58 protein-coding genes (1 of these 58 cut by a window edge) are annotated in these 54,826 nt (G+C 65.3%); 28 read left to right on the forward strand and 30 right to left on the reverse strand.

The genetic code is table 11. The annotated features are described in order from the left end of the window. Positions 1-1,032: the 3' portion of a molecular chaperone DnaJ gene (gene dnaJ / locus K7G82_RS10350; RefSeq protein WP_222989758.1), read on the forward strand. 90 nt of this gene lie to the left of the window's left edge; only the last 1,032 of its 1,122 coding nucleotides appear in the window; the start codon falls outside the window, past its left edge; the stop codon is at positions 1,030-1,032. 100 nt (positions 1,033-1,132) lie between these two features. Here dnaJ and leuB read toward each other — a convergent pair whose 3' ends face one another. From leuB to K7G82_RS30195, 11 genes are all read right to left on the reverse strand, one after another. Then, the gene (gene leuB / locus K7G82_RS10355) at positions 1,133-2,173 is read right to left on the reverse strand and encodes a 3-isopropylmalate dehydrogenase (RefSeq protein ID WP_222989759.1); all 1,041 of its coding nucleotides are present in this window, start codon (positions 2,171-2,173) and stop codon (positions 1,133-1,135) included. Positions 2,174-2,319: 146 nt separating this feature from the next. Continuing rightward, positions 2,320-2,931 carry a DNA repair protein RecO gene (recO, locus tag K7G82_RS10360; RefSeq protein WP_222989760.1) on the reverse strand — a complete coding sequence of 204 codons (612 nt, stop codon included), beginning with the start codon at positions 2,929-2,931 and terminating at the stop codon, positions 2,320-2,322. Between the two features lie 2 nt (positions 2,932-2,933). After that, positions 2,934-4,856 (reverse strand): excinuclease ABC subunit UvrC, encoded by a 1,923-nt coding sequence (uvrC, locus tag K7G82_RS10365; RefSeq protein WP_222989761.1) that lies wholly within the window; start codon positions 4,854-4,856, stop codon positions 2,934-2,936. A 209-nt stretch (positions 4,857-5,065) separates the two neighbouring features. Beyond that, on the reverse strand, positions 5,066-5,680 hold the full coding sequence (locus K7G82_RS10370; protein ID WP_222989762.1) for a F0F1 ATP synthase subunit B family protein: 615 nt from the start codon (positions 5,678-5,680) through the stop codon (positions 5,066-5,068). Continuing rightward, a complete protein-coding gene (locus tag K7G82_RS10375) occupies positions 5,673-6,167 on the reverse strand; it encodes a F0F1 ATP synthase subunit B family protein (protein ID WP_222989763.1) in 495 nt (164 codons plus the stop codon). The genes K7G82_RS10370 and K7G82_RS10375 overlap by 8 nt, the downstream gene beginning before the upstream one ends. A gap of 61 nt (positions 6,168-6,228) precedes the next feature. Then, positions 6,229-6,456, reverse strand: a complete 228-nt coding sequence (locus K7G82_RS10380; protein WP_023839593.1) for a F0F1 ATP synthase subunit C — start codon at positions 6,454-6,456, stop codon at positions 6,229-6,231. A 44-nt stretch (positions 6,457-6,500) separates the two neighbouring features. Then, positions 6,501-7,286: a F0F1 ATP synthase subunit A gene (locus tag K7G82_RS10385; RefSeq protein WP_222989764.1), complete on the reverse strand. Its 786-nt coding sequence runs from the start codon at positions 7,284-7,286 to the stop codon at positions 6,501-6,503. A 39-nt stretch (positions 7,287-7,325) separates the two neighbouring features. Then, positions 7,326-7,643, reverse strand: coding sequence for an AtpZ/AtpI family protein (locus K7G82_RS10390; RefSeq protein WP_222989765.1), 318 nt, complete (start codon positions 7,641-7,643; stop codon positions 7,326-7,328). 276 nt (positions 7,644-7,919) lie between these two features. Beyond that, positions 7,920-8,300: a YdbL family probable chaperone protein gene (locus tag K7G82_RS10395; protein ID WP_222989766.1), complete on the reverse strand. Its 381-nt coding sequence runs from the start codon at positions 8,298-8,300 to the stop codon at positions 7,920-7,922. Beyond that, positions 8,300-8,500 (reverse strand): YnbE family lipoprotein, encoded by a 201-nt coding sequence (locus K7G82_RS10400; RefSeq protein WP_222989767.1) that lies wholly within the window; start codon positions 8,498-8,500, stop codon positions 8,300-8,302. Before K7G82_RS10400 ends, K7G82_RS10395 begins: the two co-directional genes overlap by 1 nt. Before the next feature lie 47 nt (positions 8,501-8,547). Next, positions 8,548-11,775, reverse strand: a complete 3,228-nt coding sequence (locus K7G82_RS30195; RefSeq protein WP_222989768.1) for an intermembrane phospholipid transport YdbH family protein — start codon at positions 11,773-11,775, stop codon at positions 8,548-8,550. A gap of 106 nt (positions 11,776-11,881) precedes the next feature. On the opposite strand from K7G82_RS30195, the gene radC reads away from it, so the two are divergent. Further along, the gene (radC, locus tag K7G82_RS10410; RefSeq protein WP_222989769.1) at positions 11,882-12,571 is read left to right on the forward strand and encodes a RadC family protein; all 690 of its coding nucleotides are present in this window, start codon (positions 11,882-11,884) and stop codon (positions 12,569-12,571) included. Beyond that, the gene (locus K7G82_RS10415) at positions 12,568-13,161 is read left to right on the forward strand and encodes a DUF1287 domain-containing protein (protein WP_222989770.1); all 594 of its coding nucleotides are present in this window, start codon (positions 12,568-12,570) and stop codon (positions 13,159-13,161) included. Before radC ends, K7G82_RS10415 begins: the two co-directional genes overlap by 4 nt. 56 nt (positions 13,162-13,217) lie before the next feature. Here K7G82_RS10415 and K7G82_RS10420 read toward each other — a convergent pair whose 3' ends face one another. Further along, positions 13,218-13,655 (reverse strand): EF-hand domain-containing protein, encoded by a 438-nt coding sequence (locus tag K7G82_RS10420; RefSeq protein WP_222989771.1) that lies wholly within the window; start codon positions 13,653-13,655, stop codon positions 13,218-13,220. A gap of 157 nt (positions 13,656-13,812) precedes the next feature. Continuing rightward, positions 13,813-14,163 (reverse strand): hypothetical protein, encoded by a 351-nt coding sequence (locus tag K7G82_RS10425; protein WP_222989772.1) that lies wholly within the window; start codon positions 14,161-14,163, stop codon positions 13,813-13,815. A gap of 192 nt (positions 14,164-14,355) precedes the next feature. Between K7G82_RS10425 and purB the strand changes: the two genes are divergently transcribed. The 9 genes from purB (at position 14,356) to K7G82_RS10470 (ending at position 23,193) form a co-directional block, all read left to right on the forward strand. Beyond that, a complete protein-coding gene (purB, locus tag K7G82_RS10430) occupies positions 14,356-15,657 on the forward strand; it encodes an adenylosuccinate lyase (RefSeq protein ID WP_222989773.1) in 1,302 nt (433 codons plus the stop codon). A 254-nt stretch (positions 15,658-15,911) separates the two neighbouring features. Then, complete coding sequence (locus K7G82_RS10435; protein WP_222989774.1) at positions 15,912-16,382, forward strand: (2Fe-2S)-binding protein; 471 nt, start codon at positions 15,912-15,914, stop codon at positions 16,380-16,382. Further along, positions 16,379-18,607, forward strand: coding sequence for a xanthine dehydrogenase family protein molybdopterin-binding subunit (locus tag K7G82_RS10440; protein WP_222989775.1), 2,229 nt, complete (start codon positions 16,379-16,381; stop codon positions 18,605-18,607). Before K7G82_RS10435 ends, K7G82_RS10440 begins: the two co-directional genes overlap by 4 nt. A 498-nt stretch (positions 18,608-19,105) precedes the next feature. Further along, complete coding sequence (locus tag K7G82_RS10445) at positions 19,106-20,314, forward strand: trans-sulfuration enzyme family protein (protein ID WP_222989776.1); 1,209 nt, start codon at positions 19,106-19,108, stop codon at positions 20,312-20,314. A 17-nt stretch (positions 20,315-20,331) separates the two neighbouring features. Continuing rightward, a complete protein-coding gene (apaG, locus tag K7G82_RS10450; protein ID WP_222990254.1) occupies positions 20,332-20,730 on the forward strand; it encodes a Co2+/Mg2+ efflux protein ApaG in 399 nt (132 codons plus the stop codon). Positions 20,731-20,734: 4 nt separating this feature from the next. Continuing rightward, entirely contained in the window at positions 20,735-21,523 is a 789-nt protein-coding gene (locus K7G82_RS10455; RefSeq protein WP_222989777.1) for a LysR family transcriptional regulator, read from the forward strand. Position 21,524: 1 nt separating this feature from the next. Then, entirely contained in the window at positions 21,525-22,391 is an 867-nt protein-coding gene (locus K7G82_RS10460) for a hypothetical protein (RefSeq protein WP_222989778.1), read from the forward strand. After that, a complete protein-coding gene (locus K7G82_RS10465; RefSeq protein ID WP_222989779.1) occupies positions 22,388-22,906 on the forward strand; it encodes a GNAT family N-acetyltransferase in 519 nt (172 codons plus the stop codon). The genes K7G82_RS10460 and K7G82_RS10465 overlap by 4 nt, the downstream gene beginning before the upstream one ends. After that, a complete protein-coding gene (locus K7G82_RS10470) occupies positions 22,903-23,193 on the forward strand; it encodes a hypothetical protein (protein ID WP_222989780.1) in 291 nt (96 codons plus the stop codon). The genes K7G82_RS10465 and K7G82_RS10470 overlap by 4 nt, the downstream gene beginning before the upstream one ends. Here the strand turns inward: K7G82_RS10470 and K7G82_RS10475 are convergent. Next, positions 23,190-24,467: a serine hydrolase gene (locus K7G82_RS10475; RefSeq protein ID WP_222989781.1), complete on the reverse strand. Its 1,278-nt coding sequence runs from the start codon at positions 24,465-24,467 to the stop codon at positions 23,190-23,192. The two genes, K7G82_RS10470 and K7G82_RS10475, sit on opposite strands and share 4 nt — an antisense overlap. A gap of 40 nt (positions 24,468-24,507) precedes the next feature. Then, complete coding sequence (parE, locus tag K7G82_RS10480) at positions 24,508-26,487, reverse strand: DNA topoisomerase IV subunit B (protein ID WP_222989782.1); 1,980 nt, start codon at positions 26,485-26,487, stop codon at positions 24,508-24,510. Between the two features lie 576 nt (positions 26,488-27,063). Between parE and K7G82_RS10485 the strand changes: the two genes are divergently transcribed. After that, positions 27,064-27,897 (forward strand): outer membrane protein, encoded by an 834-nt coding sequence (locus tag K7G82_RS10485; protein WP_222989783.1) that lies wholly within the window; start codon positions 27,064-27,066, stop codon positions 27,895-27,897. 52 nt (positions 27,898-27,949) lie between these two features. On the opposite strand, the gene K7G82_RS10490 is transcribed toward K7G82_RS10485, so the two are convergent. Continuing rightward, positions 27,950-28,606 carry a GcrA family cell cycle regulator gene (locus K7G82_RS10490; RefSeq protein ID WP_222989784.1) on the reverse strand — a complete coding sequence of 219 codons (657 nt, stop codon included), beginning with the start codon at positions 28,604-28,606 and terminating at the stop codon, positions 27,950-27,952. 82 nt (positions 28,607-28,688) lie between these two features. On the opposite strand from K7G82_RS10490, the gene K7G82_RS10495 reads away from it, so the two are divergent. Continuing rightward, a complete protein-coding gene (locus K7G82_RS10495) occupies positions 28,689-29,546 on the forward strand; it encodes an ABC transporter permease (protein ID WP_425517258.1) in 858 nt (285 codons plus the stop codon). A 176-nt stretch (positions 29,547-29,722) separates the two neighbouring features. Here the strand turns inward: K7G82_RS10495 and K7G82_RS10500 are convergent, their stop codons facing one another. Next, complete coding sequence (locus tag K7G82_RS10500) at positions 29,723-30,034, reverse strand: DUF8200 family protein (RefSeq protein WP_222989785.1); 312 nt, start codon at positions 30,032-30,034, stop codon at positions 29,723-29,725. Between the two features lie 120 nt (positions 30,035-30,154). Here K7G82_RS10500 and K7G82_RS10505 point away from each other — a divergent pair, with 120 nt between their 5' ends. From K7G82_RS10505 to queE, 9 genes are all read left to right on the forward strand, one after another. Continuing rightward, positions 30,155-31,144 carry an AraC family transcriptional regulator gene (locus K7G82_RS10505; protein WP_222989786.1) on the forward strand — a complete coding sequence of 330 codons (990 nt, stop codon included), beginning with the start codon at positions 30,155-30,157 and terminating at the stop codon, positions 31,142-31,144. 127 nt (positions 31,145-31,271) lie between these two features. Next, positions 31,272-33,857, forward strand: a complete 2,586-nt coding sequence (locus K7G82_RS10510) for a TonB-dependent receptor (protein ID WP_222989787.1) — start codon at positions 31,272-31,274, stop codon at positions 33,855-33,857. Beyond that, positions 33,854-34,600, forward strand: a complete 747-nt coding sequence (locus K7G82_RS10515) for a hypothetical protein (protein ID WP_246623402.1) — start codon at positions 33,854-33,856, stop codon at positions 34,598-34,600. Before K7G82_RS10510 ends, K7G82_RS10515 begins: the two co-directional genes overlap by 4 nt. A 120-nt stretch (positions 34,601-34,720) precedes the next feature. Further along, the gene (locus K7G82_RS10520; protein WP_222989788.1) at positions 34,721-35,905 is read left to right on the forward strand and encodes an aspartate aminotransferase family protein; all 1,185 of its coding nucleotides are present in this window, start codon (positions 34,721-34,723) and stop codon (positions 35,903-35,905) included. Next, positions 35,902-36,831 (forward strand): ornithine carbamoyltransferase, encoded by a 930-nt coding sequence (gene argF / locus K7G82_RS10525; protein WP_222989789.1) that lies wholly within the window; start codon positions 35,902-35,904, stop codon positions 36,829-36,831. The genes K7G82_RS10520 and argF overlap by 4 nt, the downstream gene beginning before the upstream one ends. Before the next feature lie 82 nt (positions 36,832-36,913). Beyond that, a complete protein-coding gene (hslO, locus tag K7G82_RS10530) occupies positions 36,914-37,813 on the forward strand; it encodes an Hsp33 family molecular chaperone HslO (protein WP_222989790.1) in 900 nt (299 codons plus the stop codon). Positions 37,814-37,951: 138 nt separating this feature from the next. Continuing rightward, positions 37,952-38,344 carry a DUF3617 domain-containing protein gene (locus tag K7G82_RS10535; RefSeq protein WP_222989791.1) on the forward strand — a complete coding sequence of 131 codons (393 nt, stop codon included), beginning with the start codon at positions 37,952-37,954 and terminating at the stop codon, positions 38,342-38,344. A gap of 177 nt (positions 38,345-38,521) precedes the next feature. Continuing rightward, positions 38,522-39,223 carry a 7-cyano-7-deazaguanine synthase QueC gene (queC, locus tag K7G82_RS10540; protein WP_222989792.1) on the forward strand — a complete coding sequence of 234 codons (702 nt, stop codon included), beginning with the start codon at positions 38,522-38,524 and terminating at the stop codon, positions 39,221-39,223. Further along, positions 39,220-39,852 carry a 7-carboxy-7-deazaguanine synthase gene (queE, locus tag K7G82_RS10545; RefSeq protein ID WP_222989793.1) on the forward strand — a complete coding sequence of 211 codons (633 nt, stop codon included), beginning with the start codon at positions 39,220-39,222 and terminating at the stop codon, positions 39,850-39,852. Before queC ends, queE begins: the two co-directional genes overlap by 4 nt. A 122-nt stretch (positions 39,853-39,974) precedes the next feature. Here the strand turns inward: queE and K7G82_RS10550 are convergent, their stop codons facing one another. From K7G82_RS10550 to lipB, 3 genes are all read right to left on the reverse strand, one after another. Continuing rightward, a complete protein-coding gene (locus K7G82_RS10550) occupies positions 39,975-40,643 on the reverse strand; it encodes a hypothetical protein (protein WP_222989794.1) in 669 nt (222 codons plus the stop codon). A 199-nt stretch (positions 40,644-40,842) separates the two neighbouring features. Then, positions 40,843-41,106 (reverse strand): hypothetical protein, encoded by a 264-nt coding sequence (locus K7G82_RS10555; RefSeq protein WP_222989795.1) that lies wholly within the window; start codon positions 41,104-41,106, stop codon positions 40,843-40,845. A gap of 85 nt (positions 41,107-41,191) precedes the next feature. Then, complete coding sequence (lipB, locus tag K7G82_RS10560) at positions 41,192-41,851, reverse strand: lipoyl(octanoyl) transferase LipB (RefSeq protein WP_222990257.1); 660 nt, start codon at positions 41,849-41,851, stop codon at positions 41,192-41,194. A 215-nt stretch (positions 41,852-42,066) separates the two neighbouring features. On the opposite strand from lipB, the gene K7G82_RS10565 reads away from it, so the two are divergent. Further along, positions 42,067-42,843, forward strand: a complete 777-nt coding sequence (locus tag K7G82_RS10565) for a DUF7847 domain-containing protein (protein WP_222989796.1) — start codon at positions 42,067-42,069, stop codon at positions 42,841-42,843. Here the strand turns inward: K7G82_RS10565 and K7G82_RS10570 are convergent. Genes K7G82_RS10570 through K7G82_RS10580 form a run of 3 tightly spaced genes read right to left on the reverse strand, consistent with a single transcriptional unit; the run spans position 42,840 to position 44,721 of the window. Then, entirely contained in the window at positions 42,840-43,436 is a 597-nt protein-coding gene (locus tag K7G82_RS10570; protein ID WP_222989797.1) for a GNAT family N-acetyltransferase, read from the reverse strand. The genes K7G82_RS10565 and K7G82_RS10570 overlap by 4 nt on opposite strands. Then, entirely contained in the window at positions 43,433-44,275 is an 843-nt protein-coding gene (hemF, locus tag K7G82_RS10575) for an oxygen-dependent coproporphyrinogen oxidase (protein WP_222989798.1), read from the reverse strand. Before hemF ends, K7G82_RS10570 begins: the two co-directional genes overlap by 4 nt. After that, a complete protein-coding gene (locus K7G82_RS10580) occupies positions 44,272-44,721 on the reverse strand; it encodes a tRNA (cytidine(34)-2'-O)-methyltransferase (protein WP_222989799.1) in 450 nt (149 codons plus the stop codon). Before K7G82_RS10580 ends, hemF begins: the two co-directional genes overlap by 4 nt. Positions 44,722-44,969: 248 nt before the next feature. Here K7G82_RS10580 and petA point away from each other — a divergent pair, with 248 nt between their 5' ends. From petA to K7G82_RS10600, 4 genes are read left to right on the forward strand one after another with little or no spacing between them, the layout of a single operon-like run. Then, positions 44,970-45,539, forward strand: a complete 570-nt coding sequence (gene petA, locus K7G82_RS10585) for a ubiquinol-cytochrome c reductase iron-sulfur subunit (protein ID WP_222989800.1) — start codon at positions 44,970-44,972, stop codon at positions 45,537-45,539. An 11-nt stretch (positions 45,540-45,550) separates the two neighbouring features. Then, the gene (locus K7G82_RS10590; RefSeq protein WP_222989801.1) at positions 45,551-46,852 is read left to right on the forward strand and encodes a cytochrome b; all 1,302 of its coding nucleotides are present in this window, start codon (positions 45,551-45,553) and stop codon (positions 46,850-46,852) included. 14 nt (positions 46,853-46,866) lie between these two features. Continuing rightward, positions 46,867-47,736 carry a cytochrome c1 gene (locus K7G82_RS10595; RefSeq protein ID WP_222989802.1) on the forward strand — a complete coding sequence of 290 codons (870 nt, stop codon included), beginning with the start codon at positions 46,867-46,869 and terminating at the stop codon, positions 47,734-47,736. An 8-nt stretch (positions 47,737-47,744) separates the two neighbouring features. After that, a complete protein-coding gene (locus tag K7G82_RS10600; RefSeq protein ID WP_222989803.1) occupies positions 47,745-48,296 on the forward strand; it encodes an adenine phosphoribosyltransferase in 552 nt (183 codons plus the stop codon). A gap of 36 nt (positions 48,297-48,332) precedes the next feature. On the opposite strand, the gene K7G82_RS10605 is transcribed toward K7G82_RS10600, so the two are convergent. The 7 genes from K7G82_RS10605 to K7G82_RS10635 all read right to left on the reverse strand — a co-directional run bounded on the left by K7G82_RS10605 (position 48,333) and on the right by K7G82_RS10635 (position 54,743). Next, positions 48,333-48,785 carry a MaoC family dehydratase gene (locus K7G82_RS10605; RefSeq protein ID WP_222990258.1) on the reverse strand — a complete coding sequence of 151 codons (453 nt, stop codon included), beginning with the start codon at positions 48,783-48,785 and terminating at the stop codon, positions 48,333-48,335. 47 nt (positions 48,786-48,832) lie between these two features. Then, positions 48,833-50,065 (reverse strand): alkaline phosphatase family protein, encoded by a 1,233-nt coding sequence (locus K7G82_RS10610; protein ID WP_222989804.1) that lies wholly within the window; start codon positions 50,063-50,065, stop codon positions 48,833-48,835. Positions 50,066-50,176: 111 nt separating this feature from the next. Continuing rightward, complete coding sequence (ychF, locus tag K7G82_RS10615) at positions 50,177-51,277, reverse strand: redox-regulated ATPase YchF (RefSeq protein ID WP_222989805.1); 1,101 nt, start codon at positions 51,275-51,277, stop codon at positions 50,177-50,179. A gap of 113 nt (positions 51,278-51,390) precedes the next feature. Further along, the gene (gene pth, locus K7G82_RS10620) at positions 51,391-51,960 is read right to left on the reverse strand and encodes an aminoacyl-tRNA hydrolase (RefSeq protein ID WP_222989806.1); all 570 of its coding nucleotides are present in this window, start codon (positions 51,958-51,960) and stop codon (positions 51,391-51,393) included. A 112-nt stretch (positions 51,961-52,072) separates the two neighbouring features. Continuing rightward, positions 52,073-52,687: a 50S ribosomal protein L25/general stress protein Ctc gene (locus K7G82_RS10625; RefSeq protein ID WP_222989807.1), complete on the reverse strand. Its 615-nt coding sequence runs from the start codon at positions 52,685-52,687 to the stop codon at positions 52,073-52,075. Positions 52,688-52,924: 237 nt separating this feature from the next. Further along, on the reverse strand, positions 52,925-53,809 hold the full coding sequence (locus tag K7G82_RS10630; protein ID WP_222989808.1) for a TraB/GumN family protein: 885 nt from the start codon (positions 53,807-53,809) through the stop codon (positions 52,925-52,927). A gap of 43 nt (positions 53,810-53,852) precedes the next feature. Further along, positions 53,853-54,743, reverse strand: coding sequence for a TraB/GumN family protein (locus K7G82_RS10635; RefSeq protein ID WP_222989809.1), 891 nt, complete (start codon positions 54,741-54,743; stop codon positions 53,853-53,855). Positions 54,744-54,826: the final 83 nt, after the last annotated feature.

Here is a 54,826-nt window from a genome sequence, read left to right on the forward strand (position 1 = left end):
ATGCAATATCATCCGGACAAGAATGGCGGATGCAAGGATGCCGAGGGCAAGTTCAAGGCGATCAGCGAAGCCTATGACTGCCTGAAGGATCCGCAGAAGCGCGCCGCCTATGATCGGTTCGGCCATGCCGCCTTCCAGAATGGCGGCGGCGGCGGGGCCGGTCCGGGCGCCGGCTTCGAAGGTTTCAGCGATATCTTCGAGACGATCTTCGGCGCCGGCTTCGGCGGCGGTAACCAGCGCCAGCAGGCGCGTCGCGGCGCGGATCTGCGCTACGATCTGGAGATCAGCCTGGAGGAAGCCTATCACGGCAAGCGCACCAGCGTGGCGCTCGACGTGTCGGCTCAGTGCGAACCGTGCAGCGGATCGGGCGCCAAGCCGGGCACCAGTATCCATACCTGCAGCCAGTGCGGCGGGCGCGGACAGGTTCGCGCGCAGCAGGGCTTCTTCGTGGTCGAACGGACCTGCCCGGCCTGTCATGGCGCGGGGCAGGTGATCGCCGAACCCTGTGCGTCATGCCGTGGCGAAGGCCGGGTCGATCGCCAGAAGACGCTGGAGGTCAATATTCCGGCGGGCGTCGACGAAGGCACGCGGATCCGCCTGTCGGGTGAGGGCGAGGCGGGCGCGCGCGGCGCGCCTGCTGGCGATCTCTACATCTTCATCCATGTGAAGCGTCACCCGGTGTTCCAGCGCGAAGGCACCACCCTGTTCGCGCGCGCGCCGATCAGCTTCACGACCGCCGCGCTCGGCGGCTCGATCACCGTGCCCGGCCTCGACAAGGTGGATCACGAGATCCGCATTCCCGCCGGCATCCAGTCCGGCAAGCAGTTGCGCCAACGCGGCGCGGGCATGCCGGTGCTGCAGGGCAGGGGCAATGGCGACATGGTCGTGCAGATCGACGTGGAAACGCCGACGCGCCTCTCCGCGCGCCAGAAGGAGTTGCTGGAAGAGTTCCGCGAGACCGAGACCGGCGAGGAATGCCCGCAATCGACGGGCTTCTTCTCGAAGCTCAAGACGATGTGGGACGAGCTGTAGCTCGCTCCTGACATCACAGAATAGGCGTCATTCCGGCGAAAGCCGGAATCTTCTTGGACTTTTGCGCAAGAGATTCCGGCTTTCGCCGGAATGACGTCTTTTACAATGCCGCGATCACCGCGTCGCCCATGGCAGCGGTGTCCATCGCGCCGCCCAGGTCGGGTGTGCGGGCACCGCTTGCCAGCGCGCCCGCGACGGCGGCTTCGATCCGGTCGGCGGCTTCGGCCATGTCCAGCGAATAGCGCAGCATCATCGCGGCGGAAAGGATCGTCGCCAGCGGATTGGCCTTGCCCTGGCCGGCAATGTCCGGTGCGCTGCCGTGGATGGGTTCGTACAGGCCCTTGCTCGACGTATCGAGCGCGGCCGAGGGCAGCATGCCGATCGAGCCCGCGCACATGCTCGCCAGATCGGAGAGGATGTCGCCGAACAGATTGCCGGTGACGATCACATCGAACTGCGCGGGATCGCGCACGATCTGCATCGCGGCATTGTCGACATACATGTGGCTGAGCGCGACGTCGGGATAGTCCGCCGCGACCTCGATCACCACGTCGCGCCAGAGCTGCGAGGTTTCGAGGACATTGGCCTTGTCGACCGAGCATAGCTTGCCGCGTCGCGCGCGGGCCGTCTGGAAGCCGCTATGCGCGATGCGGCGGACTTCGCCTTCGTCGTACGACATCACGTCATAGCCCTCGCGCAGTCCCTCCGGGGTGGTGCGCATCGCCTTCTCGCCGAAATAGACGTCGCCGTTGAGTTCGCGGACGATCACCATGTCGATGCCGCGCGCCACGTCGGGGCGGAGCGTGGAGGCATCCGCCAGATCGGCGAACAGCTTCACCGGCCGCAGATTGGCGAACAGGCCCAGTTCCTTGCGCAGGCCCAGGATCGCCTGTTCGGGGCGCAGATGGCGTTCCAGCGCATCGCATTCGGGATCGCCGACCGCGCCGAACAGGATCGCATCGGCGCGCCGCGCCAGATCGAGCGTCGACGCCGGCAGCGGATGGCCGGCCGCCTTGTACGCCGCACCGCCCACGGGTGCCGTTTCGAAGGTCAGTCCACATCCCGCCGCATCGAGCACGCGCACCGCCTGCGCGATCACTTCAGGGCCAATTCCATCTCCGGGCAACAAGGCGATCAGCATCGGCACGATCTTTCAAAAAGGCCGTTCGGATCGAACCTGCTGAGGCCCTGTTCCCGGCGATCCGATATCGGCGGGGCGGCGCCCTGCGGCAGGTTCGGGATGAACGGAGCAGGTGGGTCGCGCCGCCAATGCCCGGATGGCCCGGGTTACGCAACCGTCCTTTTGAGCCGTTCGGTCAGGCGATCGCGCGCCGCCATGACGTCGACCCTGCGTTCTGCGAAGATATGGGCGTCGAGCTGCCGGCCGGTATCGGCGAGCGCGGCGAGGATCGCAGGCCATTGCGCATCGTCGTCGAGGCGGGCGGTCGCTGATGGCCCCAGCCCCAGCCGGGCGAGCACCAGCGCTTCGAACAGCACCAGCGCGCGCGCCCAGCCGCGCGCGGAGGGGGCGGCCTCGATCGCATCGAGAACGCCCTCCAGCGCCTGGAACATCGGCGCGTCGCCAAGTCCTTCCGGCAAGGCGCTCGCGCTCAGCGCGGTCGCCCAGTCGAGCGCGGCGGCGGCGAGCGGTTCGCTCATCAGCGGTGCGCGACTATGGACGAGTTCGACGGTCAATCCGGCGAGTTGATCCTCGGTCCGCGCGCGGAACTCGGCGACGACGACGTTCGACGGCATCAGCACCGGCCGCATCGTCCGCGATCGCCCGCCGCGGACATAGCCGGCGAGCAGCCCGTCATCGGGGGTCAGCGCCCGCACGATCGCGCCATGTTCGCCATGCGCCCGCACCGCACAGATGATCGCGCGGGCACGGACGTGCATGCTCAGCGCCCGCCGTGGAAGAAGTCGTAGATGCCCTGCGCCATCGCCCTGGAGACGCCGGGCGCCTTTTGCAGGTCCTCGAGCGCCGCGTTGCGCACCGCGCGCGCCGTGCCGAAATGCAGCAGCAGCGCGCGCTTGCGCGCGGGGCCGATCCCGGGAACATCGTCGAGAGAGCTCACGCCGATCGCCTTGGCGCGTTTCTGCCGATGCGCGCCGATCGCGAAGCGATGCGCCTCGTCACGCAGCCGCTGGAGATGGAACATCACCGGCGCGTTCACGGGCAGGGTGAATTCACGGCCGTCAGGAAAATGGAAGGTTTCACGGCCGGCATTGCGGTCCGGCCCCTTGGAGACGCCGATGAAGGGCACGTCCTCGATCCCGAGTTCGTCGAGGATCGCCTTGACCGCGCTGACCTGTCCCTTGCCGCCGTCGATCAGCACCAGATCGGGCCATTCCTTGCCCTCGCGATCGGGATCCTCGCGCTGGGCGCGACCGAACCGGCGCTCCATCACTTCACGCATCATCGCGAAATCATCGCCGGGCACGGTCTCGGGGCGCTTGATGTTGAACTTGCGATAGGCGCCCTTGCGGAAGCCCTCCGGCCCCGCGACGACCATCGCACCGACTGCGTTGGTGCCCTGGATATGGCTGTTGTCGTAGATCTCGATGCGGTCCGGCGGTCCGTCGAGCTCGAACAGTTCGGCCATTTCGCGGAAGACCTTGGCCTGGGTGGTGCTTTCGGCGAGATGGCGATCGAGCGCTTCCTCCGCGTTGCGCTTCGCCTGCTTGATCAGCCGCACGCGGTCGCCGCGCTGCGGCACCGCGATCGTCACCTTGCCTCCCGCCGCTTCGCCCAGCGCCTCGGCGAGCAATTCGCTCTCGCTGAGCGTGCGATCGAGCAGGATGGTGCGCGGCGGCGGCACATCCTCGTAGAACTGCACCAGGAAGCTGGTCAGCACCTCATCCTCGGGTACGTCGTTGGTGTGGGCGGGGAAGAAGCTGCGATGGCCCCAATTCTGTCCGCCGCGAATGAAGAAGGCCTGGATGCACATCGTGCCGCCCTTGCAGGCGAGCGCGAAGATATCGGCATCGCCGACACCGTCCGCATTCACGGCCTGGCTGCCCTGGATGAAGGTCAGTGCCTTCAGCCGGTCGCGATAGACCGCGGCCATCTCGAAATCCATGTTGCCGCTGGCGGTCTGCATCGCGTCGGCCAGCTTGGCTTGGACCTTGGTCGACTTGCCGGACAGGAAATCGCGCGCATCCGCGACCAGCTCGGCATAATCCTCCTCGCTGATGCGCCCCACGCAGGGCGCCGAGCAGCGCTTGATCTGGTAGAGCAGGCAGGGGCGGTCGCGATTGGAGAAGAAGCTGTCGGTGCAGCTGCGCAGCAGGAACAGCTTCTGCAGCGCATTGAGCGTGCGGCCGACCTCGCCGGCGCTGGCGAACGGGCCGAAATAGTCGCCCTTGATCTTGCGCGCGCCGCGATGCTTCTGGATGCGCGGAAAGCCGTGATCGGCGCGCAACAGGATGAAGGGGAAGCTTTTGTCGTCGCGCAGCAGCACATTATAGGCGGGGCGATACCGCTTGATGAGTTGCGCTTCGAGCAGCAGCGCTTCCGCTTCGTTGTTGGTCGTGACGATCGTCATCGACCGCGTCTGCGCCACCATCCGCTTCAGCCGGATCGAGAGCCGCGCCGCCTGGGTATAGTTGGTTACCCGGTTCTTGAGCGAACGCGCCTTGCCGACATACAGGACGTCGCCGCGCGCATCGAGCATGCGATAGACACCCGGACGCGACGGCAGCGTCTTCAGCACGTTGCGGATCGCCGCGACGCCGGCCTCCAGATCGGGCTTCTCCGCCCCGCGCACGGCGTAGGTGGCGGTTTCCTCGTTGAAGCGGTCGGGAGAAGAGGGGGCGGACATGGAGGGGATTTAGAGCATCGTGCGGAAAAGTGGGAACCGGTTTTCCGCAAAAACGATGCGACAGCAAACAGCTTTGGTTGGCCCGCTTATGCCAGCGCTCCAGCTTTTACCGGCGCGACATCACAGGATTGAAGCGGGCACTGCTCGCCTGAAATGCAAAAGCCCCCGCCGCTTGCGCGGCAGGGGCCCTGCGATTCGATCTCTGTCGCTCAGTTGAGGCGCGTGCCCAGCCCCGAAATGGTCTGGTCGACAAGCGCCTTGTCCTGCGCGGCGCCATGGCCTTGTGCGATCAGCGTCGCGGCGGCCGTGGCGGCGGCGTTGACGGTCTTTTCGCGGATCTCGGCGATCGCGGCACGCTCGGTGGCGGCGATCTTGTCCTCGGCCATGCGGGCGCGCCGGACGGTGAGGTCCTTGGCGGCCGTGCGAGCGTCGGCCAGGATCTGTTGCGCCTCCGCCTCGGCATGTTCGCGCATCGCGACAGCTTCGGATTCGGCGGCCTTCACCTTGGCGGCATATTCGGCGCGGAGCGCTTCGGCTTCGGCGCGGAGCGCCTTGGCTTCGTCAAGCTGTTCGCGGATCGCCGCGATCTTCTTGTCGAGCGCGCCGCCGAGCAGGGCGGGCACCTTCTTCACCAGCAGGATGACGATGAACACCGCCATCGCCAGTGCCACCCAGGCCGTGGGATTGAGCCCCAGGGCGGAGGGGACGGCGTGTTCCGCGCCGCCGCCGTGCGCCTCGGTGCCTGCGTGCAGGCCCTCGGCGGTATCGGCATGCGCCAGGTTGGCGGCCACTTCGGCCGAGCCGTTGGTTTCGGTATCAGCCATTGGCGAGCGCAGCCTTTACTGCCTTGGCGGCATCCGCCGCGTTGACCTTGGCGCCCGAAAGCTTGGCGACCATGTCCTGCGCGGCTTCGGCCGCGACGGACTCGATTTCACCGAGCGCCTGAGCGGTTGCCGCGGCGATGCGGGCTTCGGCGGCCGACAGGGCCTCTGCCGATTCGGCATCCGCCTTGGCGAGGGTCTTGTCGGACTCCGCGGTCGCATCGGCCTTGGCGGCCTGAGTCAGCTTCAGCGCCTCGGCGCGGCTGGCTTCCGCCTTCGCCCGATAGGCTTCGTCCTGCGCGTCCGCTTCCTGGCGGGCGCGTTCGGCGGCCGCGAGATCGTCCGCGATCTGCCGATCCCTGCGGTCCACGGTCCCCTGGATCTTCGGCACCATGCCGAGGCCGATCACGAAGAAGACGAAGCCGAAGGTCAGCAGCAGCCAGAAGATCTGCGATGAATAGGTCGCGGCGAGCTGAGCTATCTGGGGCATTGCACCTGTATCCTGTCCTGCCGCCCGGCCGGGGCCGGGCGGAGGGATTGAGTCGTCGTGATCAGGCGACGAAGATCAGGATCATCGCAACGACGAACGCCAGCAGGCCGAGAAGTTCGGCAGCGGCGAAGCCGATGAACAGGCGACCCTGCTGGCCGTCCGCGGCGGCGGGATTGCGGAGCGCGCTCTCGAGGAACGAGCCGAACACGTTGCCCACGCCGATCGCGGCCATGCCCGCACCGATGGCTGCCAGGCCGGCACCGACGAGCTTTGCTGCTTCTGCGTCCATTTCTAAACTCCCTTCGTAAATTCAAATGACAGTGGGTTGAAAACTCAGTGAAGATTCTCTGCGTCGTTGAGGTACAGCGACGTCAGCAGAGCGAAGACATAGGCCTGGATGCCGGCGACCAGCACTTCCAGGGCGCAGATCGCGATCATCAGGATGAAGCTGGGGCCGCCGATCAGCACGCCATAGGCGGCACCGGCATTGGCGCTGTCGATCACGAAGCTGGAAAGCACCTCGAGCAGCACGTGGCCGGCCATCATCGCGACGAAGAGTCGCAGGCCAAGGCTGAACGGGCGGACGAGGAACGAGATCAGCTCGATCACCGGGATCAGCCACATCAGCCAGATCGGCGTGCCGTGCGGCACGAACAGCGAGAAGAAGTGGAGGCCGTGCCGCCAGAAGCCGACGATGAGCACGATCGAGAAGCTCATGATCGCGAGCACGCCGGTGACGGTGAAGTGGCTGGTGAAGGTGAAGGGGTGGATGCCGAACAGGCCGAGGGGAAGCAATCCCAGCAGGTTGGCGAACAGAATGAACATGAAGATCGAGAAGATGTAGGGCACATATTTGCGCCCTGCGGGGCCGATATTGGCCGCCAGCATCGAATCGATGAAACCGGTCATGCTCTCGACCGCCATCTGCCAGCGGCCGGGAACGAGCTGGCGCTTCATTCCGCCCAGCATGAACACCCACAGCACGACGGCGGTGATCGCCATCCAGAGCGCTGAATTGGTGAATGCGATATTATAGCCGGCGATGGACAGATGATCGGTGCCGAACAACGGCTCGATCGTAAACTGATGCATCGGATCGACTTTACCTGGCTCGGCCACGAAAAACCCCAAAATCCTGCGACCAAAGCGCCCGAAATGTCACTTCGGGCGCTGGTTCGAAATCCTGACGATGTTTCTGAAGGAGACGATGATCCCGAAGAACATCATCACCAGCAGGCCCCAGGGCGACGTACCGGCAAAACGGTCTATGACCCAGCCGATCAGCGCGCCGCCAGCAATGCCCCCGATCAGTTCCGCCAGCACCCGGTTGCCGAGACGATAGCTTTCGTCCTGGCCCTTTTGTGCAACGCCGGTTCTGACCGCTTCGTCGTGCTGCGCGCGCTTCAGCCGCTCATCGAGGGACTGGAGTCGCGCATTCTCGCCGATTGGGTCTTGCCCGGATTCGCGTTCCGCCATGCGCGTTCCTCCTTGAGCCGAGGCTTTCCGGACGATCGACAAAGCATGAAAGACGAGCGAACCCGCCAAGGCGCGGCCCGTTTAGGGAGGGGGTGGGGCGAAGTCAACCGTAGTGGAGGGGAAGGCGGAATCCGCCGCGAATCCCATGAAATTCCGGCATTATCCGTAATCGGGGCCTAATCGGCGAATCTCCGCCGTTGGCTCATATGGCAGCGTTTCGTCCGGATTCCGGCCCCCATCGGAATGGCGGGCCGGTTTCCATCGAATCGCCGCCGCTTATACGCAGCGGCCATCGCGCTGCGGTGCGCCGCCGCCGCGCGTCTGCCAGCTGCCGTCGGGCGCCTGATACTTCTCGCCCGGCTTGGTGTTGGCGATCAGGTTGCAGCCCGTGGTGAAGGCGAACTGCTCGATCGTCGAGCCCGTCGATCCGGCTTTCGCCGTATAGGCGGCCTTGCGCTTGATATTGATGTCGCGGACCAGCGCCTCGATATCGGCGCCCTGGCCGCCGACGACGCCGAGATAGCCGTCCACCTTCTCTCCGACCTTGCCGGCGGCGCGCGCGGCTTCATAGGCGGGGTCGCGCTGCGCATAAGCAGTGCCCGCCGCCGCCGCGAGGGCGATGGAGAGGCCGAGGCCGATCAGAGTGATGCGCTTCATCAGAATATGTCCGCTTCCTGCTTGATGAGGTTCTTCGCCTCGCCATCGAGACGATAGACCACTTCCTGCTTGATGTTGATATTCAGGTTGATCTCGATGGGCTTGTCGGGCGCCTGAAGCGTCACGCAGCCCGCAAGGCCCGCGCACACAGCCGCCAACGTCAGGCCCAAGGCGATCACCGATCCGGTTGTCTTCCCCATATCAGGGGGAATCTCACCGTGCGGTCCCTCGGTCAACATCGCATTCTTCATCGCTTGTTTTCGCTTTCGGGAGGCTGAACGGCCATTTGCCCGCGCGGCGGAGGGCTGTCGGCCTGGGGTGGAGCTGGCTGGGGTGAAGTGGGTTGGGGCGGGGCCGTTTGCGTGCGCGCCTTCTGCGCATCGAGCAGCGCCGGCAGATTCTGCTCGATCAGCAGCGTGGGATCGTAAAGCGAGCGCGCGGAGAAAAGCAGTTGCCGGAACGGCGCGCGAATCGTGACGTTGAAGCGGATCGGCAGTGCCGCGATCTTGCGCGTGATGAAATTCTGCTTGGTGCCCTCGCCCTGGCCCAGTCCGGCAAATCGCACCTGGGTGACCATCTCGCCATCGAGGTCGCCGTTGAGGATGACCTCCAGCGAACGGTAACGGACCGCGCGCAACGCCTGGAAAGCGATATTGCCCCAATTGCCGAGATCCTCCTGCGTGAGCTGGCCGACATAGGCGAGCGATCCGCCGCCCTCGCGCACGGTCAGCCGCCCGTCGACGATCCGGCCGCCCTTTTCGTCGAAGACGATCGGCAATACGCCGTCGAAGATGCCGGTGGCGTTGATATTCTCGAAATCGAAGCCCTGGAGGAAAGCAGCGGCGTCCATGCCGCTGACCCGGAAGGTCAGGTAGCGGGGCTTGGCCGCGCCCAGATCGAGAATGGTGGGATCCAGCGTCAGCCGCCCGCTCGCGAACGGCCATTCGCCACCCTCGATCGCGACCTGCTGGTTGGGAAGCAGATGGTAGCGGAGTACGCCGTTGGTGACCGGCAGGCCGGGATTGACCTCGCCGATCGAGACCGACTGGCCCGGTGCCGTCACCAGGCCGAGCAGGTCGGTGAACCGGATTTCGCCGCTGAGATTGGAAACGGGGCCGAACGCGGCCGCGAGACTGGCGCCGCTTGTGCGGAAAACGCCGTCGCTCGTCACGCCATCCGGCGTCCAGCGGATTTCGCCGCGGCCGCTGACCAGCGCGTCGACATTCGCGACCACACCGAACGCCAGATGCGTCAGCGCATCGGGCTGGAGCGTCTTGCCGAAGCGGAGCTCCGGAACGTCGAGAACGGCCTGTCCGGTTCCGGCCGACAGATCATGCGCGATCGTGACGGCGGTGACCGGCGTTCGCCCCGCGGGTTCGCGCAGCAATCCGCTCGCGGCGATTTTTCCGTCGATCAGGCTGAGGTTGAAATCATCCGAAATCAACGGGTTGAATCGTGGTGTTGAGGCAGTGTCCGCAACCCTCAGACGGCCGTCGAGCTTGAGCGCTCCGTCAGCGAACCGCCAGTTGCCAGCCGCTTCGGACACGATCAGCGGAACATTGCCGATCTGGCCGCCCAGCCGATCGAAGCGTCCGGCCATTCCCGAACCGCCGATGCGGCCTTCCAATATGCCGATATCCAGCCGCGTCGCCCGGTCCGGCGCGCCGAGCCGGATCGCGACATCCTGTGCGCCGAGCGTGCCGGCGCGGAGCGCCAGGCGCGCATCGGCGGCGGCGATCTCGATCGGGCTGTCGCCCAACCGGCCCGACAGCCTTGGCGCGGCGATGCGGGCGCCGCCGCTCATGCCGCCGCCGGCGCTGCGCGCGAACAGCGCCTGGCCTTCGATCGGGCACAGCGTCAGCCGTGTGGCGCCCAGGGTGAGCCCCGCCGCCTTGAGCGCGGTCAGGCCGAGCGGTGCGCAGCCGGGATTGAGCGCGAAGCCGCCACGGGCATCGATGTGACCCGCAAGCGGCAGGGTGAGCCCGGTGACGCGCCCGTCCGCCAGTGGACCGTCCAGCGTCACGCGCGTCGCGAACCGCGTTCCGCCGTGGGGGTCGGCGGTGAAATCGATCCTGTTCAACGCCAGCCGGGCGCCGCCCGAGGCGAAGGGAGCGATCGTCGCATTGCCGCGAATGGGAGCGCCGGCAGCGGGTTGGGCAAGGTCGATGACGGTTTGGGGAAAGCCGCCGCCCACGAGGTTCAGGCGGCCGTTGACCTGCGGGAGTCCGGCGGGCCAGCCGATCTTCACGCCCCCGGCCATGGTGAGCCGTGCGCCGCTCCGGCTGGCCGCGTCGAGCGCATTGAGTTGAAGCGAGCCCGTGTCTCCGAGCTGGGCAACCGTGAAGTCCCCGGAGAGCCGCATGCCCGCGCCGGCGCGTCCCGCCGCTTCGGCCAGCGCGGCGGCGAGGGGGGCGACGGGGGTGCCCTTGGCTGTCCCGCCCAGCGACGCCAGTCGCGCCAGCGTGGCGCGATCGAGCGCGGCATTGTCCACCGCCACCTTGCCGCCCAGGCCGATCTGGAAACCACGCGGCGTATTGCCGATGCGATAGGCGCCGGTGAGCGTCAGGCCCTGTCCCGATCCGCCGGGAACCGCCAGCGCCTTCGCGGCAATCCGCAGATCGCCGCCGGTGCGCGCGCGGCCGCCATCGAAAGCGACCGTGCCGTTGACGCCGTCGAGCCGATTTGCGCCCAGCGTCGCGTGCGGCAGGTCGAGCTGCATCGCGCCTTTCCATCGATTCAAGGCTTCGTTGAGCACCGCATCGACCCGCGCTTGCGGCCTAGCCAGATCGAGCTTCGCATCCGGACAGGCGAAACCGGCGGCACGCACGGGGCCGACGACATGTGGCGCCTTGTCGGTCACCGACAGGTCGAGCCAGGCGGTCGCGCCGCGCAACGGACAGTTGCCGATCGTCAGTTCGGGGGCAACCGCCGCCAGCTTGCCGCGGAAGCCGCCCGTCAGATTGCCGCGTCCGTCGAGCTTGAGGCCAACCGGGCCGTTGGGCAGATCGAGTCGCATCCGCGCGTCGTTCAGGTCGAGATCGAGATCGGGCAGCGCGAAGGGCTTGCCTGAAGGGGCGGGCAGCAATCGGTCGATGCTGCCGAAAGAAACCGTCCCGTCGATCAGCCGTCCGCGCAACCGCACGCCGCCTGCACGAACGCCGGTCACGGTCGGGCCGCCGCCACGAATCGCGATCAATATCTCGGCCCAATCGGCGGTCAGGTCCGGATGGGCGGGATCGCCGATACTGATCTTTTCCAGCCGCTGCGTACGAAAGCCGATTTCCGCGATCTCGTAGCGCGCGGAAACGCCGCGCTGTTCCAGCGCATCGGCCACGAAACTGTCGGCGATGGGTTTGCGCTGCGTCCAGGCCAGGGCGATCGCAACGAGCAGAATCGCGCCGGTCGCGAGCGCGACGCGCCGCGCGCGCCGGCGTTTCGGCACCTCCGCTGCTGCGCGTTCTTCACTCTCGTTCACCCGGCCACCTGCCCCGTCGACATCGTCACAACGCGCCACCGCCAGAATAGGCCGCAATCGTGATCGCGCAATTGTGGCAACGCATATCGTGGGATAGCGTGCCCCGATGAACGAAGGCGGAAGCGATCATGGCGGCACGGGGCATCGCGCGCGGCTGCGCAAGCGGTTGCTGCAAGGGGGCGGGGAAGCGCTGCTCGACCACGAGATCGTGGAATATCTGCTGACGACCGCGATTCCCCGCCGCGACACCAAGCCGCTCGCCAAGCGGCTGTTGAAGGAATTCGGCGGCATGGGCGGGCTTTTCGCCGCCGATGCCGAGGCGCTCGCGCGCATCGATGGTGTCGGCGAAGGCGCCGTCGCCGCGATCAAGATCGTCCAGGCGACGGCGGTTCGTCTGCTCCGCGCCGAGATCGTCGATCGGCCGGTGCTGGGAAGCTGGCAGGCGCTGCTCGACTATCTGCGCGCGGACATGGCGCACGCGATGATCGAGCGGGTCCGCGTGCTCCACCTCAACAGCCGCAACCTTCTGATCCGCGACGAACTGATGAGCGAGGGATCGATCAACGAAGCGGCGGTCCATGTTCGCGAAGTGATCCGCCGCGCGATCGATCTCGGCTCCGCCGCGATCATCCTGGTGCACAATCATCCGAGCGGCGATCCGTCGCCCAGCCGGCAGGATATCGCGCTGACGCGCGAGATCGTCGAGGCAGGGCGCGGCCTCGGCATCGCCGTGCATGATCATGTGATTGTCGGCACGCAGGGCCATGCCAGCCTGCGCGCGCTGGGCCTGATGTGAGGCGTCGCGATCTCCTCGCCGGGCTGGGGGCGATCTTCGCGCTTCCCGCGAACGCCCAGTCGCCGGAGCGGACGGCGGCGCGGCTGATTGGCGCTGCACGGCGGCAGGTTGGCGTTACGCTCCATTATGATCCTGCCTATACGACGCTGCCATTTCCCAATGGTGACGTGCCCAGGGCGAAGGGCGTGTGCACCGATGTGATCGTTCGCGCCTATCGCGATGCCTTCGCGCTCGATCTTCAATCTCTGGTCAATGCCGACTTGCGGGCGGCCTTTGCTGCCTATCCGAAACTATGGGGGCTGCGCGGGCCGGATCGCAGCATCGATCATCGCCGCGTGCCGAATTTGCGGACCTGGCTGGCGCGCAAGGGCGCGGCGCTTCCGATCCCGCGTGATTCGGCCGGTTGGCGGCCGGGTGACATCTTCACCAGCCTGATCGATGGGCGGCTGCCGCATATCGGCCTGGTTTCTGATCGGCGTGGCGCGAACGGTTGGCTCGTCATCCACAATATCGGTGCGGGTGCGCGCGAGGAAGACGCGCTCGGCGATCACAGGATCACCGGCCGATATCGTTGGGGGCTGGTTGCCTGAAACGGAAACGGGCGGTTCCCGTCGCCGGAAACCGCCCGTCGGCCTGGGGTGACCGATCAGCCCTGGAGGAAGGTCGTCAACTCGCCCTTGCTGACCGACTTGCTCTTGTCGGTATCCGCCTGGGCGAAGGCGGCCTCGGTCCATGCCGAATTGTCGGTGCTTGCCGCAGCCGCGTTGGGCTGGGCGGCGCGCAGCTTGGTCATCCAGGCTGCGAATTCTTCCTTGCTCAATTCGCCGTTCTTGTCGGCGTCGAAGGCCGGGAAGTCGTTATCGACCACCGCCGCCACCGTGTTTGCGCTGTTGGCGGGAGCCGCCTGTGCCGGGCTCGCTGTCGTGGTCGTGCTCGGCGTAGCGGCCTCAGGCGCTGTCTGCGCCTCCGCGGGTGGCTGAGCGGCCGTGCTTTCGGTCGCCGGCTCCTGAGGCGGCTGGGTTTCCTGAGCCAAGGCGGGCGCGGCGAGCGCAAAGGCGCTGACGAACATAAGGGTGCGTATCATTGCATTCTCCTGGATTCTCTTTTTTCGCGGCGGAGCGATCAAGGGAAATCGCGGTTTTTCCGCCACTTGATCTACAACTCACGGTAAGGATACAGGTTTCCGGCGCGGCAACGCTTCGTCGTCCGGGTAAACCGACTCGGGGGCGATCCGTTCGGATTCAGCGGCCTGCGGAGGCGGGGCGGCGCACTTTCTTCTGCAGGAATGCGGTGAGTTCTTCGGGCGTCACCTTGGCGTCGACATTGGCGTCGGCCTGCAGGAACGCGCCATCGGCCCATGCCTTCAGCTTGGCGGGATCCTCGGTCTTGCCTGCACGGGCGCGCAGGGCGATCAGCCAGGTCGCGAATTCGGCTTCGGTCAGATGGCCTTTGCCGCCCTGGTCATATTTCGGCCACTCGGCGGCGACCGCCGCGCCGATCTGCGCCGCGGCGCTGGTGTCCGCCGCGCCGGACTGCGCAAGCGCCGGTACCGCGACCAACATGCCGGCAAGGGCGATGAGAGGACGGATCATGAAGCTGCTCCAACTGGTCCCAAGGCGCGGCGCGCGGACCGGGGATATCCGCGCGCCGCCCATATGGACTGCCGCGCACCGATCGAAAAGGCCAGCGCTCGGCTCGATTGATGCCGCGTCCGGCCCCTGCTATCGCCCGCCCCGTCCACAACCGTGCCCCAAATGCGATGGGGCGAAATTCGAAGGTCAGCCATGGTCCCCCGTTATGCCCGCCCCGCGATGACCGCGATCTGGGAACCCGAATCGAAATTCCGCATCTGGTTCGAGATCGAGGCGCATGCCACCGACGCGCTGGCCGAACTCGGCGTCGTGCCGAAGGCGGCGGCCGAGGCGATCTGGGAGCGCGGCGCGTTCGAGGTCGATCGCATCGATGCGATCGAGGCCGAAGTGAAGCACGACGTGATCGCGTTCCTCACCAACGTCGCCGAGCATGTCGGCGACGAAGCGCGCTTCATGCATCAGGGCATGACCAGTTCCGACGTGCTCGACACCTGCCTGGCCGTCCAGCTCGCGCGCGCATCCGATATATTGCTCGAGGATCTCGACAAGCTGCTCGAGGTGCTCAAGCGCCGCGCGATCGAGCACAAGCTGACCCCGACGATCGGCCGCAGCCACGGCATCCATGCCGAGCCCGTCACCTTCGGACTCAAGCTCGCCCAGGCCTATGCCGAGTTCGCGCGCAATCGCGACCGGCTCGTCGCCGCGCGCGCCGATGTCGCCACCTGCGCGATCTCCGGCGCGGTCGGGACCTTCGCCAATATCGATCCGCGCGTCGAAGCGCATGTGGCGGAGAAGATGGGGCTGACCGTCGAACCCGTTTCGACCCAGGTGATCCCGCGCGACCGCCATGCGATGTATTTCGCGACGCTCGGCGTCATCGCCAGCTCGATCGAACGCCTCGCCACCGAAATCCGCCACCTGCAGCGCACCGAAGTGCTCGAGGCGGAGGAGTATTTCTCGCCCGGCCAGAAGGGCAGCTCCGCCATGCCGCACAAGCGCAATCCGGTGCTGACCGAGAATCTGACGGGCCTGGCGCGGATGGTGCGCGGCTATGTCACACCCGCGCTGGAGAATGTCGCGCTGTGGCACGAACGCGATATCAGCCACAGCTCGGTCGAGCGCTATGTCGGTCCCGACGCGACGATCACGCTCGATTTCGCGCTCGCGCGGCTCACCGGCGTGATGGACAAGCTGGTGATCTATCCCGAGCGCATGCAGAAGAATCTCGACCGGATGGGCGGCCTCGTCCACTCCCAGCGCGTGCTGCTCGCGCTCACCCAGGCCGGCGTCAGCCGCGAGGATGCCTATCGCCTCGTCCAGCGCAACGCGATGAAGGTGTGGGAATCGGACGGTCAGCTTTCGCTGCTCGAATTGCTCAAGGCCGATCCCGAAGTGAGCGCCGCGCTGTCGGCGGAGGAGATCGAGGCGCGCTTCGATCTCGATTATCACTTCAAGCATGTCGATACGATCTTCGCACGGGTGTTCGGGGCGTAACCTCTTCGTTGCCGGGCTCACGCAAACGCCTTACCCTTGTCATCCCCGCGAAAGCGGGGATCCAGCTATTCCGTGAAGCATCCGGAAAAGAAGAAGCGGGATCCCCGCCTTCGCAGGGATGACATCGAGAAGCGGCCTGCGCGGCACGCACCATACCGCCATTGTCGTTCGTCGAATAATATCGCCCGCCCGCCCGCGCCGGATTTGCACCGCGCGGGCGGGCGCGATAGCCTTTGCGAAAGGGGACTTCGGCGATGGCGATCAGGCTTACGGTCAACGGCAAACAGCAGAGCTATGGCGGCGATCCCGATATGCCGTTGCTCTGGTTCCTGCGCGACGAGCTGGACCTGATCGGCACCAAGTTCGGCTGCGGCATCGCAAGTTGCGGCGCCTGCACCGTGCACGTCGCGGGTGAAGCGCGGCGGTCCTGTTCCACGCCGATGTCGGAGCTTGATGGTGCGAAGGTGACCACCATCGAGGGCATGGCCAAGGGCGATAGGCTCCATCCGGTCCAGCAGGCCTGGATCGACGAGGATGTCGCACAATGCGGCTATTGCCAGACCGGCCAGATCATGGCGGTCGCCGACCTGCTTGCGCGCAATCCGAATCCCAGCGACGACGAGATCGACCAGAGCCTGAACAATCTCTGCCGTTGCGGCAGCTATGCGCGGTTGCGCAAGGGCGTCCATCGCGCCGCGGCGCTGATGAAGGGAGCCAAGGCATGACGATCCAGCTCGATCGCCGCGCCTTCCTGCGCGTCACCGCCGTTTCGGGCGCAATGGTGCTGACCATGCCGCGCGGCGCGATCGCCGCGATCGATGGCGCCGCCGCCGATATCGGCCTCCATATCCGGCTGACGCCCGACAATCGCCTGACCATCCGCACCGCGACAACCGAGATCGGGCAGGGGACCAACACCTCGATTCCGATGCTGATCGTCGAGGAGCTCGATTTCCCGTTCGACAGGACGTCGGTGCAGAACATGGTGCCGCCGATCCGGCGCACTGCCGAGGGGCGGATCGAATCGCAGGTGTTCGCCGGCGGCGCGGGCGGCTCGACCGCGATCGCGGCCAGTTACGACGCGGCGCGCCAGACCGGCGCGATCGCCCGCAACCTGCTGATGCAGGAAGCCGCGGCGCGCTGGTCGGTGCCGATCGGCGAATTGACCACCGCGGACGGCTTTGTCGTGCATGTCGCGAGCAAGCGCCGCCTGGCCTATGGCGCTTTGGCCGGCGGAGCGGCGGGGAGGCCGGTTCCGACGGGGCCGCTGCCGCTGAAGCCGCGGTCCGAGCACAAGCTGATCGGCACGTCGCAGAAGCAGAAGGAAGCGCGCGCCATCGTCACCGGCGAGCGGCTGTTCGGCATCGATCAGACCATGCCCGGCATGCTCCATGCCGTGATGCTGCGCGCGCCCGTGCTCGACGCGTCGATCGCCAAGGTGGATGACAGCGCCGCGCGCGCCGTCCCGGGCGTCCGCCATGTCATCCGGCTGCCAGCCATCGCGCCCGACAGCGGATTCCGCAACCGTCCGCTCGCCGAAGGCGTGGCGGTGGTGGCTGACAGCCGCTGGGCCGCGCTCAAGGGGCGCGAGGCGCTGATCGTCGAATGGGCCGGCGGGGCGACTGCCGAAAACAGCGACGAGCGGATCGCCGCCGCCTGGGCGGATCTGGTCGCCGGCAAGGGGCATCGCGTCAGCCAGACCGGCGATGTCGATGCCGCATTCTCCGCAGCCGCCAAGGTGGTGGAGGCACGCTACGATGCGCCGATGGTCGCGCATGCGCCGATGGAGCCGCAGAATACGCTGGCGCACGTCACGGCGGAGGGCGCGACGGTGATCACGCCGACTCAGCAGCCCGTCGGCGTTGCGGGCACCGTGGCGGACGTGCTCGGTATCCCGATCGAGAAGGTGAAAGTGGTGACGGTGCGCTGCGGCGGCGGTTTCGGGCGGCGCCTCTATACCGACATGGTGGCGGAAGCGGCGTTGATCGCGAAGGCGGTGGGCGTGCCGGTGAAGCTTGTGTGGACGCGCGAATGCGACATGGCGACCGATCTTTACCGCCCCGGCGGTGCGCATCGGTTCCGCGCGGCGATCGATGCCGGCGGCACGCTGACCGGGTGGGACCACGGCATTGCCAGCCAATCGCGTCGTTACCGCTCGGCGCCCGATCAGGGGATCGCTTCGCTCGCCACGTCGGAGGTTGCGATCCACGACCATCCCGGCGCGCTCGTGCCCAATCGCCGCTACGATTATGTGCCGATCGACAGCGCCGCGCCGCGCGGTGCCTGGCGTGCGCCGGGCCATAATATCAACGGCTGGACGATGCAGGCTTTTCTGGACGAGGTCGCGGAGGCCGCGGGGCAGGATCCGCTGGCATTCCGGCTCGCAATGCTCGGCGAAGCACGCGACCTGCCTTACGAGACGCATGGCGGGCCGATCTTCTCGACGGGGCGCATGGCCGCGGTGTTGCGGTTGGCGGCGGCGAAAGGCGACTGGGGCAAGCCGCTGCCCAAGGGATCGGGGCGGGGCATAGCGGGCCATTTCTCGTTCGGATCCTATGTCGCGCATGTCGTGCAGGTGACGATGAAGCCGGGCGGCGCCTTCAGCGTCGATCGCGTGACGAGCGGGATCGATTGCGGCATCGTCGTCAATCCCAACGGGGTCGCGATGCAGAACGAAGGGGCGATCAACGATGCGCTGTCGACCGCGCTGGGGCAGGCGATCACGATTCGCGGCGGGCAGGTGGAGCAGAGCAACTTCGCCGATTATCCGATGATGCGGATCGATCGGGCCGCCACCCTGGTCGAAACGCATATCGTGCCGAGCGATGCGCCGCCGCGGGGCATGGGCGAACCCAGCCTGCCGCCGTTCACGGCCGCGCTGACCAATGCGATCCATGCGGCAAGCGGCAAACGGATTCGCAGCCTGCCGATCGGCGAACAACTCGCCTGAACCCCGGTTGCAAAAGATGCATGTGCGATTGCCGGTTTCAAAGTTGCGATAGTTTGAAATAATATTATCTCAACCTCACCGCATGACAAGATGCGGTGCGCGGCAATGTCCGCAGTTCGCAGGGAAAGAAGATACCCGCTCAGGTGGACGTGTTCGCGCACGCCTGCCTGTACGGGCACGCTTCACAGGAGAAATGAAATGAAGTCGTTCGAAACGGCGATCAGCATCGTGCTGGTTCTCGCCACCCAGGCGCTCACCATCGGCGTGATCTTCGCCGCTTGAACCGGGCCTTGATGAGCTTGCTCATCGAAGCCCGGTCAGGCCAGCGGGGCGCCTGAGCGTTCCAGGGCGCGGATGCGGAGCATCCCCGGCCTGGCCAAAACCCCCTTTCAAAGCCCCGCCCGGCAACCCGCCCGGCGGGGTTTTGTGTTTTCAGGGGGCGTCGGACGCGCATCGCGCATTGACGCACCCGGCCTCTGCGCTGCAAAGCGGCGCGCGATGAAAAGAAAGACTGGCCAGGATCGTTCGATCACCGAAACATGGCGTCCGGCGACGCAGGCCGTGCGCGGCGGAACCGCGCGTTCGGAATGGGGAGAGACGAGCGAAGCGCTCTTCCTGACCTCCGGCTACGCATATGACTGCGCGGGCGACGCGGCCGCGCGTTTCGCGGGCGAGCAGCAGGGCATGACCTATAGCCGGCTGCAGAACCCCACGGTCGAGATGCTGGAACAGCGCATCGCCCTGCTCGAAGGGGCGGAGGCTGCGCGGTGCCAGGCGTCGGGCATGGCGGCGATGACCGCGGCCCTGCTGTGCCAGCTCAGCCAGGGTGACCATGTCGTCGCCGGTCGCGCCGCCTTCGGATCGTGCCGCTGGCTCACCGACTCGCTGATGCCGCGCTTCGGCATCACCTCGACGATCATCGACGGCCGCGATACCGACGCGTGGCGCGACGCGATCCAGCCCAATACGAAGGTGTTCTTCTTCGAAACCCCGGCCAATCCGACGATGGACATCGTCGATATGGCGGCGGTGTGCGGCATCGCGCGCGAAAACGGCATCACCACCGTGGTCGATAACGCCTTCGCCACCCCGGTGCTGCAGCGTCCGATGGACTTCGGCGCCGATGTCGTCGCCTATTCAGCGACGAAGATGATGGACGGACAGGGCCGGGTGCTGGCCGGCGCGGTGTGCGGTACGCGCGCCTTTATCGACGATGTGCTGCTGCCCTTCACGCGCAACACCGGCCCGACTCTGTCGGCGTTCAACGCCTGGGTCGTGCTCAAGGGACTCGAGACGCTGGATCTTCGTATCCATCGCCAGAGCGAGAATGCGATGAAGGTCGGCCGTTTCCTGGAAGGGCGCGTTCCGCGCATCCTGCATCCGGGGCTGGAGAGCCATCCGCAGCACGCGCTGGCGATGCGCCAGATGAAGGCGTGCGGGCCGATCTTCTCGATCTATCTCGATGGCGGTCGCGCCCAGGCACACGGCCTGCTCGATGCGCTGAAGCTTGTCGACATCTCGAACAATATCGGCGACTCGCGCAGTCTCATGACGCACCCCTGTTCGACGACGCATGCCGGCCTGACCGCCGAAGTGCGCGCCGAGATGGGCGTGGAGGAAGGCATGCTGCGGCTGAACGTCGGCCTGGAGGATCCCGACGACCTGATCGAGGATTTCGACCAGGCGCTGCGCGCGGTCGGGCTATGAACACGCCCTCCCGCTCGATGAACGCGCTGTTTCCCTATGCGGAAACCACGCGCGGCGTCACCGTGCGGGTGTCGGTGAGCTATCTGCCCGAACAGTCGGAGCCGGAGCGTGGGCGCTGGTTCTGGGCCTATCATATCCGTGTCGAGAATGGCGGTGATGCCGCAGTCCAGCTTCTCGCGCGCCATTGGGTGATCACCGATGGCCGCGGCGCCCGCCATTCGGTGGAGGGCGAGGGGGGCGTCGGCGAACAGCCGGTGATCGCACCGGGCGCGGCCTATGACTATGTGTCCGGCTGCCCGCTCAGCACGCCGACGGGATCGATGCAGGGCAGCTATCATATGATCGGCGAGGATGGTTCGGGTTTCGACGTGAAGATTCCCCGCTTCCCGCTGCTGGCGCCGGTCGGGGCGGAGTGACGGCATGAAGCGTACGCACCTTCCCCTGAACGGCCTGCGCGTCCTCGACGCGGCCGCCCGCCATCTCAGCTTCACGCGCGCGGCCGACGAACTCGCGGTGACGCCGGCGGCGGTCGGCCAGCAGATCCGCGCGCTTGAGGATACGCTGGGCGTCGTCCTGTTCCGCCGCACCGCCAAGGGGCTGGAACTGACGCCGGAGGGCGATGCCGGTCTCGACGCGCTGCGCGCCGGCTTCCTTCAGTTCGAGGAATCGGTCCGCGCGATGCAGGCGGGGCAGAGCAGCAAATCCCTGACGATCGCCGCGCCGCGCGACTTCACCGCGAAATGGCTTGGCCCTCGGCTGGCCGAATATGGCCGGTCCGATCCGGAACTGCGCTTCACGCTGATCGCGGCCGAAGGCGATCTCGACTTCACCGAAGCCAATCTCGACCTCGCCATTCGCTTTGTCCAGGGGCCGGGCGAGCATGAGGGCGTGGCGCTGGCGGAGGGCGGTTTCGTCACCGTGGCTGCGCCGGACGGCGCCGATGCCCGGATTTCATGGCCCGGCTGCCCGGCCGATGCCGATGCCGCGCAGGTCAGCGTCGCCGATGCCGGCCTGGCGATCGACGCGGCCGCTGCCGGTTTCGGCCGCGCCTGCGTTCCGGCGTTGCTCGCCGCGAGCGACATCGCGTCGGGGCGGGTCTCCCTGGTGGGTGAGGCGCGACCGTCGCCGCTCACCTATTGGCTGATCGCGCCCTTGCCGCAATGGCGTCAGAAGAAGGTGAAAGCGCTGGTCGCGGCGCTCGGGGGTTAGGATGCGGACGATCGTTGGTGTGTTGGCGGGTCTGCTGATGGCGGGGCCGGCGATCGCCAGTACCTTTTATGACAAGACGATAAAGTGCCCGGTTGGCGGTGAGCGCTTCGTGCATCAGAGTTTGGGCAGCATCACCACCTGGGGGGCTGCGCCGGACGGCATGCCGATGGGTTCGGGCACGTTTCCGATCGTCCTGCCGCAATGCCCCGGCAACGGTCTGGTGCTCTACGAAAATTTCGATGCCGCCAAGGTGAAGCGTTTGACGTCGATCGTGATCAGCGACGAATATCGTGCGCTTCGCGGACGTGAAACCCGCTATTATCTGGCGTATTGGCTGGCGAAGTCGCTGGGCGACGTGGAAAAGGCGCCATGGCTGCTCCTGTCGGCAACCTGGGAAGCCAAGAACAAGGATGCCGCCGGAGAACAGGCGCATCGCTATGCTGGCGAATTTGTGGAGATGGTGCGCACCATGCCGGTGAGCGACACGGATTTCACATCGATCGCGCTCCGTGCGCGCGCCGCCAACGCACTTCGGGAACTGGGGCGGTTCGATGATGCGGAAGCGTTGCGATCCAGTATCGTCATTGCACCGAATGCCGGTGGCGACGAAGAGCAGGCGGCTGACAACCGAGAAGGTTGGAGCAGTTTTTTGAGAGCGCTCGCGAAACCGATCGCGCGTCGAGAAAATGGACGAATGCCGATCGACATGGTTGGCGATCGGGAGGCCGTATTTCGTTGTCTCGAGCCGGAGGATCCGGAGATCCGCGATGCGGCGCCGCTGACGCCGTTCGAGCGTGATTATTGCGCGCAACCCGATATCGCCACCTCGGTCGCGAAGATGCGCGGGATCAAGCCGGAGAATCCATGAGTCTGCCCTTGCTATCGACTGCCCGCCTTGTCTTGCGCCCTTTGGCCGAGAGTGACGCGGATGCGCTGCATGACGTGTTGTCCGACGACGAGACGATGCGTTTCTGGTCCTCCCCACCGCACGTCTCGATCGATCAGACGCGCGACTATGTGGTCGGTAATGCCGCGCAGGATGAATGGCTGACCTGGGCGATCACCGAGGGCGGCCCCGCGCTTGGCTGGGTCGTGCTGGGCGAGCACCGCCCCGGCATCCGCGAACTCGGCTATATCCTTCATCGCGATCGCTGGGGATCGGGCTATGCCGGGGAAGCCGTCGCCGCCGTCGTCAATCACGGCTTTTCGGCAATGGGGCTGCGCCGCATCTTCGCCGATTGCGATCCCGAAAATACTGGCTCTGTCCGGCTACTCGAACGGCTGGGTTTCCGCTTGGAAGGGCATCTGCGCGGCGAGTGGGAAACGCATATCGGCGTGCGTGACAGCCTGATCTTCGGTTTGCTCGCATCGGAATGGCGATGACCGGATCGCCGCCACTGCCCGACCTTTCCGATCCCGGACAGCGTGCCGATTATCGTCGTGAGTTGCGCGGCATTGCGCGAAAGACGCGTTATGCAGGGATTGCGCTGGCATGCGTCGGCGCATTGCTTGCGCTGGCGAGCAAGCGCGCCGAGGATCCGGCGATGTGGCGGCTGGGCGCGATCCTCGCACTTGCGGCGGGCGGTGGCCTGATGATCTTCGGCATGGCGCGCCGGGCGATGTATCACGCGTTGCGGACGACGCCACCGCGGCCGGCCGATCCCGATTAACGCCCGACCAGTGCGAGCGCCCGAACCATCAGCCCGTTGAAGCGCGGGCCTTCCACATCGCGGGCGGTGTTCCACGCGCCGGTCACAGCGAACCAGCGGCCCCTCTTGTCGCGCAGCAGATAGTTGAGCGAGATCACGCCGGCCTCCGATCCGCCCTTGAAACCGATATAGTCGAAGCGCGCGGCGGTAAGCGCGTCGACGCCGGGGCTGACGCCCAGGATCGCCAGCGCGTCCGGGCCGGCCGTCTTGCGCAGGCGATCGAAGACGGCTGTGGTGTCCGCCGGCGATGCGAACCATTCGACCGTGTCGATATGCAGCGGCATGCTACCGAGCTTGGCGAAATCGATGCGTTCGATGACGAGGTCGGCCGCCGCCGTTTCGAGGAGCCTGGCGCGTTGATCGGCATCGCCCTTGATCCATCGGTCGCGCAGCGCGGCATTGGCGGGCATCTTGAGCGAAAAGGCTTCGGCGGTCTTCAGGATCGGCAATGCCTTGTCCGGCGCCGCATGGCCGGTATCGCGCAGATATGCGCCCACCTTTTCGCGCCCGGCGATATCGAGCAGCGTGTCGGTCGCCGTATTGTCGCTCAGCGAGATCATCAGCGTCGCCAGGCTGTGGATCGTCAGCGGCGACGCCTTCGGCCATCTTTGCGTGATCCCCGATGGCAGCGATGCGGCACCAAGCCTGGCGACCTCGTCCCAGCGATGCTCGCCCGCGGCGATCTGGCGCGCGATCTCACCCAGGATATAGAGCTTGTAAGCGGATCCGACCGCCATCTGCCGGTCTGGATTGTGCTGGAGGATCCAGCGCGGCGGGCCGTCGCCGAGTTCGGCGATGGCGAAGGCGCTGCTGCCGGGCAGCGCCTTCACGTCATCGAGCAGCTTGCCGAGGCTGTCGTCCCTTGCCTGGCTGCCGGTGACGAGGAAACCGCCGACGCGGTATGGTGGATCACGCTCCACCACAAGGCGGATCGTCACCACGGCGCGTTCATAGCCGACCTGCACGGTGCCGATGCCATTGCCCTCAGGCACGATCTTCTGGATGCGGAGGACCGGGCCGTTCTGGTCGATCAGGCTGCGTGCGATCGCGGTGAAACGCGCCATCGGCACGTCGGAGAAGAACACCGGTGAAAAATAGGTCGTTGCGTCCGCCCGGCCGCTCAGGATCGCGGGAAGTTCGGCGGCGCGGGCGCGCAGCGCCACGTCGGGATCGCCCTGCGCCTGCGCGGGCGCCAGTGCGGCGAACAGCATCAGCAGTGCCGCGACTATCCGCATCGCGGCGCGATCCGGCCGGAACGGCGCGATGATCCGGTGCTCAGGCGTCGATCACCTCTTCGTCGACCTGCGCCGCATTCTCCTGGATGAACTGGAAACGGTGCTCGGGATTCTTGCCCATCAGCCGGTCGACGAGATCGCGCACCTGTGCGCGTTCCTCATATTCCTGGGGCAGCGTGATGCGGATCATGCCGCGGGTCTTGGGATCCATCGTTGTTTCGCGGAGCTGCTGCGGATTCATCTCGCCCAGGCCCTTGAAGCGGCTGACCTCGACCTTCTTGCCCTTGAACTCGGTCCTTTCCAGTTCGGCGCGGTGCGCGTCGTCGCGCGCATAGGCGCTCTTGCTGCCGGCGACGAGGCGGTAGAGCGGGGGCTGGGCGAGGTAGAGATGACCGCGCCGCACCAGATCCGGCATTTCCTGGAAGAAGAAGGTCATCAGCAACGTCGCGATATGCGCGCCGTCGACATCGGCGTCGGTCATGATCACGATGCGTTCGTAGCGCAGATTGTCGGGCACGCATTTCTCGCGCGTGCCGCAACCCAGCGCCAGCGCCAGATCGGCGATCTCCTGATTGGCGCCGATCTTCGCGCTGTTGGCCGATGCGACGTTCAGGATCTTGCCGCGGATCGGCAGGATAGCCTGGGTCTTGCGGTCGCGCGCCTGCTTGGCGCTGCCGCCCGCGCTGTCGCCTTCGACGATGAAGAGTTCGGTGCCGGCGGGATCGTCCGCCGAACAATCGGTGAGCTTGCCCGGCAGGCGCAGCTTGCGCGCCGACGTCGCGGTCTTGCGCTTCACGTCGCGTTCGGCCTTGCGACGCAGCCGGTCGTCCATCCGTTCGAGCACGAAGCCGAGCAGCGCCTTGCCGCGATCCATATTGTCGGCAAGGAAATGGTCGAAATGGTCACGCACCGCGCGCTCGACCAATGTCGACGCTTCCGGCGAGGTCAGCCGGTCCTTGGTCTGGCTCTGGAACTGCGGATCGCGGATGAAGACGGAGAGCATCAACTCCGATCCGGTCATCACGTCCTCGGCGGTGATGTCCTTCGCCTTTTTCTGGCCGACCAGTTCGCCGAAGGCACGGATGCCGCGCACGAGCGCGGCGCGCAAGCCGGCTTCGTGCGTGCCGCCATCGGGCGTCGGGATGGTGTTGCAATACCAGCTATAGCTGCCCTCGGACCAGAGCGGCCAGGCGACCGCCCATTCGACGCGACCCTGCGCATCCGGGAAGTCCTGCGATCCGGCGAAGAAATCGCTGGTCGCGCATTCTCGCCCGCCAAGCTGTTCGCGCAAATGGTCGGCCAGGCCGCCGGGGAACTGGAATACCGCCTCGGCCGGGGTGTCGTCGCCGATCAGTTCGGGCGCGCATTTCCAGCGGATCTCGACGCCCGCGAACAGATAGGCCTTGGACCGCGCGAGCCGATATAGCCGCTGCGGCTTGAAATGCAGGACATCGCCGAAGATCTCGTGGTCCGGCACGAACGAGACGCTGGTGCCGCGCCGGTTCTGGGTCGGGCCCAGCTTTTCAAGCGGCGACATCACATGACCCCGGGCGAAGCTCTGGCGGAACACCTCCTTGTTGCGCGCGACTTCGATGACGGTCTCGACGGAGAGCGCATTGACGACGGAGACGCCCACGCCGTGCAGGCCGCCCGATGTCGCATAGGCCTTGCCCGCGAATTTTCCGCCCGAATGGAGCGTGGTCATGATGACCTCGAGCGCCGATTTTCCCGGGAATTTGGGATGCGGATCGACCGGGATGCCCCGGCCATTGTCGACGATGGTCAGCCGGTTGCCCGGCTCCAGCGTGACTTCGATGCGCGTGGCATGGCCGGCCACGGCTTCGTCCATGGCATTGTCGAGCACTTCGGCGGCCAGGTGATGCAGCGCGCGCTCGTCGGTGCCGCCGACATACATGCCGGGGCGACGGCGTACGGGCTCCAGCCCTTCCAGGACTTCGATCGCGGAAGCGTCGTAATTGCCGGATGTCTGGGAAACGGAAGCGAACAGATCGTCGGACATGAACTAGCTATGATGGAGCGGAGTCGCGCTGGCAAGCCGCCGTTACGGGGCATCGGGATCGAAACCGCGGCGATGTGCGTTGCGAAACCTGTCCGAAATGCTGGAGGCGGGAATGCGGGCGTTCACACTGGTGGCGGCGATGATGAGCGTCGGGGCGCCGTTAGTGCCGGCCGATGCCGTTCCGACGAAGCGACCGCAACTGCGTGTCGCCACGATCTCGATGCCGTCCTGTGCGAAGGCGCGTGATGCCCGGCCCCGATCGCCTTGCATGACGGACCGGCCGGATCCATTCGCCGCGCGGAACCGTCCGGATCGGGGGCGTCGCTATCTTCCGCCCGACACCGGATATTTCAGGGATCGGGAAGCCGAGCGGGCCGATGCCGAACTTCGGTTGAAATGGCTGAAGGTGACGGCATCGATGCGCTTCTGAAGTGCGTCGGAAACTCTCCGCATAAAAGCGGTGCCCGGTGGTAATTGTGGCAAAACTGCAACGTTTTAACAAAGATCAATCCGGTGTGGATCGATTGCTGCGGCGCACGCGTTGGGAGGGGGCTTTTCGCGTGTAAGGAGTAGCGTATGCGTACCCAGTTTCTTGCCACCGCGGCGGTTCTCGCCGCGGGGTGTTCGTTTGTCCCTGCTATGGCCCAATCGACTGAAGACAGCTGGACGGGCTTTTACGTCGGCGGGTCGGTCGGCGCGACGGTCCAGCCGAACGACCAGGGTTCGTCGATCCTGTTCGATACCAACCAGGACGGCGATTTCAATAATGTGGTCAACACCTCGGGCGGCGCAAACGCGTTCTCGCCGGGGTTCTGCAACGGTGCCGCCACCAGCACGGCACCAACCGCGTGCCGCAACGACAAGGACGGAATCGAATATTTCGGCCATGTCGGCTTCGACAAGCAGATGGGCAATTTCGTGCTGGGTGCGGTCGGCGAATTCGGCAAGAACGATATTCGTGACAGCGTGAGCGGGTTCAGCACGACGCCGGCTTCCTACACGCTCACCCGCAGCCTGAAGTACAGCGCAGGCCTGCGCCTGCGCGCGGGCTACACGCCCAATGGCAAGACGCTGTTCTATGCGACGGGTGGCGGCGCCTATGGCAAGGTTCGCAACAGCTTCAGCACCACGAACACCGCGAACAGCTTCACTGACAACGGCAATTCGGACGCCTGGGGGTGGACCGCGGGTGGTGGCGTCGATCAGAAGATCGGATCGAATTTCTCGATCGGCCTCCAATATCTTTACACCAATCTCAACAATGACGATTATGTCGTGCGTGCCGGCCCCGGCACCGCGCCGCCGACCAATCCGTTCCTGCTGGTGAATTCCAGCGGCACGGACATGCAGCGCAGCGACGACAAGTTCCGCTATCACAGCATCCGGGCGACGGCATCGTTCCGTTTCTGAACGGATCGACGGGCAAAGAAAAAGGCCGGCGGAAACGCCGGCCTTTTTTGTTTCAGCGCACGCGCGGCCCGCCAAAGGGCAGGGGCGGGGGCGGCCGGCGGTCGCGGCGCGGAAGCTGCGCCTGATAGGCCTGGCCGCAATGCTGGACGCAATAGGGAAAGCCCGGATTCACCTGGACGCCGCAAAAGTGGAAATCGGGTTCGCCGGGGTGGCCCATCGGCCATTTGCAGATCCGATCATTGAGATCGAGCAGGCTGGTCTTGCCCGCGATCTCGGCGCTGGGCTTGGCCGGAACCAGCCGGCGGGGCGGGGCGGGCGGGATCGGCGCCTGCTGGTCGCCCGGGCCCTGGCGCAGGAAGCCGCCGGGGCCGATCGAGCGCAGAATGGGTTCGGCGGGCTGAGCCGGGGTGGCGGGCGCCGCCGGGGCGGCGGCAACCGGCGGGCGCGGCGCAGGCGCCGGGCGCGGCGCCGGGGCGGCGGCCGGCTGCGGCGCCGCTTCCGCTTTCTTGGGTGCCGCCGGCTTCTTGGGCGGCGGATTGCCGTCCTTTTCCTTCACGGGCGAAGGGCGCGACTGGAGGCCCAGCCGGTGCGCCTTGCCGATCACGGCGTTACGGCTGACGCCGCCGAGTTCCACCGCGATCTGGCTGGCGGTCATGCCGCCTTCCCACATGGTCTTGAGCTGGTCGATGCGTTCGTCGGTCCAGGCCATGGATGCTCCTCAAAAAATCAAATCTCTGTGCCCGTATCGTCCGGCTTGCGGGCTGCATGCGAAGCCGATAGGCGATCAGGCGATGAACGACCACCCCGATTCAACGACGGATGCGCCCGGCGGGTTCTCGCCCGTCATGGGGCGCGAGCCTGGCGTGCCGCTGATCCGCAACGTGAACTGGGGTGGATTGCGTGCCCTCTATATCAAGGAGGTGCGGCGTTTCTTCAAGGTCCAGCTCCAGACGATCTGGGCGCCCGCGATCACGACATTGCTGTTTCTGGTGATTTTCTCGGTCGCGCTGGGTGGTTCCGGCCGTACGGTGATGGGCGTTCCCTTCCCCGATTTCATCGCGCCCGGCCTCATCATCATGGGGATGATGCAGAACGCCTTCGCCAATTCCAGCTTCTCGCTCCTGGTCGGCAAGATCCAGGGAACCATCGTCGATTATCTGATGCCACCGTTGTCGACGAGCGAGCTGCTGGCGGCCTTGTGCGCCGGGGCCGTCACCCGCGCGATCCTGGTCGGGCTCGCCGTCTGGGGCGCTATGGCGCTGTGGCCCGGCGTCCATGTAACACCCAGCCACCCCTGGGCGATCCTCTGGTTCGGCCTGATGGGATCGCTGTTCCTGGCGCTGCTCGGCGTGCTGACCTCGATCTGGGCGGAGAAGTTCGACCATGCCGCCGCCGTCACCAATTTCGTGATCGCGCCGCTCTCGCTGCTGTCGGGCACCTTCTATTCGGTCGATCGGCTGGCGCCGCTGTTTCAGGGGATCAGCCATGCCAATCCCTTCTTCTATGTCATCTCCGGCTTTCGCTACGGATTTCTGAGCGAGGCGGATTCGCCGATCCTGTTCGGCGCGCTGCTGCTGCTCGCGCTCAACGCGGCGCTCGGCGTGCTTTGCTATGCGCTGCTGCGCTCGGGCTGGAAGATCAAAAGCTAGAACCGACGGCCATTCGGCCCATAGAGCATCGTGTGGAAAAGCCTGCCCCCGCGTAGGCGGGGGTGGGAACCGGTTTTCCGCGAAAACGATGCGATCACAAATATCTGGAGCAGGCTGCGCGATTCGGATTTCGCGCGGCCTGCTCCAGCGAGCCGAACAGCCGTCGGTGCTGAAGATCAGGACGCCTTGGCGCCCTTGTTGCAGGTCGCGAGCTGTTCGCTGTCGAGCGTCATCTCGCCGATCGCGAAGGTTTCGACCGTCCCCACCTTGCGCGCCAGATCCTTGCAGGTCCGTTCGGCGGCGACGCGTCGCTGATCGGCCGGCCCCTGGCACTTGCCGTCGGCGCAACGCCACAATTTGCTGTCGATCACGATCTGCGCGGGCAGGGGCGCATCGCCGCCGATGGTCGCGATGCCCGCGGGGGCCGCGAATGCCGGTGCGGGAACGACCGCGAGCGCGGAAAGGCAGAGGGAAAGGATGCGTTTCATCGGGATACTCCCATTCGGTGCGGGTCAGGTTTGATTGCGATCGGCGCAATACGCTTGCGACTCTGGATGATCTATGAGTAGAAAACCGTGTTTCCTTGCTGATCGTCCAGGAGACTGAGAATGGACGCGATCGACGACGTGTTTGGTGCGATGCGGACCCATACCGCGCTCTATTGCCGGATCGAGGGCAGCGCGCCCTGGGGCGTCGCCTTTGTCCGTGGGCGTGCGGCGCGGTTCGGGCTGGTCGTGCGCGGCGGCTGCTGGCTGACGGTGGATGGCGGCGAACCGATCGCGCTGACGGCCGGCGATTGCTACGTCATCGCGCACGGTGCCCAATATTCACTGCAGGATCGGCCCGATTCCCCGACGCGTTTCTGCTTCGATGCCCTGCGCGAGCACAGCCATCATGTGGTCCGGCTGGGTGGCGGTGGCGAGCCGGCGACGGTGGTCACCGGCTGGTTCATGTTCGACACGCTGGGCGCGAAGCCTTTGTTCGACCTGATGCCGGAACTGATCCTGACGCGGATGGACGACGATCGTTCGCAAATGATCCAGACGACGCTGCAGCTTTTCGCCACCGAAACGGGGCGGCGCGAAATGGGCACATCGATCGTGGTGAGCCGGCTGGCGGACATTCTCTTCATCCAGGCGATCCGCGCCTATGCGCAAAGCGCGGGCGACGAGGCCGGCGGATGGCTGGGCGCGCTCGGCGATGCGCGGCTCGCATCGGTGTTCAGCGCGATCCATACCTCCGTCGAACATGGCTGGACTGTCGAGGAACTGGCCGGGATCGCGGGCATGTCGCGCTCCGCCTTCGCCGCGCGTTTCCGTGAGCGCGTCGGCCTGACCCCGCTCGATTATGTGACGCGCTGGCGGATGTTCCGCGCCGGCACGATGCTGCGCCGGAAACAGGGGTCGGTGGCGGAAGTGGCGCACCGGATCGGCTATGAGAACGAGTCCGCCTTTTCCAAGGCGTTCAAGCGTACGACGGGGGTGACGCCCGGCGTCTATCGCCGTTCGGCGGGGGAAGCGGCGATCCGGCCACCCCGTGCTGAGCCGCATCCCCGCGCGGATGGGCGCAGTGCCACGGCCACGGCGGACGCCGCCTGACCCCCATGTTCGCGAACAGGCTGTGTGACGGTGGCTGCCGTCAAAGCGTCATGAAAGCGCAACCGATCTAACACCACGCTGCAATCGCGCCTGCCTATCGGCCCCCTCGACAAAAAAGGGGTTCGATATGCGCATGATTCTTTCCGGTGGCGTCTCGCTGCTTGCGATGTTGGCGGCAGCGCCGGTGCTGGCGCAGGAGGCGGGCGGTGAAGCGCCGGGCGACGAGATCGTCGTGACCGGACAGCGCGCGCAACAGGAACGCTCGATCGAGCTCAAGCGTGACGCGATCGGGATCCTCGATGTCGCGGCCGCCGACGAGATCGGCCAATTGCCCGATCGCAACGTCGCCGAGGTGATCGAGCGATTGCCCGGCGTCGGCGTTCAGTACGATCAGGGCGAAGGGCGTTACGTGGCGATCCGCGGCATTCCCTCCGATCTCAACAATTATACCGTCAATGGCTTCGAACTCGGCAATCCCGACGGCAATACGCGGCGGCTGCCGCTCGACGTGGTGTCCGGCCAGCTTCTCAACCGGGTCGAGGTGACCAAGGCCAAGACGGCGGATCTCGACGGACAGGGCATCGGCGGCACCGTCAATCTCGTCACCCAGACCGCGTTCGACTTCCGCGAGCCCTTCATCGTCAGCGCCAATGCGCAGGTCGGCTATCAGACTCTCAACGACAAGGCGCCGATCCGTGGCGATATCAGCATCGGCGGCCGCTTCGGCGCCGATGAGCAGTTCGGCATCCTGGTGGGCGGAGCCTATTCGAAGCGCGATTTCCAGAGCTTCGGCGTCTTCCCTGACGACTGGGCCGATTATCCGGGCGCGAAGCGCGGCGGCATGCCCATCAACAACAAGTTCACCGACTATCAGCTCGAACGCGAGCGGATCGGCGCGGTCGGCTCGCTGGACTGGCGCGTGGGCACCACCACGCAACTCTATGTTCGCGGCCTCTACAGCAAGTTCACCGAGAACGAGTATCGCCAGCGCTACCGGATCGATTTCGCCACCGCCGCCCAGCGTGCCGCCGGCACCGTGACGCTCAATCCCGATGGTGTGACCGGTGTTTCCACCGTGACCGAGCAGCGTTCGGATCTGCGGCTGGAATATAAGGAAAAATCGGTCCTGGTCGGCATGCTCGGCGGCAAGACCGAACTGGACGACTGGATTTTCGACTATGGTCTCGCGCGCTCGCACAATCGGGTGGTCGAGCCCAACGAGCTCTGGCAGTTCCGTGGCAATCCCGGCGCCGTCGATTTCGACTTTTCGGACAAGCTGTTCACGGCGACGCCGCGCACGCCGCTCACCCCGGCCGGCCTCGGTTTCCGCCAATATACGGTGCAGGACGAAAGCGGCGACGAATATATCTGGACCGGCCGGCTGGACGTGACGCGCAAGCTGGCGCTTGGCGAGAACAGCTTCATCAAGCTCGGCGGCAAATATCGGGCGACCGACAAGGATTTCGATTCCAACAACACCGTCTATGCGCGCGGCGCCAACGCGGCGACGCGCTTCACGCTCGGCCAGTTCAATCTCCAGGGCGATCCGGTGACCTCCTATCCGCGCCGGGGACGCGGATATCTGATCACGCCGACGATCGGCGCGGATGCGATCGCGGCCTTCACCAAGGATCCGGCCAACGCCAAGTATTTCGTGATCGACACCGCGACCTCGCTCGCCAACGCGACATTGCTCGACATCGATCTCGATGAGAATATCGCGTCGGGCTATGTCATGGCCAATCTCGATTTCGGCGCGATCACGGTCACGCCGGGCCTGCGCGTCGAGCGCACGGACCTGACCATCCAGGGCTTCCAGCTCCAGAACGGCACGACGGTGGTGCCGGTGACCGAGCGCCACAAATATACCGATTTCCTGCCCAGCCTGATCGTGCGGGTCGAACCGGCGCGGAACATGGTCATGCGCTTCGCCTATACACGCAGCGTGGGGCGGCCCAATTATTCGGACCTGACGCCGGGCGGCGCGATCTCGTACGAGGACAATGGCGACGGCACGTTCGACGGATCGGTCTCGCTCGGCAATCCGCAGCTCAAGCCCTATGTGTCCGATGGGCTGGATGCGACGGCTGAATGGTATTTCGCCAAGGGCGGTATGCTCTCGATCGGCGCCTTCGCGAAGTTCATCAAGAATCCGATCTACACCAGCAGCTACACGCTGCTGAACACGCCCTATGGCGGGCGGACTTATGCGATCCTCGGCTTTTCGCAGAAACTCAACGGCGACAGTGCCGAGATACTGGGGCTTGAGGCGGCCTATCGCCAGCAGTTCGATTTCCTGCCCGGCTTCTGGTCCGGCTTCGGCATCGAAGCCAATGTGACCTTCATCGATTCCGATCTGACGGTGCCGGGCCGCGTCGATCCCGCCGCCTTCCCCGAACAGTCCGAATTGCTCTTCGGCGCGCAGCTCTTCTATCAGAAGGGCCCGATCGAGGCGTCGATCGCCTATCACCATACCGGCCGCGCGCTGATTTCGCTGGGCGCGAACGCGCTGACCGATCAGCATAATGACGATCTCCGCCGCCTGGACGCCAAGGCGAGCTTCGCGATCACCGAGAATATCAAGCTGTTCTTCGAGGCGCAGAACCTGACCGACGAGCCGACCCGCCAGTATCAGGGCGGCCGGCGCGACTGGATCATCCAGAACGAGCGTTATGGCCGGACCTTCTATTCCGGCGCGTCGGTGCGCTTTTGATCGCCGCGCTCGCCCTTTCGCTCGCCGCCATCGCCGCGCCCGAAGCGGGGCAGGGCGTGGCGGCCGGCGCCGCTCATGTCTACGCGATCGACAATGCGGAGATCGGCAAATACGAGAAGCTGAGCGGTCGGCGCGTGGCGCATTGGCAGGGCGACCGTGCCTTGTTCCCGCATATCAACAGTTGCGCGGTGGTGAAGGCCCAACTGGTCTGCGCCGCTTCCAACTATCCGCAGGTGCCGATGGCGAGCAGCGTCGAGATCTTCGACGCGAAGACGCTGCGCCATATCCGCACCCACAGCCTGGGGCGGATGTACGGATCGTTGACCGTGCTCGACTGGCATCGCGGCGCCTGGTGGGCGGTGTTCGCCAATTATGACGATCGCGGCGGCGAGCCCGGGCGTGACCATCGCTTCACCACGCTGGTGAAGATGGATGCGGCGTTCCGCCCGCTCGAATCCTGGCTGTTTCCGAGCGCTGTCCTCGAGCGCTTCGCGCCGAAAAGCGCGTCCGGAGCGGCGTGGGGCGATGACGGGCTGCTTTATGTGAGCGGCCATGACCGGCCTGAAATCTATGCATTGCGGCTGCCCGAGGCGGGCACGCGGCTCGAACTGGTCGCGACGCTTCCGGTGTCCACGCCCGGACAGGCGATCGACTGGGATCCCGTGGCGCCGCGCACGCTATGGAGCATCGATCGCAAGGCGGCGCGCATGGTCTCCACGCCGATCCCCGCCATCGCGCGCTGAAGCGGAAACAGGCGGGGTTGTTGAGCCGCGTGCGCGCCTGTATAGCGCGCTGCGCGCGAGGCGACCGTCACGGGTCGCCTTTTTGCGTTTCTGCCGATCTCAAGGAGGAGTACCCAAGCGATGACCATCACGCCTCTCATGCCCGTCTATCCGCGGAGTGAGGTGCGTCCGGTCCGAGGCGAGGGGTGCTACCTGATCGGCGAACGCGGCGAACGATATCTCGATTTCGCGAGCGGCATCGCGGTGAACCTGCTGGGGCACGGCCATCCGCACCTGACCAGGGCGATCCAGGATCAGGCGGCGACGCTGATGCATGTCTCCAATCTCTACGGTTCGCCGCAGGGCGAGGCGTTCGCGCAGCGGCTGGTGGAAAACACCTTCGCCGACACCGTCTTCTTCACCAATTCGGGCGCGGAAGCCGTCGAATGCGCGATCAAGACCGCGCGCCGCTATCATCACGTCAAGGGCAACGGCCACAAGCATGAGCTGATCGCCTTCTCCAACGCCTTTCACGGCCGCACGCTCGGCACGATCAGCGCGACCAATCAGGAGAAGATGCGCGACGGGTTCGAACCGCTGTTGCCCGGTTTCGCTTATGCCCAGTTCGACGATCTCGAAGGCGCCAGGGCGCTGGTGAACGAACGCACCGCCGGTTTCCTGGTCGAGCCGATCCAGGGCGAAGGCGGCATCCGCCCGGCGAGCGATGCCTTCATGAAGGGCCTGCGCCAGCTCTGCGACGAGCATGATCTGATGCTGGTGCTCGACGAGGTGCAGAGTGGCGTCGCGCGCAGCGGCACGCTTTATGCCTATGAGCAATACGGGATCGAGCCCGATATCATGGCGACCGCCAAGGGCATCGGCGGCGGTTTCCCGATGGGCGCGTGCCTGGCGACCGAAAAGGCGGCGGCCGGCATGGTGATCGGCACCCATGGCTCCACCTATGGCGGCAATCCGCTTGCCATGGCGGCCGGCCAGGCGGTGTTCGACGTGATCCTGGAACCGGGTTTCCTCGAACAGGTCAATCGCATGGGCGATCGGCTGGTCCAGGCACTCGAACAGTTCATTCCCAATCATGACGATCTGTTCGAAGGCGTGCGTGGTCGTGGGCTGATGCTCGGGCTCAAGATGAAGGTGGATAGCCGTGCCTTCGTCGCGCACCTGCGCAAGCACGGGCTGCTGACCGTGGCGGCGGGCGACAATGTCGTCCGCGTCCTGCCGCCGTTGGTGATCGAGGATGCGCATGTCGCGGAGTTTATCGAGAAGCTGTCGCTCGGCGCTTCCACCTATGGGGCAACCGTCGAATGACCCGGCATTTCCTCGATCTCGCCGATGCGGGCGGCGATGCGGTCGCCGCGATGTTGGCCAATGCGCTGGACCGCAAGGCCGCGCGCAAGGGCATGCCCAACGGGCAGGCCGATCGCGACGCGCCGCTTGCGGGCCATGTTCTGGGCATGATCTTCGAGAAGAACTCGACGCGCACGCGCGTCTCGTTCGATATGGCGATCCGCCAATTGGGCGGCACCAGCATCGTGATGGATGCCGGCACGACGCAGCTTGGCCGCGGCGAGACGGTGGCGGACACCGCGCGCGTGCTCAGCCGTTATGTCGATGCGATCATGATCCGTACCGACGATCATGCGAAGATCCGCGAAATGGCGGATTATGCGACCGTGCCGGTGATCAACGGGCTCACGGACGCTTCGCATCCCTGCCAGATCGTCGCCGATCTGCTGACCGTGATCGAGCACGGCAAGGCTCTGCCCGGCTCGAAATGGGCATGGCTGGGTGACGGCAACAATGTGCTCCATTCGATCGTCGAGGCCGCCGGGCTGCTCAAATTCTCGGTCGCGATCGGCTGCCCGGCGGGTTACGATCCCAGCGGCGGTTATGTGGAGGCGGCGCGCGCGCGCGGCGCCGATATCCGGATCTTCCGCGATGCGCGCGCCGCTGCCGCCGATGCCGATGTGGTCGTCACCGATACCTGGATCTCGATGGGGCAGGATCATGCCGAAGAGAAGCTGGCGGCGATGATGCCCTATCAGGTGACCAGCGAGCTGATGGCCTATGCGCGATCGGATGCGGTGTTCCTCCACTGTCTGCCCGCGCATCGCGGCGAGGAAGTGGTCGACGCGGTGATCGACGGCCCACGCTCGGTGATCTGGGACGAGGCCGAGAACCGGCTGCACGCGCAGAAGTCCGTCCTGCTGTGGGCGCTCGGCCGCATCGGTTGAACCGCGCCAACTGAAGCCTATCTTTGTCCTTCCCGCATGGGCGGGAGGGACATTGGGGCGTGCCCCACGCGGAAATGAGATCATGACAGCCAATCTCGACACTTTGCTCGGTTTCACCATTCCCGGCCATCATGCGCGCGGGCGGCTGGTGCGGCTCGGGCCGGTACTGGACGAGATTCTCGCCGCGCACCGCTATCCGCCTGTGATCGAGAAGGTGCTGGCGGAGGCGCTGGCACTCACCGCGCTGCTTGGCTCGACGCTCAAGGACGATGCCGGGCAGATGACGCTGCAGGCGCAGACCGAGAATGGCGTGATCGATCTGCTGGTCTGCGATTATCGCGATGGCGAACTGCGCGGCTATGTGAAGTTCGATGGCGACCGGCTTGCCGAGATTCCCGCCGATCCGACGCTTTTTGCGTTGTTCGGCAAGGGCTATCTGGCGATCACCTTCGATCAGGCGGTGTCGGGCGAGCGCTATCAGGGCATCGTGCCGCTGGAGGGGACATCGCTGGCCGATGCGGCGGAGAATTACTTCTGCCAATCCGAACAGATCCCCACGCTTGTCCGCTTCACCGCCATGCAGGGCGGCGATGACGGATGCCGTGTCGGTGGCCTGCTGCTTCAGCATCTGCCCGAGGGCGAGCAGGGCCGGGAGCGGTTGCATACCCGGCTCGATCACCCCGAATGGGAGCATGTCCGCATGCTCGGCGAGACGATCCGGGGCGAGGAACTGACCGATCCCGACTTGCCGCTCGAGACGCTGGTGTGGCGGCTGTTCAATGAGGAGGACGAGGTCCGGCTGCTGGCCGAGGCGTCGCTTCGCAAGGGCTGTCGCTGCGATCCCGCGCATATCCGCGACGTCATCGGCCGGTTTCCGGCCGAGGAGCGGCGCGAGATGGCGGGCGAAAACGGCGTCATCAGCGTCGACTGTGCCTTTTGCGCGCGGATTTTCCCGATTCCGCTGGAGACGGTGGAGAGCTGACGGGGCTTGAAGCCGCGCCCGCGCGCATTATGTGATCTGCGTAACGATTCGCCGCATCTGGGTTGCAGCGGCGGGTCTGCACTGTTCCGGCGAGGGAAACAGATGATGCGCGCGACCCGTTTTCGATCCCTGATTCCCGTGGCTGGTCTGGCTCTGGCGATGCTGGCGGGAAGCGCCGCGCCCGCGGGCCAGGCCGAGCGTACGGCCGAACTGCCCGCGCTGCGCGGCATCGAGCGCGGTATGTGGGAACTGCGCGTGCGCGGCTCGAGCACGCCGCCGCGCAAATTGTGCGTCGCCGATCCGTCGATGCTGGTGCAGATCCAGCATGGTGGCGGAACCTGTTCGCGTTTCGTGATCGACAGCCAGCCCAATCGCGCGACCGTCCATTATACCTGCCCGGGCGCGGGCCATGGCCGGACGAGCATTCGCGTCGAGAGCAGTCGCATCCTGCAGATCGAATCGCAGGGCATCGCGAACAACGCGCCGTTCAACGTCAGCTACGAGGCGCGGCACGCCGGCGCCTGCCGTTGACGCTTAATCGGATGTTCACGCTTTCACGCTAGACCGGAACGGTGCCGGGTTCGGCACGCTTTCCTCCCTAGCAGGCTATATGCCTAACCTGGGCCGCTCCGAAACCGGACGCGGCCCGTTTGTTGATGGGGGGCTGGCCTTGCCAGCGCGCCGTTGAGCGCGTAGCCCCCGGCGATCATGACGAGCGATACATCCAATGGCGCCCGGCGCGCGGTCGTCCTGCTGTCCGGCGGGCTCGATTCGATGGTCTGCGCGGGCCTCGCGCGTGAGGCCGGCTTCAGCGTGCTCGCGCTCACCATCAACTACAACCAGCGTCATCTGGTCGAACTGGCGGCCGCGCGGCGGATCGCGCACCAGATCGGCGCCGAACGACATGTGGTCCTGCCGCTCGATCTGCGCAGCTTCGGCGGGTCGGCGCTGACCGACGATATCGCGGTGCCGCATGACGGCGTGGAGGACGGCATCCCCGTCACCTATGTTCCGGCGCGCAACACGATCTTCCTGTCGGTCGCGCTCGGATGGGCCGAAGCCGCCGGCGCGCGCGACATCTTCGTCGGTGTCAATGCGCTCGACTATTCGGGTTATCCCGACTGCCGCCCCGAATTCATCGCTGCGTTCGAAAGCCTTGCCGAGGTCGCGACAAAGGCTGGTGTCGAAGGCGCGCCGTTCCGTATCCATGCGCCCCTCCAGCATCTGGGCAAGGCGGAGATCGCGCGAGAGGCCTATCGTCTGGGCCTCGATACCGGGCTCGCCTGGTCGTGCTACGATCCCACGCCGCAGGGCCAGCCCTGCGGTACGTGCGACAGTTGCCGGCTGCGCGCCAAGGGGTTCGCGGAGGCCGGGCTGGTCGATCACGGCGCGCCCGCCGCCGGGCGATGAGCTACGCCGTCAAGGAGATGTTCCTGACGCTTCAGGGGGAAGGGCGTCAGGCTGGGCGTCGTGCCGTCTTCCTGCGTTTCGCGGGCTGCAATCTCTGGACGGGGCGCGAACAGGATCGCGCCGACGCGATCTGCCGTTTTTGCGATACCGATTTTGTCGGGCTCGATGGCACCGATGGCGGTCGCTATCCCGACGCGGCCGCGCTTGCCGCCAGGGCCGGCATGATCTGGGGTGAGGACAGGGCCCATGCCTATATCGTCTGCACCGGTGGGGAGCCGCTGCTTCAGCTCGACGAGGCCTTGATCGCCGCGCTGCATGGCGAGGGCTTCGAGGTCGCGGTGGAAACCAACGGCACGATCGCCGCGCCGGCGGGACTCGACTGGATCTGCGTCAGTCCCAAGGCCGGATCGGATGTCGTCCAACGCTCGGGCGACGAGCTCAAGCTGGTCTGGCCGCAGCCGGGCAGTGATGTCGATGCGATGGAGGGCTGGGATTTCGGCCATCTCCTCGTCCAGCCGATGGACGATGCGCGCGGCGAGGAGAATGTGCGCGCCGCGATCGATTTCGCGATGGCGCGGCCGAAATGGCGGCTTTCACTCCAGACCCACAAGCATCTCGGCCTGCGCTAGAGCGTTCTGCGAAAAACGGACTCCGAATTTCGCAAAAAATGATGCAGAAGCATGTGGATAGGGCAGGCTGCGTGATTCAGGTTTCGCACAGCCCGCACCAGGTTCGGCCTCTACTGCCCGATCTATTGCAGGCCGGGGCAGTTCTTCTTGAGCAGGTTCTTCTTGTCCCAGCATTTGGGATCATAGGTCACGCGCTTCGCCTGATAGGGCGGCATCAGGAAGCGCGAGAATTGCTGCTCGCCCATCGGGATCATGCTGTTGCGCAACTCGCGCATGCGCCGTGACGCGATGTCGCCCATGCCGTTGCTCGGTGCGAACAAGGCCGCGCGGCCCACGCGGCTGGCGGTCAGGCAGAAGCCCAGCTGGCCCTGCACCGTCGAGAAGCCGAGATAGGTGCGCGTGCCATATTGGTCGATCGCCATCTGTGCGGCTTTCGGCGTCTTGTTCGTGCGTTTGAAATAGCCGTTGAGCGTGTTGTACGCCTTCGTGAATTCGCCGGCGCGATCCTTGATCAGATAATTATACTGGTTGAGCGTCAGCAGCGAGGGTTCGAACTGGCATTGCAGCGCCGCGACGTTGAGCGCCGCGCGCAGGCTCCAGACCAGACCCGCATGAAGTTCCTCGGGCTTGGCGCCAGGGAGGGGGGAAAGCACGCCCGCCTCGCCGCCGGTAACCGGCGCCCCGCTGAAATCCGGAGATTTCAGGAAAATCTGGGCGTTGGCGATGTTCGCCGACGCCATGAAGCCGCTGATGGCCAGCACCCCCGCTACGATATTACGCACACTCTTCATGATCGTCTTCAATGCCTTCCGCTCGCACAATTCCTAAGGATTAGGTGAATCGGGCTCAAGCGTGAAGCGCCTTTTCGTCGTGTCGTTCGCACGACCGGTCGTACGGCGCCGGAACATGGCCAAGAAAAAGGGCCGCACCGGCATGCCGGGCGGCCCTTTCCGTCAGCCCTCCCGCAAGGAGAGGCCCGATCTGATCCGATCAGGACGCGCTGCTGGTCGCGTTGGTCGCGTTGGCATCGGCGGCGTTGTCGGCTGCCATGTTCTCGGCATTGCCCATCGCGGCGTCGGTGTTGGTCATCATGTCGTTGGTCGTGCCGTCCATCATGGCGTCTTCGACATTCATTTCTTCGACATTGGCGGTCGTGTTGTTCTCGGCGGGCTGGCTGCTGCCGCAGGCCGCGACGAGAAGCGCCGCGCCGGCCACAGCGGAACCGGTCATCAGCTTCGAGATCATGTCACGCATTTGAAACTCCCTAGTTGCCAGGATCTGGCGGCCCTCTGGCCTTTTCCCAATCCATCACCCAGCGTAAACACAAACTTGATGTGCCTCAACCCTGTCTTTGTGCACCGCACATCGAAGTCAGGAAGTTCGGAAAAGCGCGCGTCAGTGCTGCATCCAGCGCTGCCATGTCGCTGTCTTTGCCCAGTTTCGAGAGGCTGGTGACCGGAAAGTCCGGAAGGCCGCAGGGCACGATGCCGCCGAAATGGGACAGATCGGGATCGACGTTGACCGAGAAGCCGTGCATCGTCACCCAGCGGCGCACCCGCACGCCGATCGCGCCGACCTTTGCCTCCTGACCATGGTCGTCGGTCCAGATGCCGATCCGGCCCTCGGCACGCCTGGCGGCGACGCCGAGTTCTGCCAGCGCGTCGATCACCCAGCCTTCCAGCGCGTGAACGAAGCAGCGGACGTCGCGGCCGCGCTTGCTCAGATCGAGCACGACATAGCCGATGCGCTGTCCGGGACCGTGATAGGTGTAGCGCCCGCCGCGCCCCGCCGGATACACGGGAAAGCGTGCGTCGATCAGTTCGACCGGGTCCGCGCTCGTGCCCGCGGTGTAGAGTGGAGGGTGTTGCAGCAGCCAGACGAGTTCAGCCGCTTCCCCGGCGGCGACGGCGGCGGCACGCGCTTCCATCTCCGCCAGTGCTTCGGGATAGGAAACCGGCGTGTCGCTGACGCGCCATTCGATCTCTGCGGGGATGTTCATGGATCGCCCTGTGCGCGCGGCGCGGCGCGGCTGCAACCCCTGGGCTTGCGACTGAAAAACCGGTTCCCACTTTTTCCTGAACCGCTCTAGAGCATGCAGTGATCCGCCGGACGCGGATCGCATGCCCTCGTCTTTGTTTTGCGCGATTTGCGAGCCGTTCGATGATTCCATCGAACTCCAAATCGCTCTAGAAGGGCGGCCGCAAAGGAGACCGGATGATTAATCTCTCGATCAGTGACGCGTGGAACCAGACGATGGCATTCGTCGCGCGCGAAGCCGGGTTGCTGATGCCGGTCGCGTTCGCCTTTGTCGGCTTGCCGAGCGTGATCCTCGGTCAGTTCACGCCCAGCATGGCGCCGGATCAGACGCCGGAGCCCGGGCCGTGGATGCTGGCGATCATTCCGATGGTCATCCTGTCGATCGCCGGCGGCCTGACGCTCAACAATCTGGTGTTGCGTCGGGGAATCAGCGTGGGAGAGGCGATCAGGCTGGCGCTGCCCCGGATCCTGCCGCTGGTTGGCGCTGCGCTGCTCCTGATGCTTGCGGGCATGGTCGCGAGCGTTCCTGTTCTCATGTTGGCCGCGGTGCTGAGCGGCGGGAACGTCGCGGCGGGAACGGGCATCGCGCTGCTGCTGATGGTTCCGCTGTTCATATTGGTCGGCATCCGGCTGATGTTCATGAATCCGGTGGCGGCGATGGAAGGGGCGGGGCCGCTCGCGATCGTTTCAAGAAGCTGGGAACTGACGCGCGGTCAGTTCTTCAAGCTGTTCACGATGTTCGTCGCGTTTTTCGTCGTGCTGATGGTCGCGAGCATCGCGCTTTCCTCGATCTTCGGGATCGTCGTCACGGTCGTGATCGGAAGTCCTTCGGACGAACCGATCGCGAAGCTGATCCTGGAACTCGTGAGTGCCGCGCTGAGCACGGTCTTCTCCGTCTATCTGTCAGCGATGATCGCGCATCTCTACGCGCAAGTGTCTGCGCCGCGAAGCTAGCCCGCGATCACTGGAATGTGCGGCGCGGATTCGCGCGGCAGATGGCCGGCCAGGCGCGGATCGGGGAAAGTCTCGATGAAGCGGGCGAAGGGCGTGAAGCCCTGCCTCTGATAGAAGCCGAGCGCCCCGGGATGGTCGAGCGTGCAGGTATGCACCCAGAGCCGCTCGATCCCGGCGCGCCAGCCCAGCGCCATCGCGTGCGCCATCAGCCAGCGGCCATGCCCTTGTCCGGCCAGTTCGGGCACCAGGCCGAAAAACCCGATCTCGCATTGGCCCGGCGTCCGGAAGTCGAGTTCCAATATGCCGACTTCGATGCCGCGCGCGTCGAGCACCGCATGGATTTCGTCGAGCGGGTCGTGGATGATCGCTTCGAGCTGATCGCCGGCCATGATCAGCCGGGAGAACCAGAGCCAGGGTTCGCCGATCCTGCGGAAGAGCTGACGATATTTGTCCGCACTCGGCGCATGCCACCGCTCCAGCCGCAGTGGCGATGGCGGCAGGGGGCGGGCCGGCGGGCGCTTGCGCATCTCGAGCGAGGTGACGACCGCGGCGACATGGCCGCGTGGCACCGGCGTGAGCCCGGCGGTCGTCATTCCCAGCTCGCCATCGGCGGCAGGCTCATCAGGATGGCGTCGACATTTCCGCCCGTCTTGAGGCCGAACAGCGTGCCCCGGTCATACACCAGGTTGAATTCGGCATAGCGCCCGCGCCAGGCAAGCTGGCGGGTACGGTCGGCGTCGGTCCATTCGCTGTTCATCCGCCGTCGCACGATCTGCGGATAGACGTCGAGAAATGCCTCGCCGACATCGCGGGTGAACGCGAAGCCCGATTCGAAATCGCCTTCGAGATGATCGTAGAAGATGCCGCCCACGCCGCGATGCACTCCGCGATGGGGAATATAGAAATAATCGTCGGCCCATTGCCTGAAGCGGGGATAATGCGCCGGATCATGCGCGTCGCAGGCCATTTTCAGGCGCGCGTGGAAGTCGGCCGTGTCGACATCATAGGGAATCGGCGGATTGAGATCGGCCCCCCCCCCGAACCAGCGCTTGGTGGTCGCCAGGAAGCGGGTGTTCATGTGCACCGCCGGCACATGGGGGTTTGCCATGTGCGCGACCAGGCTGATGCCGGTGGCGAAGAAGCGGGGGTCCTCGGCGGCGCCATGGATGGTCTTGGCGAAATCGCCTTCGAATCTGCCGCCGACGGTCGAGACGTTCACGCCGACCTTCTCGAAGACCTTGCCTTTCATCACGCCGCGCACGCCGCCGCCGCCGGGGCTGCCGTCGGGATCGGCGCGGTCCCAGGAAAGATAGTCGAAGCGCGCGTCGCTGCCGGCGTCCCGCTCGATCGCCTCGAACGCGGCGCAGATCCGGTCGCGCAGGCTTTCGAACCACGTCCGCGCCGCCTGTTGCTCGGTATCGAGCTCGATCATTCCGGCATTCCTCCTGTCTGCCTGAGCGCCTCGGTGAGCGCGATGCCAGCCGACATGCCCAGATTCAAGGACCGAAAGCCGGCGCGAAGCGGAATGCGGACGCGCAATTCGGCGCGATCGTGCACGTCATCCGGCACACCCGCGCTTTCGGATCCCATCAGCAATATGTCGTCGGGCGCGAATGCCGCCTGATGCAGCGGCATCGCGCCGCGTGTGGTCAAAAGCGCGAGGCGGCCGGTCCGCGCGCTGTCGAACGCCGCCCAATCGCTGTGGCGCGTTATTTCCGCCGCGGCGGCATAATCCATGCCCGCGCGCGCGAGGCGCTTGTCCGAAAAGGCGAAGCCGCAGGGTTCGATGATGTCGACGGGGACGCCGTAACAGGCGGCCAGGCGCAGGACAGCCCCGACATTTCCGGCGATTTCGGGTTGATAGAGAGCAATTCGCATGATGCGCCATTAGAGCCGATTCATGCCGCTGTGAAACACCCTGAACGCCCGAAATCGCCTCTCGGCGAAAGCATTGGGCGCGGGGGTGCCGCGGAACAGTCAAATTGCAGTTGGCAAAACCGCCGTCACTTGGCTATCAGGCCGGCGATCCGCCCCGGACCAAGGGCGGAATGAGGGGCTTGGTCACGTGTTGCCGCGCATGCGCGGCCGATCCCCTGCATATCGATTCGAACCGCAAGGGCAGGTGAATGGCTACGCTGGAACAGACCGCCCCGGGCGAGACCGACCCCTCCGAAGAGGGTGTGCGCCGCCGGGATTTCATCAATATCGCGGCGGTCAGTTTCGCCGGAGTCGGCGCGGCTGCCGTGGTGCTGCCGCTGATCAACCAGATGAACCCTTCGGCGGACGTGCTCGCGCTCGCCTCGATCGAACAGGATGTCGCGGCGATCCAGCCGGGGCAGGCGATCAAGACGGTGTTCCGCAAGCAGCCGCTGTTCATTCGCCACCTGACTCCCAAGGAGATCGCGGAGGCCGATGCCGTGCCGGTGGATTCGCTGCGCGATCCCCAGTCGCTCGCTGACCGCACCAAGGAAGGCAAGCAGCAGTGGCTGATCACCATGGGCGTCTGCACCCATCTCGGCTGCGTGCCGCTGGGCGCCGCCGAAGGTGAGAATCGCGGCGAGTTCGGCGGCTATTTCTGCCCGTGCCATGGCTCGCACTACGATACGGCCGCGCGCATCCGCAAAGGCCCGGCGCCCAAGAATCTGGAAGTGCCGGAATATGAATTCACGTCGGACACGCTGGTCCGGATCGGGTGAGGTAGACACAGATGAGCTTTCCCTGGGCTGAGCAATATGCGCCGAAGCACCCGTTGATGCGCTATCTGGACGAGAAGCTGCCTCTGCCGCGTCTCGTCTACAATGCGGTCGGCGCCGGCTATCCGGTTCCGCGCAATCTCAATTACTTCTGGAATTTCGGCGTTCTCGCCGGCGCGGCGCTCGCGATCCAGATCATCACCGGTATCGTCCTCGCCATGCATTATGCGGCGAACGGCGCGGTGGCGTTCGATTCGGTCGAGCATATCATGCGCGACGTCAATGCCGGATGGCTGCTGCGCTACGCGCATGCCAACGGCGCGTCGATGTTCTTCATCGTCGTTTATCTGCACATCTTCCGCGGCCTTTATTACGGATCGTACAAGGCGCCGCGCGAGATGGTGTGGCTGCTCGGCCTCGTCATCTTCCTGCTGATGATGGCCACCGCGTTCATGGGCTATGTGCTTCCCTGGGGGCAGATGAGCTTCTGGGGCGCGAAGGTGATCACCGGCCTGTTCGGTGCGATCCCGCTGGTGGGCGAACCGATCCAGACCTGGCTGCTCGGCGGCTTCGCGCCTGACAATGCCGCTCTGAACCGCTTCTTCTCGCTGCACTATCTGCTGCCGTTCGTGATTGCCGCCGTCATCGTGCTGCACATCTGGGCGCTGCACATCCCCGGCTCGTCGAACCCGACGGGCGTGGAAGTGAAGGGGCCGCAGGACACCGTTCCGTTCCATCCCTATTACACGGCGAAGGACGGTTTCGGACTGGGCGTGTTCCTGCTCGTCTTCGCGGCGCTGCTCTTCTATGCGCCCAACTATCTGGGCCATGCCGACAACTATATTCCGGCGAACCCGCTCTCGACCCCGGCGCATATCGTTCCCGAATGGTATTTCTGGCCGTTCTACGCGATCCTGCGCGCCTTCACGGTCGATTTCATCCTGCCGGCGAAGCTGTGGGGCGTGCTGGCGATGTTCGCCGCGATCCTGCTGCTGTTCTTCCTGCCCTGGCTCGACAAGTCCTCGGTCCGTTCGGCCAATTACCGGCCGCTCTACCGCAAGTTCTTCTGGTTCGGCCTGGTGCCCTGCGTTCTCGTGCTCGGCTATTGCGGCGGTGCGCCGGCGGAAGAGCCCTATGTGATGATCTCGCAGATCGCCGCAGCTTATTATTTCGCGCACTTCCTGATCATCCTGCCGATCGTGTCGAAGATCGAGCGGCCGCTGCCGCTGCCCAATTCGATCACCGAAGCGGTCCTGGCGGGCAAGGACGGCGCAACGCTCTCGACCAACACTGCCTCCGCGCAGCCGGCCGAATAAGGGGTTAGAACAACATGGTCCGTCCTATCGGTTTCCTGGTCGGTCTCGGCTTTGTCGGCGTCCTGTTGTGGTCGCTGCTCTGGGGTGCCATCGCTTATGTGAGCGAACCACCCGCGCCCACCGCCGAGCACGCGTTCCACAAACACCCCAAGCACGAAGTGGCGTTCAGCTTCACCGGCCCGTTCGGCAAGTTTGATCAAGGCCAGCTTCAGCGTGGCTTCAAGGTCTACAAGGAAGTCTGTGCCGCCTGCCACTCGCTGCGTCTGGTTTCCTTCCGCGACCTGCAGAATATCGGTTTCACCGAAGGACAGGTGAAGACGATCGCGTCCGAATGGGCGATCGAGACGCCGAGCATCAATCCGGAGACGGGCGAGCCGGCAACGCGCAAGTCGATCCCGGCCGACCGCTTCCCGTCGCCGTTCGCCAACGAAGTCGCCGCGCGTGCCGCGAATGCCGGTGCCTTGCCGCCCGATCTTTCGCTGATGACCAAGGCCCGGCATGACGGCACGAACTATGTCTATTCGCTGCTGACCGGCTATGTTGATCAGAAGGGCTACAAGAACGAGAAGGGCGAGGAATTGCTCAAGGCATTCCCGGACGCAAAGACCGGTGAAGGCCTGCACTTCAACCCCTATTTCGCGAACCTGAACCTTGCGATGGCGCCGCCGTTGACCGGTAACGATCAGGTGACGTTCGACGACGGTACCAAGTCGACCGTTCCGCAGATGGCGCAGGACGTCGCCGCCTTCCTCACCTGGACGGCGGAGCCCAAGCTGGAGAACCGCCATAGCGTCGGCCTGGGCGTGATCATCTTCCTGCTGTTCTTCACCGTGCTGACCTGGATGGCGTACCAGAATATCTGGCGCGACAAGAAGGGGCACTGAGCGACCCGATGAGCGCCGGCAGCGACGCCAACGCCGATCTGAAGGCGCTCATCCGCACCATTCCGGACTTTCCGCAGCCCGGAATCCAGTTTCGTGACATCACCGCCCTGCTGCTCGATGGCCCCGGCTTCGCCGAGACCGTCGATCGGCTGGCGGTGTTGGCGCGTCCGATGGCGCCCGATCTCATCGCATGCGTCGAGGCCAGGGGCTTCCTGTTCGGCGCCGCGCTCGCGAAGGAATTGAAGCTGGGCGTGCTGCCCATCCGCAAGCGCGGCAAGCTGCCCGGTCAAACCGTCGGCGTGGATTATGCGCTCGAATACGGCACGGACCGGCTGGAGATGCACGCGCACGACCTGATCCCGCCCAGGCGCGTGTTGATCGTCGACGATCTGATCGCCACCGGCGGTACGGTGATGGCGACCGCGGAGCTTGTCCGTATCCAGGGTGGGGAGGTGGCTGGCGCGCTGTTCGTCGTCGACCTACCCGAACTGGGCGGCGCGGACCGTCTGCGTCAGGCCGGGATCACCGTCGAAAGCCTGGTCGCTTTCGACGGGCATTGATCGAACGGAACTTTCCCTTCCGCTCGTCTTTCCGTTTCAGCCTTCGGTCGGCCGTCTGCGGATGAGCGCGGTGTTCACGTAGCTCATGACCTTCTCGCCGTCCTGATTGAAGACGCTCAGGCGCGATCGATAGGTGCCCCGATCGGGCTTGCTGCGCGATTCGGTCTTTTCGAGGATCTCGATCTCGCAGCGCAGCGTGTCGCCGGGATAGACGGGTTTCCACCAGCGCAGATCGTCGATGCCGAGTCCGCCGAGTCCGGCCTGTTTCGTGGTTTCCAGATGCGCGACGATCATCGACATGGATATCGACGCCGTGTGCCAGCCGCTGGCCGCGATCCGGCCGAAATAGGTTTGGGCGGCAGCCTCATCCGAAAGGTGGAAGGGCTGGGGATCGAACTTCCTCGCGAATTCGATCACCTCGTCGCGCGTCACTTCATACCGGCCGAACTGGGTCTTCGACCCGACCTCGATATCCTCGAAATACTGCATCATCACCTCCGCGAAGCCAGTGCTTCAAGCTGACGTTCCCGGCAACGTCAATCGCCGGCCGTCCGAAGGATCGGTCGCAGCGTCTTCGCATCGCCGTCATTGGGCTGGGCCGGCACGCCGATCAGCGACGCCAGCAGGGGGTAGAGGTCGACATTGTCGAACTTCGCCGGGATCGTGCCGTCGCGCCGGAATGCGGGGCCGTGGACCAGGAACAGCGCGGTCATGTCCGGATCGTCCGGATCATAGCCATGATCGCCCTTGTTGGTCGGCAGCCTTCCGGCCATCACCTCCGCACCCGGTTTGGCGAGGCATAGAAACGCGGCGACGCGCGGATTCTCGCCATAACGAAAGCGCCTGGGGACATCGGCCTTTCGCCAGCAGTCCATATTCGGATTGGGCGCGAGCAGCGCGCGCGCGACGATCTCGTCATGGCCGGGCATGGGGTCGATCGATGCGAACGGACCGAAGCTGATCAGGCGATAGCTGCCCCGTGGCAGCAGCCTCTCGATCAGCACGGTCCGCTCGGGTTCGATCTGCCGCATGCCGTGATCGGAGACGATGACGAGGTTGGCGGGTTGGCCGAGCGCATCGAGGCCTGCGGCAAGTTCGCCGATCAACGCGTCCGCTTCCCGCACCGCCGCGATCGTCGCGTCGCTGTGCGGGCCCTGCTTGTGGCTGGTCTTGTCGACCAGGTCGAAATAGAGCGTCACGAACGCGGGGCGGATCGCGGCGGGGCGCCGCATCCAGTCCATGACGGTTCGCACGCGTTGCGCTTCGGTGTAATTGGGATCGAACCGGGCCCAGTCGCTTGGACGGATACCGTCATGCGGGGCTTCCTCGCCCGGCCAGAACATCGTTCCCGTCAATATCCCGTTCTTCTCGGCGGTGATCCAGATCGGCTCCGCCTCCGCCCACCAGAACGGATCGGCGGCCGCCAGCTCCTTGCTCTGGAAGCGGTCGTTCGGGCGGCGGGGATCGAACAGGGTGTTGGCGACGATGCCATGGCGGTCGGGCCGCAGACCGGTGACCAGCGTGTAATGATTGGGGAAGGTGAGCGTCGGAAAACTCGGACGCATCGTCGCCTTCACGCCCTTCCTGGCCAGTGCGTCCAGCACGGGCGTGTCGCCGCGCTCGAGATAATCCGGCCGTAACGCGTCGATCGAGATCAGGATGGTGACGGGCCGCCTCTGTTCGACCGCCGGGGCGGTGGATGGCGGGGGCGTCGTCGCACATGCCGTCAGGGCGAGAACGGTGAGGGTGGCGAGCAGGGATCGGAACATCGAGATTTCCAATGACCTCCTCCTGCTACGGGAATGTGACCCAAGAGCCTTTCTTATTTCAATATCTTGATCCGGCCAAAAAACCGGTGCCCACCTTTTTCGGGAAGCGCTCTAGACGTTGAACCTGAAAAGCAGGACATCGCCGTCCTTCACGACATAGTCCTTGCCCTCGGAACGCAGCTTGCCGGCATCGCGCGCGCCTGCTTCGCCCTTGTTGGCGATATAATCGTCGAAGGCGATCGTTTCCGCGCGGATGAAGCCGCGCTCGAAATCGGTATGGATGACGCCTGCAGCCTGGGGTGCCTTGGCGCCGGACTCGACGGTCCAGGCGCGGGCTTCCTTGGGGCCGACGGTGAAGAAGGTCAGCAGGTGCAGCAACGCGTATCCGGCGCGGATCACGCGTGCGAGGCCGGTTTCGGTCAGGCCCAGCTCGGACAGGAACTCGCCGCGCTCCTCGGCGGGCATCGTCGCGATCTCCGCCTCGATCGCGGCCGAGACCACCACCGCTTCGGCGCCTTCCGCCTTCGCCTTTTCGAAGACGCGCGCGGAGAAGGCGTTGCCGTTGGCGGCGTCTTCCTCATTGACGTTGCAGACATAGAGCACGGGCTTGGCGGTCAGGAGCTGGGCCTGTTGCAGCACGCGCTCTTCCTCGACATCCTTGGGCTGGGTCAGCCGTGCGGGCTTGCCGTCACGCAAAAGGTCCAGCGCCTGGCCCAGCACGCTGGCGGCGATCTTCGCTTCCTTGTCGCCCTGTGCCGCCTTCTTGGCATAGTTGGGAACGCGCTTTTCCAGGCTCTCCAGATCGGCGAGCATCAATTCGGTCTCGACCGTTTCCGCATCGGCGATCGGGTCGACCTTGTTGTCGACATGCTGGATATCGTCGTTCTCGAAGCAGCGCAGGACATGGACGATCGCGTCCACCTCGCGGATATTGCCGAGGAACTGGTTGCCCAGGCCTTCACCCTTGCTGGCGCCGCGCACCAGCCCGGCGATGTCGACGAAGCCGAGCTGGGTTTCGATGATCTTGGCGGATCCCGCGATTCCGGCGAGCGCCTGGAGCCGTTCGTCGGGCACGGCGACATTGCCGACATTCGGCTCGATCGTGCAGAACGGATAGTTCGCGGCCTGGGCGGCGGCGGTTTCGGTGAGCGCGTTGAAGAGCGTCGATTTGCCGACGTTCGGAAGGCCGACGATACCGCAGCGGAAACCCATGATGCTTTCTATCCTTCGGTGTCATTCCCGCGAAAGCGGGAATCTATGCGAGAGTCTGTGAATCTTCTGGCTTCCCGCTTTCGCGGGAATGGCATTGAGGGTCAATGCGCGGATCAATCCTGAAGCCGCAGCGCCACCTCGTTCATGAAACGGGCATCGTCGCCCCCGGCCAGCCAGTCCGCCTCGCCCGCGATCGCGCCGAGCATGTCGGACAGCGGTTCGATCTCGACCTTCGCGTAATTGCCGAGCACATGGCCGGTCACCCGATCCTTGTGGCCGGGGTGGCCGATGCCGATGCGCACGCGGCGGAATGCGTTGCCGATATGCGCCTCGGTCGAGCGCAGCCCGTTATGGCCGGCGGTGCCGCCGCCCGTCTTCACCTTCACCTTGAAGGGCGCGAGGTCGAGCTCGTCGTGAAAGACGGTCACGTCCTCCACCCCAAGCTTGTAGAAGCGCATCGCCTCGCCGACGGCGCGGCCGCTTTCGTTCATGAAGGTCGCGGGCTTGAGCAGCAGGATCTTGTCCGATCCGATGCGCCCCTCTTGCGTCCAGCCCTGGAACGCCTTTTTGACCGGGCCGAAGCCATGGACTTCGGCGATGGCGTCGACCGCCATGAAGCCGACATTGTGCCGGTGCATCGCATATTGCGCGCCCGGATTGCCGAGACCGACCCAGATCTGCATGTCTTCCCCTTCACGTCATGCCGGCGAAAGCCGGCATCTCCCAAACCAGATCGCGTCGGATTTGACGGGAGACCCCGGCTTTCGCCGGGGTGACGCGTATGAGGTTAAGCGATTACTCGCCTTCGGCCTGAGTCTCGTTGTCGCCTTCGCTCGACTTGAGCGCGGACGGAGCGACGAGGGTGGCGATGGTGAAATCGCGATCGGTGATCGCCGATTCGGCGCCCTTGGGCAGCTTCACGGCGGAGATGTGGATCGAATCGCCCACATCGAGGCCGGCCAGCGAAATATCGATCTGGTCGGGGATGTTGGCCGCGTCGCAGACGAGTTCGAGCTCGTGGCGCACGATGTTGAGCACGCCGCCGCGCTTGATGCCGGGCGAATTGTCTTCATCGACGAAGTGGACGGGCACTTCGACATGGACCTTCGCATGCTCGCTGATGCGCAGGAAATCGACATGGATCGGGCGATCGGTGACGGGGTGGAACGCCACGTCCTTGGGCAGCGTGCGAATGGCCTTGCCGCCGACGTCGATCATGACGACGGTGTTCATGAAGTGGCCGTTCGAAAGCTGCTTGTTCAGGACCTTCTCCTCGATGTGAATCGAGACGGGGTCTTCCTTGTTCCCATAGATGACGGCGGGCACGCGGCCTTCACGGCGGAGGGCACGGGAGGCTCCCTTGCCAGCCCGATCGCGCGCTTCGGCCGACAGCGTAAGCTGATCGCTCATATGCATGTCTCCAAATGCTGGTTGTTCAATCCCGCCACGCCTCCAGGGATGACCATGACGGGAAGCGCGGGCCTATAGGCGGAACCGTGCAAGGATGCAAGCCGGGCGCGCGCCGCCAGAGCATCGCGCGGAAAAGTGGAAACCGGTTTTCCGCAAAAACGATGCGGCAACAGTTAGAGTCGATTGTTTGCCGTGATTTCTGAACCGGCAGGCGAGTCCACCTGCCTAGAAATCACTCTATTGGATACGCTCGACCTTCAGTTCCTGCGCCTGGAGCAGCGACTGCACCGAATCCTTGCCCGCCAGATGGCCGGCGCCCACCGCGACCATCACCGTACCGGGCGTGTGGAGCCGCTTCCTGATCCATTCGGCCCAGGCGGCATTGCGGCGGTGGAACAGCGCCTCCGCCAGTTCCGGCGACTGCCGCAGCTCGGCATCGAAGCTCGCGGCGATCTTGTTGGTGTCGCCGCTCGACCAGGCCTTGATCATCTTGGCGAAGGCGGCATTGGTATCCGCCGCATCGTCGATCACGCTCACCAGGAACCGCCGCTGCGTTTCTTCGGGCAGTCCGTCGAACATCCGCATCTGCGCATCGACACTCTCGAGCGCGCCGATCGGTTTGCCCGCAGTCTTGAAACTGTCGCCAAGCTGCTGCTCGACGCCGGCCCCGGGCTTGGAGTCGAGCGTGCGCAGCGTGGCCGAGGCGAGCGCGATCGCCGCCGCCCAAGTTTCCAGCCCGTCGAGCGAGGCCGCCGGAATGTCGCTCTTTTCGATCAGCGCATCGAGCGCGGCGCGCTTGCCGTCGGGCACGCGATCACGAAGCGCGGGCAGCCCGGACGAATAGGCGAGGGTGCGCATGGCCTCGGCCTGTTGCTCGGCGATGCCGTCGGGCACGATCTCCAGGACGAGCTGCTGCGCGCGTTCGGCCGCGCCGTCGAAGGCCTTGGTCCGCCATCGCGTGTCCGGCGGCAGCAGGTGGATGGTGCCGAACAGATAGATGGTCGTATCGGCATCCGCGACTTTCCAGAGCGCGGGCTTGGGGCCGGGGTCGGCGGGGGCGGAGGCGCAGCCGGCGAGCAGGGATCCGACGAGCGCGGGGATCGAGAGTAGGAATCGCTTCATGGGCCGCCATGTTGGGATGCGCGGCTGACTTCGCAATGAACGCTCAATATTTGATGCGCTTTGCCCTGATGCGATAGGCCTTGAGCTGATCCTGGACGCTGCCCTTGCCGGCGAGATGGCCGGCGCCGACCGCGATGAAGACGGTGCCGGGCCGGTCCATCCTCTTGTCGATCCAGTCGGCCCAGCGCGCATTGCGATCGGTCAGCAGGATCTTGGTGAGCTCGGGCGTTTCCTGCATCGACTCGTTCATCAGCATGGCGAGCCCGGCGGGATCGCCCTTGGCCCAGGCGCGGTCCATCTTCTCCATCGATTCGCCCAGCGTCGGGATTTCATCGACGGTGGCGTTCAGGAACGCGATCTGCTGGGCTTCGGGCAGGCTGTCGAAAAAGCCGAGCTGCTGTTCCGCGGATTCGAGCTGGCCCAGCTTCTTGCCGGCCTGTGTCGCAGCGCGGGTCAGGATCTTTTCGGCGCCGCTGTTCAGGTCGTAACCATATTTGCCGAGCGGCATCACCGCGAGCGTGATCGCCGCCATCCAGGGCTTCATCGCCTCGAACGCCTGATAGGGGACGCCGAGATCGCCCATCGCCTTGATATATTTGGCGCGCGCCGGCTCCGACAGCTTCTCGCTAAGCGGCGGACCGTCCGGGTCGATGCCCTTGGTGGTCATCAGCGTCTGCATGGCGGCCTGATCGGGCTCGATCATTTCGAGCACCAGTTCGTCGGATGCGTCGAAAGCGGTCTTCACGGCCTCGTCGAACCACGACATGCCGGGCTTGAGGATGTGGACGGTGCCGAACAGATAGATGGTGGTATCCGAATCCTTCACCACCCAGATTGCGGGATCGGCGTCGGTGGTGCCCGCGATGGGGCTTTGCGCCGCGACGGGCGTCGCCAGCATCGCGGTGGCCAGCAGCGCGCCGAAGAACTTCCTCATATCACCATCCTTTGCCGGGAAAGCCGGTCTCGACACGCAATAGAGCGTGCCGGCGACACCTCCGCAAGTCCCGCCGAGGCAGC

This window comes from Sphingomonas colocasiae (assembly GCF_019880585.1).
GTDB lineage: Bacteria > Pseudomonadota > Alphaproteobacteria > Sphingomonadales > Sphingomonadaceae > Sphingobium_A > Sphingobium_A colocasiae.

Coding starts and splice junctions, on each gene's coding strand:
- leuB (WP_222989759.1), bottom strand. CDS start 2,173: ATGCTGATCGCCTTGTTGCCCGGAGATGGAATTGGCCCTGAAGTGATC.
- recO (WP_222989760.1), bottom strand. CDS start 2,931: ATGCACGTCCGTGCCCGCGCGATCATCTGTGCGGTGCGGGCGCATGGC.
- uvrC (WP_222989761.1), bottom strand. CDS start 4,856: ATGTCCGCCCCCTCTTCTCCCGACCGCTTCAACGAGGAAACCGCCACC.
- K7G82_RS10370 (WP_222989762.1), bottom strand. CDS start 5,680: ATGGCTGATACCGAAACCAACGGCTCGGCCGAAGTGGCCGCCAACCTG.
- K7G82_RS10375 (WP_222989763.1), bottom strand. CDS start 6,167: ATGCCCCAGATAGCTCAGCTCGCCGCGACCTATTCATCGCAGATCTTC.
- K7G82_RS10380 (WP_023839593.1), bottom strand. CDS start 6,456: ATGGACGCAGAAGCAGCAAAGCTCGTCGGTGCCGGCCTGGCAGCCATC.
- K7G82_RS10390 (WP_222989765.1), bottom strand. CDS start 7,643: ATGGCGGAACGCGAATCCGGGCAAGACCCAATCGGCGAGAATGCGCGA.
- K7G82_RS10395 (WP_222989766.1), bottom strand. CDS start 8,300: ATGAAGCGCATCACTCTGATCGGCCTCGGCCTCTCCATCGCCCTCGCG.
- K7G82_RS10400 (WP_222989767.1), bottom strand. CDS start 8,500: ATGGGGAAGACAACCGGATCGGTGATCGCCTTGGGCCTGACGTTGGCG.
- radC (WP_222989769.1), top strand. CDS start 11,882: ATGAACGAAGGCGGAAGCGATCATGGCGGCACGGGGCATCGCGCGCGG.
- K7G82_RS10420 (WP_222989771.1), bottom strand. CDS start 13,655: ATGATACGCACCCTTATGTTCGTCAGCGCCTTTGCGCTCGCCGCGCCC.
- K7G82_RS10425 (WP_222989772.1), bottom strand. CDS start 14,163: ATGATCCGTCCTCTCATCGCCCTTGCCGGCATGTTGGTCGCGGTACCG.
- purB (WP_222989773.1), top strand. CDS start 14,356: ATGGTCCCCCGTTATGCCCGCCCCGCGATGACCGCGATCTGGGAACCC.
- K7G82_RS10435 (WP_222989774.1), top strand. CDS start 15,912: ATGGCGATCAGGCTTACGGTCAACGGCAAACAGCAGAGCTATGGCGGC.
- K7G82_RS10440 (WP_222989775.1), top strand. CDS start 16,379: ATGACGATCCAGCTCGATCGCCGCGCCTTCCTGCGCGTCACCGCCGTT.
- K7G82_RS10445 (WP_222989776.1), top strand. CDS start 19,106: ATGAAAAGAAAGACTGGCCAGGATCGTTCGATCACCGAAACATGGCGT.
- apaG (WP_222990254.1), top strand. CDS start 20,332: ATGAACGCGCTGTTTCCCTATGCGGAAACCACGCGCGGCGTCACCGTG.
- K7G82_RS10455 (WP_222989777.1), top strand. CDS start 20,735: ATGAAGCGTACGCACCTTCCCCTGAACGGCCTGCGCGTCCTCGACGCG.
- K7G82_RS10460 (WP_222989778.1), top strand. CDS start 21,525: ATGCGGACGATCGTTGGTGTGTTGGCGGGTCTGCTGATGGCGGGGCCG.
- K7G82_RS10465 (WP_222989779.1), top strand. CDS start 22,388: ATGAGTCTGCCCTTGCTATCGACTGCCCGCCTTGTCTTGCGCCCTTTG.
- K7G82_RS10470 (WP_222989780.1), top strand. CDS start 22,903: ATGACCGGATCGCCGCCACTGCCCGACCTTTCCGATCCCGGACAGCGT.
- K7G82_RS10475 (WP_222989781.1), bottom strand. CDS start 24,467: ATGCGGATAGTCGCGGCACTGCTGATGCTGTTCGCCGCACTGGCGCCC.
- parE (WP_222989782.1), bottom strand. CDS start 26,487: ATGTCCGACGATCTGTTCGCTTCCGTTTCCCAGACATCCGGCAATTAC.
- K7G82_RS10485 (WP_222989783.1), top strand. CDS start 27,064: ATGCGTACCCAGTTTCTTGCCACCGCGGCGGTTCTCGCCGCGGGGTGT.
- K7G82_RS10490 (WP_222989784.1), bottom strand. CDS start 28,606: ATGGCCTGGACCGACGAACGCATCGACCAGCTCAAGACCATGTGGGAA.
- K7G82_RS10495 (WP_425517258.1), top strand. CDS start 28,689: ATGAACGACCACCCCGATTCAACGACGGATGCGCCCGGCGGGTTCTCG.
- K7G82_RS10500 (WP_222989785.1), bottom strand. CDS start 30,034: ATGAAACGCATCCTTTCCCTCTGCCTTTCCGCGCTCGCGGTCGTTCCC.
- K7G82_RS10505 (WP_222989786.1), top strand. CDS start 30,155: ATGGACGCGATCGACGACGTGTTTGGTGCGATGCGGACCCATACCGCG.
- K7G82_RS10510 (WP_222989787.1), top strand. CDS start 31,272: ATGCGCATGATTCTTTCCGGTGGCGTCTCGCTGCTTGCGATGTTGGCG.
- K7G82_RS10520 (WP_222989788.1), top strand. CDS start 34,721: ATGACCATCACGCCTCTCATGCCCGTCTATCCGCGGAGTGAGGTGCGT.
- argF (WP_222989789.1), top strand. CDS start 35,902: ATGACCCGGCATTTCCTCGATCTCGCCGATGCGGGCGGCGATGCGGTC.
- hslO (WP_222989790.1), top strand. CDS start 36,914: ATGACAGCCAATCTCGACACTTTGCTCGGTTTCACCATTCCCGGCCAT.
- queC (WP_222989792.1), top strand. CDS start 38,522: ATGACGAGCGATACATCCAATGGCGCCCGGCGCGCGGTCGTCCTGCTG.
- queE (WP_222989793.1), top strand. CDS start 39,220: ATGAGCTACGCCGTCAAGGAGATGTTCCTGACGCTTCAGGGGGAAGGG.
- K7G82_RS10550 (WP_222989794.1), bottom strand. CDS start 40,643: ATGAAGAGTGTGCGTAATATCGTAGCGGGGGTGCTGGCCATCAGCGGC.
- K7G82_RS10555 (WP_222989795.1), bottom strand. CDS start 41,106: ATGCGTGACATGATCTCGAAGCTGATGACCGGTTCCGCTGTGGCCGGC.
- lipB (WP_222990257.1), bottom strand. CDS start 41,851: ATGAACATCCCCGCAGAGATCGAATGGCGCGTCAGCGACACGCCGGTT.
- K7G82_RS10565 (WP_222989796.1), top strand. CDS start 42,067: ATGATTAATCTCTCGATCAGTGACGCGTGGAACCAGACGATGGCATTC.
- K7G82_RS10570 (WP_222989797.1), bottom strand. CDS start 43,436: ATGACGACCGCCGGGCTCACGCCGGTGCCACGCGGCCATGTCGCCGCG.
- hemF (WP_222989798.1), bottom strand. CDS start 44,275: ATGATCGAGCTCGATACCGAGCAACAGGCGGCGCGGACGTGGTTCGAA.
- K7G82_RS10580 (WP_222989799.1), bottom strand. CDS start 44,721: ATGCGAATTGCTCTCTATCAACCCGAAATCGCCGGAAATGTCGGGGCT.
- petA (WP_222989800.1), top strand. CDS start 44,970: ATGGCTACGCTGGAACAGACCGCCCCGGGCGAGACCGACCCCTCCGAA.
- K7G82_RS10590 (WP_222989801.1), top strand. CDS start 45,551: ATGAGCTTTCCCTGGGCTGAGCAATATGCGCCGAAGCACCCGTTGATG.
- K7G82_RS10595 (WP_222989802.1), top strand. CDS start 46,867: ATGGTCCGTCCTATCGGTTTCCTGGTCGGTCTCGGCTTTGTCGGCGTC.
- K7G82_RS10600 (WP_222989803.1), top strand. CDS start 47,745: ATGAGCGCCGGCAGCGACGCCAACGCCGATCTGAAGGCGCTCATCCGC.
- K7G82_RS10605 (WP_222990258.1), bottom strand. CDS start 48,785: ATGCAGTATTTCGAGGATATCGAGGTCGGGTCGAAGACCCAGTTCGGC.
- K7G82_RS10610 (WP_222989804.1), bottom strand. CDS start 50,065: ATGTTCCGATCCCTGCTCGCCACCCTCACCGTTCTCGCCCTGACGGCA.
- ychF (WP_222989805.1), bottom strand. CDS start 51,277: ATGGGTTTCCGCTGCGGTATCGTCGGCCTTCCGAACGTCGGCAAATCG.
- pth (WP_222989806.1), bottom strand. CDS start 51,960: ATGCAGATCTGGGTCGGTCTCGGCAATCCGGGCGCGCAATATGCGATG.
- K7G82_RS10625 (WP_222989807.1), bottom strand. CDS start 52,687: ATGAGCGATCAGCTTACGCTGTCGGCCGAAGCGCGCGATCGGGCTGGC.
- K7G82_RS10630 (WP_222989808.1), bottom strand. CDS start 53,809: ATGAAGCGATTCCTACTCTCGATCCCCGCGCTCGTCGGATCCCTGCTC.
- K7G82_RS10635 (WP_222989809.1), bottom strand. CDS start 54,743: ATGAGGAAGTTCTTCGGCGCGCTGCTGGCCACCGCGATGCTGGCGACG.